Origin of the sequence: Shimazuella soli, from assembly GCF_022511585.1 — a bacterium.
Taxonomy (GTDB): domain Bacteria; phylum Bacillota; class Bacilli; order Thermoactinomycetales; family Thermoactinomycetaceae; genus Shimazuella; species Shimazuella soli.
On sequence record NZ_JAKWBN010000012.1, the window covers coordinates 1 to 57,671 of the forward strand.

A 57,671-nucleotide genomic window follows, 5' to 3' on the forward strand; every position below is an offset into this window, starting at 1 on the left:
CGTTCGTCCTGAGCCAGGATCAAACTCTCCATGATAGAAAAGCTTGATTGCTCATTGCTAGCTTTTAAAAAATTAACAGGTTTGTGATCTCACTCTTCAGTTTTCAAGGAACAACTTCTTTTTGTTGTCTCTCCGCTACTGTCGCGGCGACAAGAAATAATATAGCATGGACAACTTACATAAGTCAACACTTTTTTAAAAAAAGTTTTTCCTAAATCTATCTGTTTTATTCCAATAAAATGTTCTGCACCCCATCTACATAGAAAAATGGGGTGCTTGATATTCTACATTTATTTTTCTTGTAGAAGTTTAACGTCGAACCAGACGATCTTTCCAATCTTCGGCTTAGGAACCCACCTTTGGGTATAGAAAAACCAACCCAGAACGATGAGTTTCATCAGTGTTGCTACTACTTGGAAGGAAGAGACCAACATCAGATTACCGGTTGATCCCCACATATAGAGGGAAATACCCCAAGTCCCATTACTCACAAGGCTACTGATCGAAATGATCTTATTCGAGCCTACAGCCTTTAGGGAGTAAGTCACGATCTGGAGTGCGGTATTAGACATATGGGTAAACACCAAGAACAGGAGCCACATCTGTGTCATCTCTACTAGGCTCTTGTCATCGGTAAAGAGCAGTGTTGTCACCCATGGACCAACAAAGTAGGTCACCATAAGCACACTACCACAACATAGCGTGCCTACTAGCAGTACACCTGTTGTGAAAGACCGGATGGACTTGTAATCCTTGTTCCCAAAGTATTCCGAAACAAAGGGAGTGATCACAGGATACAACCCGGTGAAGAGCGCCAACGGAACGAGAGTAATTTGGTTCGCGATTCGCTGCGATGCCATCACTTCCATTCCATGGTGTTGGAGAACATGCCACAAAGATGCAATGCACGCTTGGAAACTCAGCTTTTCAAACATCAGCGGCCAAGCTTCTTTGCATGTACCCCACAAGAATCGCCAATCGGGCAAGAGTTTGGATACTCGACTGGAAAAGCCTTTATGGTAAAGCATTCGAGTGAGGATAACGACTTGTACCACATTCGCCGTGACATTGGCCCACGCCACACCCTTCAAACCGAAATCGAAAACGTGAACGGCCAGAAATCCGAGTGTAACTTGGGTGAAGAACATGCAAACTGCTGCAACCGTCACACGTTTTGTTTCTTTGAGACCATTGAGCGTACTGGCGAGACCATTTGCGATGGAATTGAAGACTACGCACCCCATAATGATTTGAAAATAAGGTGCTCCGTACACAGCCACTGTATGCTCTGCACCACCCCATTCCAAAATCTGAATTGGAAACGCAATCGCCAAGCTTCCAACCATCAGACCCAACAACAGGCTAGAGAAGAGAGAGTTATAAGTAATATGTTTTACCAGTACCTCCCCTCGATTCCCTTTTGCCTTTTCCTTTACTCGTTGGAGATAAGGTGGAAGATTGGCCAATTTGTCACTGGTAGACTGCCCAACCAATCGACCTGTCACAGCTTTCAAACCATTCTTGTCAATACTGACAAAGAAAAAGTTGATAATGGCAGTTGCTGCCACACCGGAAATTGCTGCTGTCCCCAAGTGCGCAAGAAACGCCATATTGACGAAGTCACCCAAGACAGTTGACAGACTCGTCAAAAAGGACCACTTCGTCTTGTTCCATACACCTTCGTACGGAGGCTTTCGCCGATGCTTCCCATGCTTCGCTTTCCTGTGCTTACTTTGATTCACCTTCATACCCTTCGTTGAGAACTATTCTCAGTATACTATAGAAAAGAATCATACGCCTTATCTTTATGAAATATTTTCTCCTGTGATACAATAAGTCCTTGGAGGGGAGGCTCTTCCAGTGTTATTATCAGGCAAACTAAACAAAATACGTACTTTTGCCCTGCTCCTTATTTTCATCGGAGTAGGTGTTATGTATATTGGCTTTCTAGTTCCAAGTTGGATGGCATTGTTCATTGCTTTTGGAATGATTTTCGTTCTGGGGAGTGTGGGGATTTACTTTTGGGTTGGAATTTTGTCCACGCAGTCTCTTAGAGTCACCTGTCCAGAATGCGGAAAAGATACAAAAGTCCTTGGTAAGAGAGATCAATGCATGCATTGCAAAGCAATTTTATCGGTTGATCCAAAAGATGCACCTGAAACAAAAAAAGAAGAGCCACTGTCTTAGGACATGCGCTCTTCTTTTTTTTCGTGTAATGATTTTTGACAGTTTGGACATCTCCCATAAATTTCAAGGCGATGTGTATTTACTTCATATCCAGTCATCTCACTAGCAGACTTTTCTACTTCAGATAAGACAGGATAATCAAAGTCAGTAATATGACCGCAGTAATGACAAATGACATGATAGTGGTCATCCATATTCGCATCAAATCTGCTGGAAGCATCTCCATATGTCAGCTCTCTGACCAAACCAGCTTCACGAAACAATCTTAAATTATTGTACACAGTGGCAACACTCATATTGGGGAAGTTATCAGATAAAGATTTATATATTTCATCTGCCGTTGGATGTTGAATACTGGACAATAAATAATTTAAAATGGCATGCCTTTGAGGGGTCATGCGAACTCCCTGTACTTTTAAAGTTTCCACTGCCTCCATCAAGCGGCCGTTAGCCATTTATTTCACCTCATTTACGAAAATAATTCTAACTTAAGAATAACTACTTACTTATAACCTTGTCAATGTTGGCTTGCCCATATTTGCAATAAGGAAGAAGGTCACACATGGAGCATTTCGGCTTCCGAGCCATGCAAAGTCTCCTGCCATGCCAAATTAATTGATGATGTGTATCCAACCATTTTTTCTTTGGAATTTTTTTCGTTAGTTGTTTTTCCGTTTCAATAGGAGTCTCACTTTTTACTAAAGCCAGCCGGTTGGACACCCTCTGTACATGTGTATCGACTGCAAGAGCTGGTATCCCAAATGCATTGCTTAAAACAACACTCGCAGTCTTCCTCCCAACTCCTGGTAATTTCTCTAATGCATCTCGTTCCATCGGAACTTGGCCATTATATTCTTCCACCAAAATACGACAAGTCTGGTGAATGTTTTTGCTCTTATTGCGAAACAAACCTAACATTCGAATTTCATTTGCTAATTCATCTTCTGTTAATTGAAGCATCGCTTCAGCTGTAGGGTATTTCTCAAACAGACCTTTAGTCACTTTATTCACTTGTACATCAGTAGATTGTGCAGATAGGATGGTAGCAATAAGCAACTGAAATGGCGTTTTAAATTCGAGTTCACAATGCGCATCTGGGTACATATCTGCTAAAATATCGAGTATTTTTTTTGCTGAAACTCGCATTTCCCCTACCTCCTAGCTAACTTAACTGCCTCTACAATTAATTCCTCGCTATTTGCATCAAATGGTGCACGATAAAAAGAACCATATCGATTTTCTATCTTAAAACCACATACAGCCAGCAAATGACTTAACTCAGCAGGAAAAATATAGCGAAGACGAATTTTTGACTTTGTTCGACTGACTGATTTTCCTCGCGAGTTAAAACGTTCGATATATCTTGTTATATTGGCAATCTGATTAAATGTATCGAGTTCTGTAAAATCATAGACTTCCATCTCATCATTTCCGCTTGGAAAACTACCTCTAAACGTATACTTTCCTTCCATATCGATCAGCTTTCGCATATGAGGAACAAAAGCATGGAACGCAAACAATCCACCCTCTTCCAAATGACGGCGAATCGCTTTTAACGCACTAAGTTGATCACGAATATTGATCAATTGCAAAAAAGATCGATCAGGCATAATAATCAAAGGAAAGGTCTCTGGAAGCTGGAAATTTGTGATGCTCGATTCCACCCATTTTATCCGATGGGATAAACCAAGATCATCAGATTTCTGCTTTGCGACCGCTAATTTCTCTGCGCTAAAATCGACACCAACTACTTCTATTCCTTCTTTGGCAATAGCAATACTCATTCTGCCTGTGCCGCAGCCTAACTCGATTACAGGACCACCAGTTTGTTTTGCCAGTTCTACATAGTAATGAATATCTTGATCCATATCAGTCGGATTATTGGCATAGAAATTATAATATTCCGTCATAATGGGTTCAGTATGGCTCCCCATCCGTTCTCTTCCTCTCTTTTTTATCTAGCGAAGATTTTCTTTGATAAAAGAAAGTGCCTCTTCCACATGATCTTTCACTTTCACTTTTCGGTAAATCTTAACTACTTTCCCATCTTTATCAATGATAAAGGTAGATCGTTCAATTCCTACTCCTGTTTTACCAAACATCTTTTTTTCTTTTAAGACATCATATTGTTTACAGACGGTTTCTTTTGTGTCACTAAGCAGTAAAAATGGCAAGTCATATTTATCAACAAATTTACGATGGGATGCTTCTGAATCTCTACTTACTCCAATAATAACAGCATTCAAACTGCTAAATTTGTCATAGGCATCTCGAAAATCACACGCTTCAGTGGTACATCCTGGTGTGTTGTCCTTTGGATAGAAATATAAAACTACATTCTTCCCACGAAAATCGGACAGAGAGACCTCCGTTCCATTACTGGAGAGCAATGTAAAGTCTGGTGCAATATCACCCTCATTGATCAAAGCAAACACCTCCAAAACATGCATCATATTATTTTATCATTTTGACAGAACCTGTGCTATATCTGATAGCATACCCTCTATCCTACAATGCATTATGGATTTACTCTAAATCATTTGACGAAAGACTAAAACAGGATTATTATAGATACATATTATCTATGATATCTATTTTTGAATCCATCACTGGAGGTGTCTATCATGAAATTGCGTTTGAATCATCGCGAAGTGAATCCACAATTATATGAACTGATGTTACAAATGGAGAAAACGGTGTTAAAGACAGGAATTGACCGGACATTGTACGAAATGATCAAGATAAGAGCGTCGCAGATTAATGGCTGTTCCTATTGTGTAGATTCACATTCCAAAGCTTTCCTGGATAGAGGCGAAGAGATAAATCGCCTTATCCATATTCCGATTTGGAGAGAATCACTATTATTCACGGACAAAGAAAAGGCTGTCCTTGCATTAACGGAAGCTGTTACCAACATATCAATCGAAGGAGTACCGGACCAAATATACGAGAACGTAAGAAAACACTTTAATGAAAAAGAATACCTAGATTTGATTCTGGCGATTAATACCATCAACTCATGGAATCGCATTGGTATTTCCACCGGAATGTTTCCCAGTTGTATGTAAGGTTTAAAAAAAGGACCTCTCCGCTCTGAGGTCCTTTCTCATGCAATTTAGCATTCATTTGTTTCTAATGGTAATACTTGTTTGGTCTTCGAATTTGAAATGATTAAATTATTATTTTTTTCTTGCTAGAAATAGGGTGACTACTTGCGACTTATATACTATCCCTCCGTTTTGTTCAATAGCATTCTTGGTACCATCGAACAATTGCTTCCTTACTTTTTCTGGGAGCATTCTGTGATGCGAGTATGTGTTTAACAATGAGATATATTCATCTGCATTGTAGGTATCAATCCATTTATATTTTTTTACATGTAAATCTTCAAACAAATTATCCTTCATAATTTTCTCAGATCTTATAATTATTTCTTCGACTGTTGGTTTTGAATCATCTATACTGGGTGCATATATTTTATAAACTTCTCGTATCAAACAATGGGACATGTTCAGTCCAAAAAAACGCAATAGAGCCTCGATTACGGAGCAAATCGAATACTTTCCGATATCCGATTTGGGGTTGGATAAAATGAAAAGCTGTTGCAGAAATAGCTAAATCATAACCAGTATTATCGCTTTGCCAAACTTCAAAAGGTGAATTAATAACTTTAATATTAGGTATGTATAAATTTTTCACGAGTAACATCAGCGAGCTGACTACTTAGTTCAATACATGTTATATTAACGTACCCTAAATCTACAAATCCAGAAGTAGCTTTACCTGTGCCACAACCAATTTCAAGTATTGAATCACTTTGTTTTAACGAGGAGTATTCTAGGATATCGAGGAACAACTGTTTAGGATAATCAGGTCTATATCTGTCATAATCTCTCGCTATGTTGTTAAAAGTATATTTGGGTTCCATTGTTACTCCTCCTCGAAAACGCGACAGTGGGGACGGTTCTCATTGTCGCACTGTTAAGCTCGAAAAACTATATCTTTGCTAATTTCCAACAGACGGGAGATTTCCCTGACAGAAGCATTAGAATTTGATTTAATCTCTTGTAGGATTGCGTTTCTTCTCCATACATCCTTTGTTACCCTTAAATCTTCTAGACTGATACTATGCTTCTCTAAGATTTCATTTATTACTTTTTGACTTTCCCCTAATCTCAATTGATTATCATCTTCATAATCCAAATATTTATCCTGATTTCTACTCTCCGTGAATTCTTTCAACTTCAAAATTGCTTCGGTACGGTTCGCAGAAAAATGATCAAGTATTAAATTGGTATTCATCAAGAGGTCTTTGTCTGTTTTCCTTTGATAATGCATATAACTACTCCAAAGATATTCTTCTGGAAGTTTGACTAAACCGGCCTTTACTGGATTATTGTGAATATACCTGCAGCATTCCAGTAAATATTGTTCTGTATCTATACTCTCACTTTTGTACCGATCTTGGAATAGATGTCCCACTCGATTGTATTTTCTATTAAAATAATAGACATAACTTACTCCAAGCCGTTTCATGAGACGCTCAATCGTTTCATCTACTTCTTTAATAAGCAAATGAACATGATTGCTCATCAAACAATAGGCACAGAGTTCATAATTATTAGACTTCTTAAACCTCAATAATGTTTCTAGGTACTGTTTATAATCCTCTTCTTCTTGAAAGATAGACATTCGATCTATCCCTCTAACCATGATGTGATAAACTCCTGACTCGCTTTTTTCCCTACGATATCTAGGCATATCCTATCACCTCATAATATATCTTAACACAATTTACCTTTCATAAATAGAAAACATGCGACAACTAGAACCGTCCCCTTGTCGCACAAAAAGGTTTAAGAGAAATACTCCTAAACCCTTTTGTCAACATCCATATAAGCTATTGTATTCCAAATGTCGATTAACAAAGTACAACGAGAACTCCAGCTATTAAGACTACCAAACCATACACCCCCTCATCTAGGACTTAGTATGGTACTACATGTAATTATTTTCCACGAAATATATAAATCACCTTCTTTAATTTAGTAAAAACATGGCTATTTTTACCCAACCCCCGAAAAAGTACATTAAGAATCAACTCCGTAAATTGGAACGATTCAGGAGTTGTTCCCTAATGCTTACTCTGATGGAATGGTAGGTATTGTTTCTTTTATAGCCTTTGATTGAGTTAATTCTTGAATGATCTCATCCATGTTAATGAACTCTTGGCTTCTATGAAACTCATATCGATCGCAGAGAATGATATGCTGCCATTGTTATTTTTTAATTATTCAGCCCAACAGTTGCGATAATTATATTCACCGCAAGAACCTGTTTCTCATCTTTTCCGCACTCTTCCTGTTGGATGTCAGTGCTGGTGTGTACTTTGGTCTAGTCACTTCCCATTGGCAAAATGGGGTGTACGCTGGTCTCACAACATTCAACCTCTCCAATTGTGCGTTGATTTCCTTCCGATCCTACCAAGATGGAAAAAGAAACAAGAAGGAAACGAGCAGCGCCAAGGATCAAGGTAAAAAGGTGTCATAAGGGATAACACCGCCCGTGGTGACTGGAGGAATACATACCTACGGTTCCACGGGCGGCACGCTTTTAACTTTGTTGACTCTAATTGAAGAACATGTGCGACACGAGAACCGTCCCCTTGTCGCACGAAAACAAAAAAAGAGTTGCTTGTTAGCAACCCCCTCTAAACCACCCATTTGTGATATAGAGAAATATCATCTAAAGTTTATCGCCATTCCACAATCTCCTCGAGAGTTTGTCTCGCTTTTGGCCGTTTGGGATCATCTTGCCGATATCCGAAAGCGACCATACAGGCTACGCCGAAATCGTTGTCTTTTATGACACCTTCCTTTTGTAAAATAGCGGTCACCTGCTTTTTATCAAAACCTTCGATCGGACAAGAATCAATACCTATTTGAGCCGCGGCTGTCATCATATTTCCCAATGCTATATACGTTTGTTTGCTTGCCCATTCAAAAATAAGCCGGTCATTATCTTCGAGTTCTGTTTCGATGAAGGATTTATAAAAACCAGAAAGAACTTGCACTACTTCATCAGGCATATGTTGAACTTCTTTCATCATTTTCAATACATGTGCCGAATCATGTTTTAAATCTTTTCTAGCCAATATAACTACAAAATGGCTAGCTGTAGGGAGTTGCCCTTGGGCCCCACCGCAGACGGGCTTTAATGTTTCACGAAGTCTCGGATCTTGAACAACCACAAATCGCCATGGCTCAAGGCCTACGGAGCTCGGTGATAACCTTCCTGTCTCGAGAATAAAGTAAAAGTCTTCATCCGAAATCTTTTTGTTGGCATCAAATGCCTTGCAAGCATGTCTAAACTGATAAGCTTTTAAAATTTCTTGTTTTTTACTCTCTGTTCCTATCATGTGGAATCAACCTTCCGTTTCTGCTTTTTTATAAATGAACATGTGTCAATTTATCCGGGTTTGCAACAATGTACAGATTAACAATGCGATCATCTATAACCTGGAAAGAAATGACGGTATCGTTTTTTTATTGGTATATAAGACAATTCCAGGCAGGCCATTTACTATGGTTATACGGTAATTCACACTAGCAGGCAAATTTTTAAAATTGGCTGCCATGCCGGAAAAAATCGGTATATGACCAAAAAGAGGTTGCAGTCGTGCCCTAACTTTGCCTCCCCCATCTGCAAAGAGTACTGCAACAGCTGATAAGAATTTCATGATTTGAGTCGCGTCACCTGAGGAAAGAGCATTCATAAATTGCTCCACCAAGTTGGTCGTTTTCTTTCGATCTAAGTTATCCAAATGATCTGGCTCAAATGTTACACTGAGACTGCGTTTCGCTCGATGAAATATTTGCCGGCAGTTCGCTTTGGTCTTGCCAACGATGTCAGCAATTTCTTCATCTCCTCTAATAATACCAATCTACTCAGTTTTTTGAAACTATACACTAAATATTGATTTATCATAATGATCATTATAAGTTTGTGAATATTAAATCTCTTATCTAGTGTATACAACTGTACTAATGTTACTATTCAAGTATCACATAAAAGGAGTAAATATATGAAAAAACTTTGGATGTCTTCTATGATTGCTGTTTTAGCCTTCGTGTTTGTATTTACCTTTGAAGCCAATTCATTTGCGACGAATCATGTTGGGAACCAAAAAGTCTCCACTTATATCAAAGGAAAACGAAACCTTCATTGGACAAAAGCAATTTCTGCAAATTCCAATTATAAGCTTTATGTGGTCGTTGAAAATTACAATAAATTTAATGTCGCTTACTATATTAAAGATGCAAAAACCAATAAATTTGTCAAATTTTCCGATGGCGCGATTATCAAAGGACAACAAGATAAGGGAACGAAAAAATATATCATCAAAGGAGTAAACGGTCAATATAAGCTTAAACTATATTGCGCTGATAAAAGCCCTTACCCTTGGGGTGATGATAATTCAAAAAAATGTAACGCAAAAGCAACCGTATATAATTACAAACCAAAAAACTTTTAGTTCTTTCACAGACCACTGATCAAACATCTGTGGTCTGTTTTCGTAGTACTTTGAATTTTACCTTAACACCTTTGCCTTTGATGTTATGATACATAAATAGTTGCTGTGATACAAAACAAAGCGAGAAAAATAAGACCTAATTTATGGATTGATTTTTTTAAAAAAATGCTATCTATAATATAAGCAGTAAAACTGCCCCAAATACTAGTTAAACTCAGGATATAACTTGAAACTGGGTCCTTCAAACCATATATCTTGACCAAGATTAATGACATAATGAACAATCCAATATATATAAAATATCCATATTCTTTTTCATTTTTATTCAACTAAAACAACTCTTTCCAAATAATATACAGGGCCGTATTTTCACTGGTTTTACTAAATATAAAATAACACAAAAATCGCTTAAAAAAAGGAATTAAGCGATTTTTGTGTGCTAGTTGGTCATCACCAATATTATTTGTTGACCTTAACGCCTTGGACGTGGATGCGGGGTTGGTCGAAAAGGTCTAACAGGTCTCGGTCTCCTTGGTCTCTCTGGTATCAGCGGTCCTTCTGGTAAAACAGGCCTTTGTGGCGGCTCTGGTTCAATGGGTGGTATTGGTCTTTCTGGAACAAGCGGGCCCTCTGGCAATTGCGGCACTCCCCCTGGTTGCCTTGGCTGTACTACTCGGTAGGCTGTATTTTGCATGTTGATTGCTGTGCCAATATTAAAGGAAGCAGCACCATCGATTAAATTTATGTTAATACATCCTACTTTTACTTTAATCATCAGATTAAACCTGACCTTCCTTGGTCAATTAAATCTGGATCAATATTTATATTACGCTCAAAATCCGCATTTCTAGAAAAGTCGCCAACTGGAGAAGATCCCCCGACTGACTTGGAATTACTCTCTGATCCTACGTTGATCGTGTTACCAAAGTTCACGGAGGCGGTGCTGGATACACTATTGATGCGTAAGTTAAAAATGTTGTTTATCGTTCCCACCGTCTCCTCCTCCTTTGATCATTAGACTTGTTTTCGATAGCGTAGCTCTAAGACTCCTTTTTTATATCGTGCTGATTCATATTTAGGTTGCACCTTTACTCCTAAGGGTATTTCCCGCTCAAATACCCCCCGTTTTCGCTCCATCAGTGTTGCTTCATATGCTTGATAAGGAGATTCAAATGCTCCTTTTAACTTAAGATTTGTATCTTCTATCGAGATATCAATGGTGTGTATATTTTCCATTCCCGGTAGATTTACCACCACAATGACTTCATTTCGTGATTGATACACATCTGCCGCTGGCTGTGAGGGGGAAGAAGCCGCTGTAATATTACCCATTTCTTGAAAAAAATCTTCTCCAAGGAATGCCCTGGCAAGTTCATGAATCTCAGCAAAGCTCTTTTTTGTCAATGCAAAAACCCCCTCTTTTCTGTCGTTAGCCTAGTTTATGCGTCATGAGATGAGATGGTCACCCCATATACTAAAAGAAATGCTTACAATAAATGGAGGGCAATAATATGTATGACCCTTACTGGCATTACTTTGAGTATCTCAGACAAGAAATAGAAAAAATTCGCGAGGAAAATAAATCTTTGCGGAAGCAAATTGAAGAACTTAAACCTATACACATTGATAAAATGGTGTATAAGATTCAAGAACTCAATATTGAAACCTTAAGTGGTATGTTAAACCTCGGCATGAGTCTTAACGGAGATGGAGAAAATATGACAGAACTGGCCGAAAAGATCGTGAATGAAGAAGGAGTTTCTGTCGATTTTGGACAAAAAAAAGAGCAGGTTAATTCCCCGCTCCCCGATAATGACGTATTCCACGATTCCAAAGCAAAACAGCAATGGAAAAATACACAAGACCCACCACAGGGGTAATGTAGGCATAAAAACGCCAATCTCCTCTATCTAGCAGAAAGCTTGCTGGATAAAAACCAACAAAGGCAAATGGAAGTATCCATGTCAAAACAAACTGTACGAACCGACTATAAATGTTTACTGGATATCGACCATAATTGCTCACATTAAAGACAATCGGTTGAATATCTGTTTTGGAGTCCGTATATAGACTGATACTAGTCAAGGCAATAAAGATTCCACCATAAACGAGTACTCCTCCTAAGGTGAACAAAATCATCAGAATGGAATCATACCAAGCCCAGTCCAGATTAAGCTGCGAAGCACCATAACCCATTACAGCCAGGCCCGTGACCACGCCAATGAGGGATTCCGGTGTCATCGATTCCATAATAATCTGCAAGAGACTATGTACAGGACGAGTCAGTACTCGATCTAGTTCACCTTTGATAATGTAGCGGTCATTAAAACTCCAAAGGTTGAAAAATGTCCCAAATATCGCCCATGGCAATAAAAAATAACCATAAATAAATACTACTTCTGCTTGATTCCATCCGCCCAGTTGTTTCGTATGACCGAAAACAACTATGATAAAGATCAAGTTAAAGGATTGAGAGATTAGATCGGTAAGAAACTTCACGACCAAATCAAGACGATAGGCAAGCCTTGCCTTCATATACTGTTTTACATATTCCCAAAATATTTGAAATTGTACCATCTCAACCACCTTGCACAATTAACGTTTTGCGTGCTTTCGACCAAAATCCCCAGCAGATCAAAGCTAAAATGATTGTCCAAACAAACTGAACTCCAATAGCGGGCAGCCATTGATGAATACTCAGTCCTTTTACCAGAGTATTGCTTGGAATATAGCTGATCGCTTGGAATGGCAGAAAGGCAAATATTTTTTGCAGTACAGCTGGAAAGAAAGAAATCGGAATGATTAACCCAGATAATAAATCTACCAAAAATCTTTTTGCCCAAAGTATTCCTTGATTGTTTAATATGAAGAAAGCAAATAACCCCACAATCAAATTCACCTCTACGTTAACAATAAACCCAAACAATAGACTAATTAAAAACTGTGTCCATACTAGTGGATTGGTCGTAAGTTGAATCGGGTAAATGAAAGAAACGATGATCATCCCCGGAATACTAAAGAGAAATAAACGAAATAAACCTTCTCCAAAACCTTGAAAAACTTTTACCATCAAATAGCTGTAGGGTCGAATAATTTGTATAGCAACAGAACCATCTCGTATTTCTTCTGCAATTTCCCGATCCAGATTATTATAATAAAAAGCACGTGCCATCCAAGAGATCGCAATATAAGTTGCCATTTGAATAGCAGTGAATCCTTGTATGCTTGGTTTTCCACCGTAAACAGCATGCCATAAAAATACATACGCCCCAATGTTAATACTGTAAATGATAATCCCACTATAATAGTTTACTCGGTAAGCCAACATCATAAGAAATCGGATGCGGATTACCTCTTTGTACATAGCCAGCAAGTCTTACCCCTCCTGATAAATCTTCCGCACGATTTCTTCGGTAGAAACTTCTTGAATCTGCATTTCATGGATAGGGACACCCGAAGTTACTAATAGAGACAATACTTCTGAAGCGGTGACTGAATTTCCTTGCAGGGAAGCAGTGAACAGTTTTGTGTTTGCTTCATTTTTGCTCCATGTAACTGGCAGTGCTTCTGTCAATTGACCAAGATGCTCCAGAGAAATTTCTTGATCCAATTCTAAGTGAATCTTTTTTCCTTCTCCCCACTCTTGTTTTAACTTCGTCAATCCACCATCGTAGATGATATTTCCTTTATCTAACATAATCACTCTACTGCATAATGCTTCAATATCGGTTAAGTCATGCGTAGTTAACAAGATAGTCGTTCCAAATTCTTTGTTCATTTCTCTTAAAAATTGCCGAATATTTTCTTTTACCAATACATCTAATCCAATCGTTGGCTCATCTAGAAATAACAAAGAAGGCTGATGAATAAGGGAAGCGACTAATTCACAACGCATCCGTTGACCAAGACTGAGTTTACGAACAGGTTGATCGAGCAGTTCTCCGATATTTAGCACTTCAATCATTCGATCAAGCAATTTTTGATTGTCTACACGATATACTTTTTGCAGCAGTGTAAAAGATTCTTGAACTGCAATATCCCACCACAACTGACTTCGTTGACCAAATACAACCCCAATTGTTTTGACGAACTCTTCCCGTTGATTATGAGGATCAAAACCGTTTACCTTCAGCTCACCAGAAGTAGGCTGTAAAATTCCCGTTAACATTTTGATGGTCGTAGATTTACCAGCACCATTTTCTCCTATATATCCAACCATCTCTCCCTGAGGGATGCTTATATTTACTTCATTTACAGCACGGATTGTCCGATAGTTGCGGTTGAACAAATCCCGGAAAGCCCCTGTTAGACCTTTTCGACTTTGATAGATTTGAAATTCTTTTGTCAATTTTTCTGCTTCAATCGCATTCATTTCTGTTTCCTCCACATAAAAACGTCCGCCTTTTAAAAAGACGAACATCAGATCACTTACTATTGTAAAGTACATTTCACCATTCTGCAAATGTATTTCCACAAAAAATACAAAATTGAACCTGCACAAGAGCTTTTCATTTGTAAATTAACACCCGATGTCAATTGTCCATCAGGTGTTATTTTTATCAATAGGTAGAATCATCTATTCCAATTATTTTTTTTAAGCTTATGATTTATCTCTTTTTTTCCATTCATGGAGCTCCATCATGGGTAGTTCTTCCTTTACATCGATGCGCAAAGGAGAGATAAATTCTAATAAATTTCCGTCAGGGTCTTCAAAGTAGATCGCTGCATGGACTTGAGGATTATTAGGCAAAATAAGTGGTTGTCGGTCAGGAGAAAACCCAAAAAACTCATTTACTTCAACTCCTCGTTCTTTCAACCATTCTTTCGCCTGATCTAAATCGTCAGAATCGACCTGAAATGCCACATGACGAATAGATACGTGATAAGGCAGATCAACTTGCTCTCCTTCCCATAAACCTAACCAGCTCTTGCCCTTTTCAATCCAAAAAAAAGCGTAGCTCTCCGTAGTGGAAGCTAATTCTAATCCTAAGTTTTGATAAAAGTCAATCGATTTCTTCAAGTCACGAACAGGTAAATGGGCTTCATACAGGCCTTTGATCATAGATGTAACCTCCCAGAACACTATATACCCTATTCCAATTTATCCAAAACTCTCAAGCAGACTTTCACCACCAAGTTATCACCCGTGTCAAGCGCAACTAAAAATCCATCCTAAGCGGGATGGATTTTTTATTGGAGTGCCTTTTCCATTTCTGTTTTCACTCGATTTATCAAATGTTGTTTTCCTTGATGAATATCATTTAACAAAATAGTAAACCTTCCTAATCTCTCATCGAGTTTAAGTGCTTCTTCCATCGAACTGAAAATATCGTCTCCTTTTTTATCTAAGTGCATAATTACTTCTACTTCATTCTGATGAGCAAAAAAGACGAAAGAGGCGCTATCCAAATCAAATTCTACTCCAGAGACAGGTTCACAACAGTACATTTGTACAAAGGGATGACGGGAAAAATGATGTTCAAAATCAAAAGTTACTTTGGACAGACGAAAATTATTAGCTTCGATCGCTTCTAAAATCATATCAATATAAGGATGAGGAAGAACTTCAATTCCATCTATATCTTGTGGATCACGAGCTAGCTTGATATCAAGTCCTGTACGAAGAAAAATAGGTGCTCCAGAGATAGAAACAGGACAGTCATATGGTAATTGAAACTCAAACTCAAACTGTCTTTCTTCTTTTGGGCCAATCGTAAATGGTTCGGTAATTAAGACTTTTTCCACCATATATTCAGATTGACTTCCGTCGAGTTCATACTGGATATTCAAGAATAAATAAATTTCATCTACAAATTGTTCTGCTTGTCCACCTAAAACATATACTTTACCTTTAACGATTTCACCTTGCATGTACGTAGACTTCTCTAATCTTGTATCCACTTTTGCAGAGCCGACTCCAAACGTAGTCAGCGATTTTCGAAATAAATTCATATTCATAACGCCTACTTTCTTCTTAAAAGTGATCGAAGTTTTTCAAACGGATTTCCTTCTGCTGCTTCACCATTTATGCGAAAAGTACCTTCAGGATCACGATGATTCCATTCAAATGTACTTTGCAGGGCTTGCTGTGCTCTAAGGATTTCCATCTCCATTTTAAAGGAGGTGGTAGAATGTGTGAATACCACGGAAAACTCATCGATCATTCCATGATTAGAACCAGTAGGACGGAAAATAAAAATTTGCATAAATGGACATCCTTTTTTTGGCTTTTCTATCAGCTCTAGATTATCTATCTGATAAAGGATAAAACCAGCGTCTTCTATTACTTTTAATATATGTTGTACCAATTTTGCCGGTAAAATCGTAATTCTATCTTCATCTTTTGGATCAATGGCAAACTTAGCATCCAAATACGTTCGAAGATAAGTAGGGAAATGTCCAGTAGACATCGGTATTGTATCGGGTAATGTCAATTGAAAAGGGATTCTTCTGACTTCATGTTCGGCAATCTCAATGGGACCTGACAACTGGAAAACTTCTGCTATGTAGGCTTTCTTTTTTTTGCTTCCTTCTTCTCGATACTCGAAAATGAGATGTAGTTCTATTTGATCAAATAATTGAGTACCAAGGCCTCCTTTGATGACTACTTCCCCCTTTGCAAGATCTCCGGGAGAATACTGGTTTCTTTCCAGTTGTGTATCAACTTTAGCTGCGCCTATGCCAACGCTGGATATCCAATTAAACACAACAAATAATACTCCTTTCAAAATAGCCCGATTTACTGGACCTTTAGCATGATTGCATAAAAAATAGAGTGCTCAAATATTTCGTCATCAAGGAAAATAGGAGGACAAGGCCTCCTATTTCTTCCTTTTAAATAATTGTAAATACTGTTCAAACTGTTTGGCAAGTGTTGCATGCTCTGTAGTATCTTTCACCACCGGAACTTCTGGTTTCTTTGCAACTACAGGAGCTTGCGTGGTTTCCTTTTTCTCCTCTTTCTTTGGAGGGATTTCTTCTACCTTATTTTCCTTTATCGGTTCTTGTTTTTGAACTTTTGCTGGTTCTTGTTTTTGAACTTTTGGTTTGTTCTGTTTCTCTTGTTGTTCCATCTCCAATAGTTCACGTTCCATCTGCTGTAACTCTAGCTCACGTCTGCGTCTCTCTGCTTCCAACGGATCGGTTTCTTTTGTGTTGCTTTTCGCTTCTTTAGGGGCGTTTTGCACTTCAATGGTAGTATCAGAAGTTGCGGTTGCCGCCACTTCTTCTGTTGATGTTCCTTCTCCTTCTGTAGATTTCTTTTTTCTTCTCCGTCTTCTGCGTCGGCGTTTTTTCTTCGGTGCTTCTTCATCAGATGCTTCCTGTGAATCTTCTGTTTCATCTGTAGTCTCTTCTACTTTACCTGCTGTTTCTTCAGTTTGAATGGGATTTTGTGCCTCTTGTTTCGATTCTACTTTTTCCGGTTTTCCAAATACTGCTTCGGTTTTTGTCTCATCTTTCACTGGTGTTTCCTGTTTATTGTCTGCTTGCCTCGTTTTTGATTCTGTTTCTTTGACTGATTCGGTCTGTTCATTTGATTTCATTTGTTTTTTGGTTTCTTTGATAGGCTCTGGCTCTTTAGCAGGTATAACTTCGGCAAATACATTTTCGATTTCTTGGTCTTCTTCTTGTGATATTGGTTCTACCTCTGAAACTACAGGCTTCGTTTCTATTTCAAGTGAGCTGGCATCTGAGGATTTGACTTCATCTACTGAAATTGTCGTTGTAGCTAAATCTCCAAAAACAGTTAGAGGTATATCTTCTTGATCCTTTTCTGATTCTTCTGTTACTTGGGTGGTTATTGGCTCAAACTTAACTTCGTTCGAAATCTCTCCATCGGTGGAGGCCTCTACTTGTTCCCATTCTGCCGTCAATTCAGCCAATTTAGCTTTCGTTCGAGCCTGATATTCTTCTTCCTGCTTCTGAAGTAAGATTGTTTTCTGCTGTTCATACTCAGCATGGAGCCTGGCCAGCAATTCCTCTTGGCGCTTTTGGAAAGCTTGTTCTTCCTGTTCCAATACCATTTTTTGCTTTTCTTCAAACTGTTTTCGTGCTACTGCGAGTTTTGCTTTGCGGCGTTCTTCTTTCTCTTTTCTTTCTTTGGCAAGTCGAGCCTCTTCTTCCATTCTAGCTAGTTCTTCTCGCTTTAACTTGAGAAGCTCTTCTTGCTGTTGTTCTAGTTTTTTGCGTTGTTCCTCCAACAAACGCCTCTGCTCTTCTTCTAATTTCTTCCGATGCTGTTCAATGAGTTCCCTTTCCCGACGCTCATATTCTTCCCGCATCTTCCGTAAGCGTTCTTCCTGTTCTTTTTCTAACTCTTCTTGTTGTTTATTTAATTTCAGCACAAAAGATTGAGACAAATCTTGTCCTTCTAATTGAGCCAATGCTGGTGAAACCTTCACTGTTGTTTGATTTGAATCAGGATGTGTTCCCACTGATTCTTTTTTAACTGATTCCTCTTTTGCTTCTTCTGCTTCTAAATTTTCATCTGATTTTGGTTCTTCATCGGGCTTTTCCTGTGCAGCTTCTTCCAATTTTGGTTCCATGTTTTGTTGTAATATTTCCATCGGTTCCTCTGAGAATACAGTTTCTTGCACAGGCGAATTTAAGTCTGTATTTTCTGTATGAGGAGACTCAGATACTTTTGGCTGAACTACAACTTTACTGTTTTCATTTTTATCATAGGCTTGATCTTTTGCCCCAACGAGTGGTTCATCTTCAAATAACCATTCTGTATGAGAAGTCGCCTCAAGACTTGTAACGTTTATTTCTATTTCACTGTTTTCATTTGCATCTTCTTTAAACACAGTAGTTATAGAAGACTCTTGTTGTTCTTGCTGCTTATTTTGTGATTTCGTTATGTCTTTTGTCTCATCTTCTTTCACCAAGCTACCCCTTTCTTGGACAACTATACTAGGTTGTTCGATGTCTTCTTCATTTTGATTATCCGTAAATACAGTAGTTGTTGATCCACTTTCTTGATGAATCATTGTCCCAGAATTTTGTTCCGCGCGATAGGTAGGTCTATTACTTATAGATATCATGGATTCTTGTTTTTGTTTTGCATTTGGAACGATAAGCTCATTATTTTCTTCTTTTTTTTCACCCCAAAATTTACTCAAGATTCCTCCGCTCGTACTTTTGTTTTCAAAAATCTCTACTTGCTCCAATACTGGTGGAACCGTATATTCTTTAAAAGATTTTTGAATAAGTCTAGCCATGGGTCTAGAAACTTTAAAATTTCGAGGTAATTTCAAAATAGGACCATCTAGAAATTGACCAGACAGCATACTATAAATAAACGTTCCCCAGTCCAACTTGGACTCATAAACCATAATTTGCTCCAAACCACAGAAAAAGACTTTCAATTCATTTTGGCTGTCTACTCCAATATTTCTTAAATCAAGTAAGAGATACATGGACATTGGTTTGGACCGAAGGACAGCATCCACATGGAGGAGACCCCTTACCCATTTGACTACTTGCTCTTCGGACAATTCTTGTGTGGTGATGATTTCACGTAGTGGTCGTATTTCTACATATGGTCGAATAAATACTAACATATCTGGTTCGTCAAAAACGTCTAAATATGGGATCACTTGTGGCAATTTCAGATTACGATACTGGGATATTGCTCGCAGTGGTGCTTGTCTATTTAAACTTGCTGATTGTAAGTAATATCTTTTGTCTTCGTATACTGCAATTGCCAGTTCGCCTTGAAAGAAGGGAACAACGCTCTCAATTAGATATTTTTGCCGATATACATCGCCAACTTTAAAGAAAGCCATGCTACAACCTCCTCCTTAACCAGCATAATTTGTAAAATAATAAGAGAAATTGATGAATAGGTTTAGGATATCATAAGGACGCTTGCTTTCACAATACACAGAAAGAACTACATAATCTCTAAATTCGCTAGAAATCAGTACTTTTCCAGCTTTGAAAATGTATCCATTTTTTGTTACTTTGGATTTTCCCTCGTTAGAGTATATAAAAGAAAAACTGCTGTAAATCAGCAGTTTTGGTGTGGACTTCCTCTATATACCATCTTCTTCATTTCAATGTAATCGTTCACATGAATATATAAAATATTCACATTTTATTTTCAAAATTACCATTCAGAAGTGGACTACCAATACTGTGAAAGCTATTTAACCCTCCTTGAAATATTCTGCAACAAATTTATTTTACCATAAAAACAAATATTTTAATAGATTTTATGGGAATATTCTATCATTTTTTCGTATAAATGAAACATGCTATTCATCCTTATCATACAAAAATCTTATAGAGGTAAACATAAGAATCCTCCTATATCTGTTCCTTACAGGCTAGCTTAACAAAAACATTGGACAAACTATCGTCTCAAACTACGGTATAATATCCGTTGTAGAAAGGAGACTTCATATGAAAACAACAACATCACAAACACTATATCAAGAAGCATTAGACGTAATCGTAGGGGGAGTAAACAGCCCATCCCGATCCTTTCGAGCGGTTGGTGGCGAATATCCGATCTTTATGAAAAAAGCCCAAGGAGCTTATTTTTGGGATGAAGACGATAACCAATATATCGATTACTTAGCAGCATTTGGTCCCATCATTCTTGGACATGCACATCCTAGTGTTACTCGTGCTATCCAAGAGGTAGCAGAACAGGGGATTTTATATGGTACACCGACAGAAAAAGAAGTACGCTTCGCGCAAATGATTCGTGATGCGATCCCTTCCATGGAACAAATTCGCTTCGTAAACAGCGGAACAGAGGCCGTCATGACGACAATTCGTCTTGCTCGCGCTTACACAGGAAGAGATAAAATCATCAAATTTGCTGGTTGTTATCATGGGCATTCTGATCTAGTTCTCGTTGCAGCGGGATCTGGTCCATCCACTCTCGGCATACCAGATAGTGCAGGTATCCCAGCTAGTATTGCTGGGGAAGTAATCACGGTACCATTCAATGATCCTAAGGCATTAGAAGCAGCTCTAGAACATTGGGGCGACCAAGTTGCCGGTGTGTTAGTCGAGCCTCTCGTAGGTAACTTTGGCATCGTTCCTCCTGAGCCATCGTTTTTGGAGCAAGTGAACAAACTGGCTCATCAAGCTGGAGCACTCGTTATTTATGATGAAGTGATCACTGCATTTCGTTTTCATTTTGGCGGGGTACAAACGCTATATCAAGTGAAACCAGATCTTACTGCCTTAGGAAAAATTATCGGTGGAGGCCTGCCGATCGGTGCATATGGTGGTAGCAGAGAAATTATGGAAAAAGTCGCACCAATGGGCCCGATGTACCAAGCAGGGACAATGGCTGGAAATCCTCTTTCTATCTCTGCGGGAATGGCTTGTTTAACAGAGCTCTCCAAAGAAGGTACATATGAGCGTTTAAATGAAATGGGCAAACAATTAGAAGAAGGGATATGGGAAGCAGCAAATAAATATAACAGAACGATCCAATTAAACCGACAAAATGGAGCACTGACCGTTTATTTTAGTGATCAGGCTGTTACCGATTACGATAGTGCACAAAAATCCGATAGTGAACAGTTCGGACGTTTCTTTCGACTCATGCTAGAGGAAGGAATTTACTTAGCACCTTCTAAATACGAAGCTTGGTTCCTCACCACCGCCCATTCTGAAAACGATATAAAGAAAACAATTGAAGCAGTAAATAAATCATTCAAAAATCTAATTTAATAGTAATAAATAAAAATGCTAGAGAATAGTGTCTCTAGCATTTTCGCTTCACTTAAGCATATTTCTTTCTCTCTTCCTTCAATTGTTGGAGGAGAGATTTTTTTAATGTGATGTGGAAATCTTCATGTTCTTGATGAAGGAAAAAGTGATTCCCTTGAAATATTTTCAGTGTAAAGGACTTTGGCTGTACTTCCTTCCATCTCATCAAATCTTTTATAGATGGAATATCATGATCTCCAGCATATACAGTCAAAGGGCAGGGAAGCTCAACTTTTCTATTGTATCGTTCTGTCAACTGAAAATCATTACGCAAAATCGGAAGCAAGTAAGCTTTTAGATCTGGATCTTGGAAAAATCCTTCAGGTATTCCACCTAATTGGTATATTTGTTGTACAAAGGAATCGTCTGATTGATGGGTAAATATTTCTTTTTTGACATAAGGAGGATACGCACCAATCACATATAAATGATGGGCTTTTGCATTCAATGCAATCAATTGTCTTACTGTCTCAAAAGCAAGAATAGCACCCATGCTATGACCTAAAAAAAAGACGGGTTCGTCAAAAAAGGGGAGAATATGCGGAATTACCTGTGTTGCTATCTCTTCAGCAGTTGGAATTAGTTTTTCCCTATATCGTGTTCCATGACCTGGCAGTTCTACTGCTATGATTTCTACAGATGAACCTAACCAGTCCGACCAAGCTTGAAACACATGCGGATTACCTCCCGCATGATGAAAACAAACAAGCCTTCCCTCTCGCTTTTGGGTGGCGGGAAATCGGAGATACCCCAAACAATCAACTCCTTTATTTAGGGAGTAGCTTTATGAAATCTTCTACAGAACAACCTTGCAATATAGGAACAATGGAAAGCTGAATATTCCAGTTTTTTTCTATTTTACTTTTTAAACGCATCGCCATGATGGAATCAAACCCGAGATGAATGATAGGCTTATTCATCGGAATTTCTTCAACAGGAATTTTTAGCATCTTGCTTATTTCATTCGTCACGTAATCATCTATTTCAAGTAATTCTTGGATCTGCTCATGTTTCTCTATGATCGATCTTCCCTGTTCTACCTCTGAATCCACCCAGTACCGGTCCCATTTCCAAGGATACTTTGGCAAGGAAATTCTACCCGTTGCATCTGGAAAAACTTTTGTCCAATCAAAGCTTAATCCATTGCAATACAAAACAGCTAAAGAAGAAAGCAAGCTCACATCATTTGCTCGATCTCTTTCTAAAGATGGAACCATTTTTATTTCTGTATGAAGCTCAGAAGCACACTCGTAGACAGGCATTTCAAGTATAGGGTGTGGCGATATTTCTAAAAATAATTTCTTTTGATCTTGGATCAAATGGGATATGGCTTCCTGAAAGCGTACAGCTTGGCATATGTTATCACACCAATAATCAGCATATAGGTTATTGCCATCGATTTCTTTTCCAGTCACAGTAGAGATAAATGATATCGATGTTTCTTTTGGTTGTATATGAATTAATCGATGTTTTAATTCTTCACGTATTTCATTCATATAAAAACTATGAGAAGGATATGGAGATGTAGCTACAAACTTTGTAAAAACTCCTTTCTGCTCTAACTCTATCTGAATATTTTCTAAAATGGAGCTGTTCCCAGACAATACATGATTGGTATGACTATTGTAAGCTGCTATAGCAACTTGATCATGAAACTGTTCACAAGCTTGTCTGGCTGCTTTCTGATCAATTTGTGCTACTAGCAGCTTTCCTTTTCCTACCATTCTTTGAGCAAAATAACTGCGCGCTATTACTACATCTACCGCTTCTGATAAGGTTAAAGCGCCAGCAATATGTGCTGCGGCAACTTCACCCAAACTATGACCAACAACTGCTGATGGTACTATCCCCCAAGAAAGCCACTGTTTTGCAAGTGCTACTTGTACAGCAAAATACAGGACTTGTGTTTCCACCATCGTTAATGGAGTATCTTGTTCCAAATGAGCGATTCTCTCCAATAAGGACCAAGAAACCTTATTCGCAATTTCACTTTCTATCGCCAACAAAGTATCACGAAACACCGTTTCCTTTTCCAATAACTCTTGGCTAATGGACCATTTTGGTCCTTGTCCAGAAAACACAAACACGACTTGATCTGATCTCATTTCTTTCGTACAGAAAACATGGTCATGGTGCTGCTTTTTTTCTAAAGAAGTCAATAATTCTATAGCCTCTTTCCTATCTTTGGCTAAAAGCATGATTCGTCTCTCATGCTGATCTCTTGTCTGCCAAGCATTCGCAGCAAGATTGGAAAGGGATTGAGATGGGTTATTTTCTATATAGTTTTTGTATTGAGTCACTTGTTTTTGCAATGATTTCTTACTTTTTGCTGATACTGCTAATAACTTGTAGCCAAGATCTGTGGGATGTTCGCAAAATTTTATAGATTGTGCAGGGGCTTCTCCTAATATCACATGAGAATTGGTTCCCCCAAACCCAAAGGAACTCACACCCACATAAACTTGTTTGGGTATATTTATCGGTTTCGTTACCACCTCTAACTCATATTGATCCACTGGTATCTGAGGATTCCAATGTTGAAAGTGAAGATGTGGTGGAATATATTTGTGATGCAAAGCAAGAGCGGACTTGATCAAACCAGCAATACCAGCTGCTGCTTCTAGGTGCCCGATATTTGTTTTAACGGACCCAAGATATAAAGGATTCTCCCGTTTTTGAGCATAAACTTCAGCCAGTGCCCTCACTTCTATTGGATCTCCTAGTGGTGTTCCTGTTCCATGCGCTTCGACATAAAAAATATCTTCTGGTTGTACTCCTGCTGCTCTAACTGCACTTTTCAATAGCGCTTTTTGAGCATGTATATTTGGTGCCGTCAGACCGTTACTTTTCCCATCTTGATTGACAGATGAGCCATGAATAACAGCATAGATCACATCTCCATCTGCCTGTGCTTCGGATAAAGATTTTAAAACAACTACCCCTGCTCCTTCCCCACGAACATATCCATCAGCTTTTGCATCAAATGTCTTACATCTTCCATCAGGGGCCAAAACATCTCCAGCTGCAAATCGGATGGAATTACTTGGTGTTAAGAGTAAATTGACCCCGCCTACAAATGCCAACGAAGATTGTCCACTGCGGATGCTTTGGCAAGCTAAATCAACTGCAACAAGAGAAGAAGAGCAAGCAGTATCAATTGCCATACTTGGGCCATACCAATCCATAAAATAAGAAATACGATTTGCTAAAATACTTGCGGAATTCCCAGTTAGATTATAAAAATCGGTTTCCTTTTCCACTATACTCCTATAATCATTTCCCGATACACCCACAAATACGGCAGTATCTGATCCTTTTAGCCGATCCATCCTAAGACCTGCGTCCTCTAGTGCTTCCCATGTCACCTCTAAGAGCAACCGTTGCTGTGGGTCCATCATCTCAGCTTCTCTTGGAGAGATACCAAAAAAAGCAGGATCAAATTGATCGATATGTGACAGAAAACCTCCATAGGAAACAGGCACTTTTTCGAAAGATAAACTGGACCATCTGCCCTCGGGAACAGTAGTGATATGATCTTCTGCCTTCATCATCATTTCCCAAAATTGTTCGGCTGATGATGCCCCTGGAAAACGACACCCCATACCGATCACTGCAACAGGCTCATTTGTACTACTTCTGTTATTTTCGATACGTTCTTGTGTCATTTCTCCAACAAGATAAGAGGATAATGATTCGATAGTTGGATAATCCCATAAAATCGTATGAGCTAATTCTCGATCCAATAGCTCTTCTAAATCGCCCGATATCATCAAACTCTCTTTCGAACCAAGTCCGTACTGTTCCAATGGTTCGTCTATTTTAATCTCCTCAGAAGAAAGATAAAGGCTTTCAGCAACACGGTTACGCAGCCAAGCAATTAGTTTATCTTTTGTCATATTTTTTAGCCTCTAATCTTACTAACTGATTTGTAAGATAAGCTTTTCTTATGGCTTGTCTTTGAATTTTTCCACTTGAAGTCTTTAATATGGTCCCTCTCTTAATATAAACAATGTCATAGACTGGTATTTCATAGGATTGTGAGACTGCTTTCCGAATGATATTAGTTAGCAGTTGAATAGGATTGTCGACATTTTTTAGTATTCTGTTCTCCACTTCTGTAACAATAATTAACCGCTCTCTCCCCAAATGATCAATAGAAAATGCAGCATTAGCATTTTTACGAATCCCATTATGAGCCCTTTCAATCTCCCACTCAATATCAGATGGTGCATAATTGCGACCATTGATAATAATCAAATCTTTGAGTCGAGCATTGATGTAAAGCTCTTGATCCCAATAAAAACCTTGATCACCAGTTCGTAAGAACGGACCTTTTCCTCCCTGTGTAAAAGCATGAAAGGCATATCTCGTAGCTTCTTCATTTTCCCAGTAACCAAGAGAAACACACGGGCCTTTCACCCAAATCTCCCCTACACGGCCATCAGCTAACTGCATTCGTGTTTCAGGATCTACAATGATCACTTCATGATCATAAACACTTTGACCATTCCCCACTAATTCTCTTGCATTTTCTGCATCAGGTTCGACTACTTTTGCAATCCCCTCTTCTAACAAATTTGCATCAAAATGCTTGAAAACAGGTTTTTCCCTCCAATTTCCTCCAGAAATCATCAATGTCGTTTCAGCAGTTCCATACCCAGGGTATAATGCTTCTGGTTTAAATCCAACTGGTGCAAAATATCCTGCAAATTTCCTCAATGTAGCAGGTCTAACAGGTTCAGATCCATTGACAGCTACCCGCCAATGCGAGAGGTTCAACTCATCACGTTTTTCCACTTTAATTTTATCCACACAAAGATCAAAGCCAAAATTCGGGGAAATTGAAATCTCTGCTTTATTGTCAGATAATGCCTGCAACCAACGAATGGGACGTTGTACAAAATGGTAGGGGGTCATCAGAATAGCTTTTGTACCTGCTAAAATAGGAGTGAGAATTGTTCCAATCAAACCCATATCATGATAGGGTGGTAACCAACTGACTATTTTGGCATCTTGATGAATATCCCATCGTTCCATCATGCGATATCCATTTTCAATGAGATGAGTGTGATTTAAAATAACGCCTTTTGGATTACCAGTAGAACCCGAGGTGTACTGGAGAAAAGCAATATCATTTGCTTCCCAGTCCAATGTTTGAGTGGCAGAAAGATTTTGAGGAAGTTCTTCTATTAAAAGCCAATTAAAAAAGGGAATTTCTTCGGTTGTCCAGTTTCTCAATTTATCGTAGATAGCTCTACTCGTTATAGCATATTTCGCTTTTGAATCTTGTATAACATTGATTAATCTCCCAAATTGTTTCTTCATGTTAGGTGGATAAGCCGGAACTGCAATGGCTTTTGCGTACAAGCAACCCAAAAAAGCCAGGATATAGTTCATACTAGGTTCTAAGAGGATAAGCACCCTCTGTCCTGTAGCACCAACCTGTGCCAAATGAGTCCCAATAGAACTCATTCTCTGCTCTAATTCTTGAAAGGTAAGCCGTGAATCATTACCACCGATATCCCTTAAAAAAGTAAAAACCTCTTTTTCAGGCTGAATCGCTGACTGCTCCTGTATGACTTCTATCCACGTTTTTAACTTACCCATGTATACTGCAAATACCTCCTCGAAAATTAGGGTTAAATGATGTTTACTGGTAAGTATTTTGTTATGGGGATCAAAAAAGTCACAAATTGAATGTATAGTAATATATTTTCATGAATAATTATTATGTTATTTTTATTATAAATTATTAATATTAAGCATTCAACTCATCATCAAAATAAAGACGAGCCTTTTAAGAAGTTTTCCCGATCTCTTTTACTAGTTCCGTGAAATATAGACACAATACTTATGCTATTATGTATAGGTTGAACCTTTGAGCTGGATTTTACAAATAAACATAAGGAGGAATCCATGTGAAAATTGTTGTAGGGATGGGGATCATCACTCTGCTCTTATTCCTGATACTATGGTTTTTTATCCGCAAATCAAAAAGTACTGGCAACAAAGAAATATTAACTCTCCCATCATTCGCCAGTTGTCTGACTGATGTAAGTTGGGATGAAGTAGAAGAGGAATTGATTCGCTTACATTTAGATAAACTGCGTAACTTGTCTCAATTAAAACAAACATATGAAGAATTATTCTATCTACAGCCTAATAATTCACTAGAGAAGCAATTTGTTCTTTATCTCCATCTTAATGAAGAACGAAAATTTATCGATGTTTATGCCAAAGAAAAAGGAGATCTATATACCGAATATATGATAGATGAGGATGAGTGGAAAAATGTATTAGCTTATGAGGTTTCAAAGGAAGCCCTGGATAAGTATTCAAAACCAACTCTCGTCTGTGCTACACTTTTTACGATAACAGCAGCCCGTTATTCTTCAAACAAAATCTCACAAAGGAAACAAGCCCCTACAGCATAACTACCTGCCCAGTTGGAGGAAAAAAATGAATTTTCTGCGCCATCTATTCTTTATTTTAGCTACCTTTTTCCTTTACAAATGCATAGATAAATTTGTGATGGAACTGTTATGGGAAGTCATCCAAACTCATTTTATGATTCAGTCTGGCTTTGTCTATACCATCGATTCTTATGTACCAAATATTATATCTGGGATTTTAGCAATCAGCCTAAGTGGTTGGTTTTTCTCCTTTTTCAAATGGGAAATATCTTATTTTGACCGTGTGAAGTCTGAAACTTCTACAACACAAGATATTAGTTATATCTCTTTGGAAGAGAGCAAGTTACATGTGGAAAATCATGCAATGGGAAGACAATATATTGTACAACTAACGGAAGAGGAATTGATTAGCTTTTGGAATTCCTTAGAGGAACTAAACAAGAACCTGGAGGAAACGATCACGTTTGATTTTCCCTCTTCTCCTTATAACCGCTTAACTATTCACCTCATTGGAGGTAAGGTCCAAAAACTCAAAAAATGGGGACAAAACCTTATGTTTCTGTTATTTATAATTGGCACGCTAATAGGGATTTACCTTGTAATTAAGGAGATTTGGTACCTTATCACTTTAAGCTAAAGAGGAAAAAATATGAAGAAATCTATCATTACCGAATCTAATAAACACATCACACTACAGATTAGCAAAGACGATTTGATATATACGATACAAGAATTAGAGAAATTACATGAGGAAGGCGGACAATTTAGCCTTCGCGTACAAAAAGAACAAGATACTTTTCTTCTCTTTCAGAAAGTAAAAATTGATGAAGACAATCATACAGAAGTCATTTATAAAGGAACAGAAGATAGTATATGGTCTCCTATCATCTTCTTTGCAGTATGCCTGTTCTGTTTTATTGCTGTCTTGTATGTTATTTTGCATTTTTTAATGTAGCCTAGTTAGCATAAGACAACATTCTTCTGGCGTTCATCGGATGTTTGCCTTATGCTAATCAAACACCTTTTCTCTTTTGAATTTCTTCTAGTAAAAACGCTTCATATACTTTTTTCTTTTTCTCCGCTAAAATTTTAACTTGTTTCATCTCTTCCATTTGTCTGTCCATCTGCTCTAAGTGACTTTCCAATATATCAATACGCTTAGCAAACATTGCTGCTACATCCTCGACTCTCTCCTCTTCGTCTTGAAGTAAAACACATCCACCTTCTGCAAACATTGCTATATCTTTTAATGGCATTCCTGTTTGTTTTAGTCCTGTAATAAACCGAATAAAATGCAGATCTTTATCTGTATAACGCCGGATGCCATCCTTTTTTCCATTTTGCCTCTTGGGACTCGGTAAAAGCCCTATCTTTTCATAGTATCGAAGCGTAAATGCTGACACACCTGTTAACTCTGCTGTTTCGCTGATAGAGTACATTCCCCTAACACGCTCCATTTCTAATTTGCTTGAAATAGTTTTCTGGCAGTTTCTATAAACAATTTTACAGCAAGAGACGATGTTTGATAAGAAGGCACGGCTATGTGGATTTCCTTCCACACTTCTGGTTCAAGTGTACGACTTTGGACATTAGCTGGTAATGATGTATATGAAATTTCAGATAAAATGCCCAATCCCAATCCTTCCTCCACCATACTTAGCGAAGTACTCGCGTTATTAACAGTAAATTTAATTTGCGGTTTTAACTGGAATTGTTTGAACATATCCATCACAGGTAACTCACTTCCACCTTTGCAAATAATGAGCGGCTCATTTGCGAGCTCTTGAATGTGAATAGCAGAATTATGCTGCAATGGATGATGATCATGAACAATAGCCAACAGCTTTTCCTTGAAAATAGGAAAAGAGTCCAAGCCGTTTATTGGAGGGATGACAAATCCAACATCCACTACTCTTGAAGATAACCAATTTCTCACATCATCAATTGTTCCTTCTTTTAATTCAAACGTTAAGTTGGGATAGCTTTGTTGGATTTTTTGAATAATCTTAGGTAAAAAGTACATAGAAGAAGTGGGGGTTGCTCCTACTCGTATCGTCCCAACTTCAAACCCTTTATCCAGCGCAACTTCTTGTTCGATCTTCTCACTGCTCTTTAAAATCTCCCTTGCATGTACGAGAACTCGTTTCCCGATATCCGTCAGCACCAATCCTCTTTTCCGATCTCGAATGATCAATGTCGTATCTAACTCTGATTCTAAGCTAGCGATAGCATGACTTACCGCCGGTTGCGTCATTTTCAAATATTCTCCAGCCTTTGTAAAGTTGCCAAACTCCGCTATTTTCACAAAAGCAAGTAATTGTGTAATCGTCATAAGTAAATTTTATCATCCTTATCAATTATATTCATTTTACTTATTTTCATAATGATTGTAGCATGAAATTATTAAATTCAACAAGAAAAGAGGAGTCCGAATTGATACGGATTGTTAGCTTAATCATTACCGTAACCCTCATTTGGGGATATACATGGGTCACGATGAAAATCGGCTTGCATGATATACCACCATTTTTATTTTCTTCTCTTCGGCTTTTAATCGGAGGATTAACTCTCTTTGGTGTACAAGGCTTTATGAAAAAACCTTTATTCCCCAATAAATCAACGTGGAAAAATATAATCATCATGAGCCTTTTTATGTCGATTGGATACATGGGATTACTCACTTTTGGAATGCAGTTTGTGAATTCAGGTCAATCGTCCGTACTGGTTTATACCATGCCAATTATCGTAAGCCTACTTGCCCATTTTCTATTAAACGAAAAATTGAACACGATAAAGATTATCGGTTTGATCATAGGAGTTATAGGACTTGTATCTATATTAGGTCAATCGCTTCTTAACTTGCACATGGATTCAGTATTTTTCGGAAAAATACTCATCTTATGCTCTGCTCTAAGTTGGGCCTTGGCCAATATATTTACCAAAGCAAGGTTAGCCGGCAGCGACATTGTGTTATTTACAGCGTGGCAATTACTCCTAGGTGCGATTTTACTTTTTGGAATATCCAGTCTAACAGAATCAACAAAAGCTGTAACATGGACAACTTCTTCTATATCCACTTTATTATTCAATGGGATATTCTCAACTGCATTCACTTTTGTCGCTTGGTTTTGGATACTAGAAAAAATAAAAGCATCTGTTGCATCGATAACGTTGATGGCAGTTCCTATTTTAGGTTTGTTTTTTGGTTGGCTTCAATTAGGAGAACCAATAACAGTCAACATTGTGGTGGGAGCCATTTTGATTTGCATTGGAATATTTTTTGGATCGGTCAAGTTGCCCAGAAAAGAAAACAAAGAAATACTTCAACAAGGTAGAACGGACTAGAAAACACGTCCCGTAATTGGACGTGTTTTTTCAATAGTATGGTGAAATCATAATATAAACTAAAACACCTGTCAGACTCACATATAACCAAATTGGCATCGTCCATCTGGCTATTTTGCGGTGTCTGTCTAATTTTCCTTGGAGGCCGGCCACAGCTGTAAATAATGCAATCAAAACAGTAGGAGCAGCTAAAACTATATGTGAAATAAGGATAAAGAAATAGATATACTTTAAAGGTCCTGAACCGCCATAATGGGTATCTGGTGCATTTATATGGTAAAATACATAAGTAATCAAGAAAAGCATGGTCGAAGTAAATGCTGCATATATAAAACGTCGATGCAAGACAATATTTCGTTTTTTAATAAAATAAAGTGCTACAAGCAGAAAGATAAAAGTAAAGCTATTAAAAATCGCATTCATCATCGGTAAAAAGGTTAAATCTAAATGATTTAAACCTTGATACTTAGGTAAAAAGAAAATAAGAGCAATCGCAAGGTTTAAAACAATTGTGATCGTAATGATCCAAGGAGTAAAATTTTTATCCTTGGAGATTAGAGCTTGTTTATCTTCTTCTGTACTCACATCTAATCACTCCGTAAAAAACTTTGTATGTTTAAAAAAGCAAATAGGAACAGCCCTCCCAATATGATATGGAGAGCTGTTCTTTTTTACATTAAGAGAATTCCAACTGCTGAGATTACAGCTACAAATATCCCAAAAACGATAAATATCGTATAGAATGCGGAGCCTTTTTGGTCTAAATGCATGAAGGTAAATAGCTGTAAGATGACCTGAATAACAGCAAATATCAGAAGTAATGGAACTACCCATCCACTTGGAACTTTATCTGATATAACCACAAAGAAGGCAGCAGCTGTAAAGGCAATCATAAATACAAAAGATAGTATATGTTTCATTGCACCAGCAGGTTTCTGACTAATAGCTTGGTTATTTTCTTTCGCCACTACTTAGCCCACCTTTCCTAGCAGATAGACGAGGGTAAAAATGAATACCCACACTACGTCAATAAAGTGCCAATATAAACTACTAACAAATAGTTTTGGAGCAGTATCTGTATTGATTCCACGTCTAATTGCTTGGGACATAATTGTTGTAATCCAGATAATCCCAAAGGTAACGTGAGCCCCGTGCGTACCAACTAATGCATAGAAGGAAGATCCAAAAGCACTGCTCATAAAAGTATGTCCTTCATGCACATAGTGTTGAAACTCATATATTTCCAATACAAGGAATCCTAGACCGAGCAACAAGGTGATTACTAACCAAGTAACCATTCCCTTCATGCTGCGCTGATTCATTTTGATCATCGCGAGTACACTCGTTAAACTGCTAGTCAGAAGGAGTGCGGTAGCAAGTGCTACTAACTTGAGATCAAACAATTCATGTGTTGTAGGACCACCTAGGGATTGGTTACGGAGCGCGAGGTACGTACCGAATAAACACGCAAATAGTACTGTTTCAGCACCTAAGAACAACCAAAAACCTAATACTTTGTTTTTTCCTTCAAATGTAGCTGTTTCTAGGTGATTTGGCATTTCTGTACTAGATTCTACTTTATTTGCCATGTTATTCTTTCCCTCCCTTCTCAGGGTCTTCAGGCTCTACATGATATCCTTTATCGTAATCAAAAGATCGAAGGAAGAGCGAAACGACAACTATGATTAAACCAATAGCGGCAGCAGGAATACCTCTCACGATAAATCCAAACCCAGCGACAAAGAACCCAAGTGACATCAATATCGGGATATAGGAAGGAGATGGCATATGAATCGATCCAAGCGGTTCTGCAGGTGTCATCGATTTATTTCCAGCTTCTTTTTCCACCCATAGCGCATCAAATCCCCGAACAAGAGGAGTCTGTGCAAAGTTGTACTCAGGTGGTGGTGAAGGAATAGACCATTCCAATGTGCGGCCAAGTTCCCAAGCATCTGCTTTTGCTTTTTTTCCTTTTCGCAAGGTATAGATAATGTTAATGAGGAAGAGGATTGTTCCGATGACCATACCTGCTACCCCGATGGAACTTAATTCATTCAATTTTTCTAAGCCCACATTCGTTTGATATGTAAATACCCGACGAGGCATTCCGAATAATCCTAAGAAGTGTTGTGGGAAGAATGTCAAATGAAATCCGATCAAGAAAGTCCAAAAATGCCACTTCCCAAGGGTTTCATTCAACAACTTACCAAACATTTTGGGCCACCAGTAATAAATACCTGCAAATAAGCCAAACACGGTACCACCAACTAGTACATAGTGGAAGTGTGCTACAACAAAGTAACTATCTTGGTATTGAAAGTCAGCAGGAGGTAATGCCAGCATAACTCCGGTCATACCACCCATTACAAAAGTAGGGATGAATCCAACTGCCCAAAGCATTGGAGTTTTAAATTGAATTTCTCCACCCCACATAGTAAATAACCAGTTAAATACTTTTATCCCTGTCGGTACAGCAATCGCCATTGTTGCTACAGCAAAAACGGAGTTAGAAATTGGTCCCAAGCCTACTGTAAACATGTGGTGAACCCATACCATAAAACCGAGAAACCCAATTAGCACTGTCGCAAATACCATGGAATTGTATCCAAATAAACGTTTTTTCGAGAATGTGCTGATAACATCTGACATAACTCCAAAAGCAGGAAGGATAACAATATATACCTCTGGGTGTCCAAAAATCCAGAATAAGTGCTCCCAAATAACCGTGCTGCCACCCATAGTATAGTCGAAGAAGTTAGCACCAAACAATCGGTCAAACATAAGCATAAGAAGGGCAACTGTCAGTGCTGGGAAAGCAAAGAGGATTAACCCGGATGTTACAAAAGCAGTCCAAGTAAACAAGGGAAGCCGTAAAAATGTCATTCCAGGTGCCCGTAAATTGATGACGGTAACTAAGAAGTTCAGACCACCAATCAGTGTTCCGATACCGGCTATCTGCAACCCAAGTACATAAAAATCAACACCAGGCCCTGGACTGTATTGGTTTAGAGCGAGTCCTGTATAGGAAGTCCAACCTGCATCAGGAGCTCCGCCAAAAATCCAACTTAAGTTCAGGAGCAAACCTCCCGAGAAAAATAACCAAAAACCGAGCGCGTTAACAAAAGGAAATGCAACATCACGCGCACCAATTTGCAGGGGTACAACCGCATTCATCAGTGCAAAAATCATAGGCATTGCTGCCAAGAAAATCATGGTTGTACCATGCATGGTCAATAGTTCGTTAAAAGTACGCCCCACGAACAGATCATTTCCTGGCACAAACAATTGTAAGCGCATAAATGTCGCTTCAATTCCACCGATGATAAAAAAGACCAAACCTGCCATCAAATAAAGAATACCGATCTTCTTATGGTCAACTGTAGTAAGCCAATCCCATGTACGACTTTTGCGTACACGCTCTTGAAACTGTTTGTTATAACCACCTGTAAATATTGCAGCTAAAAACAGTACAAGAACGAGAATTACAATCAGCGTTCCCAAGTAAAGTCCCTCCTTTTGAATAAAGAATATTTGCCGACTGGCAAATCGTTGGAAGCAGACAGAGGATTAGTAGTACTTCTGTAATTAAATTTTACTTCTCTCCAAGCAAGAGATCCTATTTTCTACTATCGAGATACTTGATAAGATCATTTAACTCATCTTTGTTTAAATAATCGATTTTAGGCATCAATGTACCCGGTTTCACAGCTTGAGGATTCTTTAGCCAAATTTTAATGTTCTCATCGTTATGTGGCAAAATTCCTGCGATTGTGGAACGAGTAGCAAATTTGTTCAAATTCGGTCCTTGAATATTTGGGTTTATCCCAGCGTGACAACCCATACAGTTTTGTTTAAAGATTTTTTCTCCATTTGCCTCAGAAGATGAAGCAGAAACAGAGGCAACAGGTTGTTTCATAGCAGCAAGCCACTTATCAAAATCTGCTTGTTTCTGTGCAAATACTTTAAAGTCCATCAAGGCATGTCCGGCACCACATAGCTCTGCACATTTTCCTTGATATACTTTAGCCTCTTGAGCGTCAAGTGTTAACGTATTTACACGTCCAGGTACTACGTCGACTTTACCGCCAAGGGACGGAATCCAAAATGCATGTAATACATCTTTTCCGTGAATACGGAAGAGAATCTTTTTACCAACTGGTATATGTACTTCTTGTGCAGTAGTAATCCCATACTGAGGATACTTAAATTCCCACCAATATTGATGACCTGTTACATCAATGATAACGGTATCTTTTGCTGGCGGTTCTTTCGCCAAGTCAAATGTGTACTGAACAGTTGGGATAGCTAATGCTATCAATGCTGCAATAGGAATTACAGTCCAGATAATTTCCAACTTTGTGCTACCATGTACTTGTTCAGGCATTCTGTTTTGCCCTTTTCGTTTTCGATAGCGAACCAAGACATAGACATAAATGGTAATAACAATTACAAAAACGACGGTCATTAAACCGAGACTCCAGTAAATCAGGTTCAGCTGAATCTTAGCTGCTGAACCTTTTGGATCGAGAACGCTTAGCGATGGATCACCGCTACAACCAGCTAATAGTAGCATTACTAGAGATACGAGAAGTCCAATACGCCATACTCGAAGTCTTTCCACAGCCAAACCTCGCTTTCTACCCACATACTAAAATATCTGTCTTACCAATACATCTACCAACATCATAAAAAGAATGAAGGTAAGATAAAACAAAGAATACAAAAACATCTGTTTTGACCACGCATCTTCATCTTGCCTCGAAAAACCTTTTATAGCTAAAAACCCATAGATAATATCAAGGATAATAGCTGTTATCAGAAAAGTCCATCCCACGGCATTCGTTGCAAAGAGAAGAATTGTAGCAGGTATCAACAAAATCGTGAAAATCAGTATTTGTTTCTTGGTTTCGCTACTTCCTTTTACTACAGGTAACATCGGAATACCAGCGGCCCTGTATTCCTCCGATTTACGCATTGCAAGAGCAAAGAAGTGTGGAGGTTGCCAAAGGAATAAGATGAAAAAGAGCGCCCAAGCGGCTGTGTCCAAACTTCCCGTTACTGCAACCCAACCTATCACTGGAGGAACTGCACCAGATACCCCACCTATAACTGTATTCCATGTGCTTGTTCGTTTTAACCACATGGTGTAAATAAATACATATACTGCAAAACCTATAAAACCAAGAACTGCTGCTAAAATATTCACGCCAAATGCTAAAATAAGATGCCCTAAAACAGTAAGAATTATCCCGTAAATAAGTGCTGTACGTGGTTTCATTCTACCACTTGCTACGGCACGTATACGAGTCCTTTCCATATGGGGATCAATATCCCTGTCATAGAAATTATTTAAAGTACATCCTCCTGCTATAACCAAAGCTGTACCAACCATTGTATAGATAAATACCATCCATCCAAAAGAATGGGTATACCCTGCCGCCAGTAAATATCCTGTAAATGTGGCTAGTAAGTTAGAAGCATTAATACCAGGTTTGGTTATATCTATAAAATCTTTCCAAATATCAGCTAGTGTATGCGGGGTTATATAACGTTCAGCGGATCTTTCCATCGTTCTTACCTCCTTCCCAAGAAACACAGGCAAAATAAATTGGTTAATTAGGTTATAACATACAAAAAATGTAATATCACAGACGAATCGTCTATGACTTACATTCTCTTGAGGAGAATATGGGACAAAACAAATACACGCCTAATATCATCATCATTTTAGATGATTCATATCATAATCGCAAGAGAGGAATGAAACTGGGCAGACCACAGAACGGGAATTTACTCTAGGATTCCATCATCAGGAAATGCAGTTGTCGTAAATTAGACACATATCAGCTATTTATTTGTCAAATTATTAGAAATCGAATACCACCTTGTTGGAATCAAAAATCCCCGTTAACTTCTGTCAACAGGGATTTTTATGATATTGCTAAATAAACACTAGTGACGTGCTTTCTCCAAAGCAGGCAGCAATCTAGGATTTAAAATCTTGATATAGGTACCTTTCATTCCTAGAGAACGAGATTCTACGACACCAGCACTTTCTAGTTTTCGAAGTGCATTGACGATCACAGAACGTGTAATACCTACACGATCAGCGATTTTACTAGCAACTAGTAAACCTTCCAAACCATCCAACTCATTGAAAATGTGTTCAGCGGCTTCCAATTCACTAAAAGATAGCGAATTAATTGCCAATTGTACAACTGCGCGACTACGGGCTTCTTCTTCCACTTGGCCAGCACGTTCACGTAAAATTTCCATTCCTACAACGTTAGCACCATACTCAGCAAGGATTAGATCATCATCTACAAACTCTTCTTCTACACGAGAGAGAAGCAATGTACCCAAATGATCTCCACCACTGATAATTGGTACAACTGTTGTAAATGCTTTTGCAAATTGACCTTTTAATTCTGTTGGATATGCAGTGTATGGGCTATCGATACCTAAATTAGACATTGTTTTGCCCACTTCCATCAGCAAACCAGCAAATTCATTTGGAAAAGTTCGTTTTTCTATATATTCATTCATGCGCTCATTGTCAAACTCGTGATTAATGGCTAACCCTAACATCTGACCTTCTGGATTAACCACATAAATGTTTGCACCGATAACATCACAAAGTGCTTGAGCCACCTCATCAAAATCGACAAGATTGTGACCTGCATTTTTTTGAAGTATTTTTGAAATTCTACGTGTTTTACTTAGTAAATTCATGTGTTTTCCTCCCTATTAACCATTACCCTTACTATTTATTTTGTCATAAAATATATCGTTATCCGAAATATTTTATGGAAAAATTTTGTTGCGGTAATTGAATTATTGAGTTTTTTTCATCCACTGCACCTACACCATTATCCGTTATTTGGCGGAACAGGCAAATTGGTTTTTGTGAACATTTTTTGAATTTCACTTGATTTTCTTATTTTTGACCAATTTTTTTAAAGGAAAGTTGAAAGAGATGGTCTCCATAAGATTATTTCCACTTTTCCACTAATTAAACCATAAGGCACCAAACCAACACTCTGATAGCGGCTGTCTCGACTGGCATAACGATGACGATTATCGCCCATCACAAACACGGTACCAGAGAGAACTTTAACCGGAGCAAAGTCACCATCTTCAATAGATACATCGATATAAGGCTCATTTGCTAACTTCCCATTACGATAGAGTTGTCCATTTTTCACTTCAATTGTGTCACCTGGAACACCAACTACTCGCTTTACTAGATACCTTCCTTTTTCTTCAGGATCTTCAAATGTAATCACATCCCCCCTGTGTGGTTTGCCAAAGAGCAGATCCCACTTGTTAACCAGCAAACGGTCGCCATTTTGAAGGGTAGGTCGCATGGACGTACCATTCACAACTGATAACGAAATAACAAACTGATTAACCAAAATTACAATTGCTAGCACAAAGAGGAAAACAAATCCCCAGACAATGGAACGCTTAGCAACTACATATTGCATCTTCCATTCACCCCTGATAATTCAAGGGAAAGATACTGATGATACCAGTGTGATGCAAATTCTTTGGTAAACGGGATTTTTCCTTTTTTTACCCATGTTGTCAACTGCTTCACTGCTAATTCCACTCTTTTCAAAATGGAGTTAGGATAGGAATACTTCTGGCTATTTTCCACAAATTCATGCTCATCTACCACTTTAAAACTCTGGTTCGGCCTAACGATCAAATCGATATCATAATCAATGTAACTGATACAAGCATTTTCTCGATCCATACAAAACGGAGATGCTATGTTGCAATAATAAGAAACCAAACGTTTGTTATATCGATAAATCATGACTATATTCCACCACTCTTCTGGAAAAAACAGAGCAATAGAAAGACCTGGATAAGTATGAATTCTACCATCAGACTCAGTTACCTTCGGATGATAGTTGGAAACAATTAGAATTTCATCGGATGATAAGACTTTTGACCCTTTCCACTGTCGATGAAATTCACCGCCATGTTTATAGCTGTTTATGTCAATTACCTCACCCACTTGAAATGGAATCATCTTCTTGTCTCTCCCTAGTCATGTCTTTAGTCTCTTTATTTCCAATAACACAAGTTTCTAAAACCTAAAAATCAGAATTATTTTTTTCAAAAAAAAAACCTTAACTACTCTTTTTATAGCTAAGGTTCAAAAAATAACAATGAGTATTATATTTCTATTTCATACACACGGCTTCTCCCATTTCTTTAGAACGCTTTGTAGCTGCTTCTATCGTTTTTTCCAGTCCTTCGATAAATTTATATTCTTTCATCACTTGTAAACCAGCAGCTGTTGTCCCACCCTCTGATGTTATCTCTTGTCTTAATACTTCTGGTTTTTTCTCTGTTTCCATCAACATATGGGAAGCACCTATTAATGTTTGAAGGATTAATTGCCTAGAAACGTTACGCGGCAAACCAACTTTCTGTGCTGCCAATTCTAAACCTTCCACCATCAAATAAAAATAAGCGGGTCCACTGCCTGATAGACCTGTGACAGCATCCATTAAATGTTCTTCTAATACAACTACTGTACCTACGCCTTGAAAAATCTTTTCTGCTCGCTTCATATCTTCATTTGAAGCATATTTTCCTGCGGTTATAGCAGTAGCAGACATTCCGATAGTACTAGAAGTATTGGGCATAGAGCGAATCACAGAAATTTCTTCGTTAAAAAAAGATTCAATATGACTAGTAGGAATACCAGCAATCACAGAAATAATCTGCTGACCACGTCTAAACTTAGGTCCCCATTCTGCCAGCGTCTCATTTGCGACTTGTGGTTTTACAGCCAAAATAATCACATCTGCTGATAGTAACATAGCTTTTTGTTCGGCAATATCCGGTAGTTGGTATCGCTCAGTTAGATACTGCAAACGGTGTTGGTTACTCTTATTGATAAAGGCAATATCTTTTGACTTTACATCTTCATGGGCTAACAATCCTATTAATAATGCTTCGGCAATAGCCCCTGCTCCAATAAAACTGATTTTCATCGGAACTGACTCCTTTCTATAATAAAAAACTCTTTCATCCTAAGGACGAAAGAGTTACTCACGTGGTACCACCTTAATTTATGCCGTGTTAACGACACCTTACAGTCAGATATCGGCAGACTCAGCCGCAGACTTTCATCTGATACTCCAAAGGTGGGTTCTGATTCATACCTTGGCAAACCTTCCAGCCTAGGGTTTGCTCTCTGTACAAAAGCGAAAATCATACTAGCCTTTATCGTTGTATCCAAGAAATTATTAGTTTAACTACTATTATGGTCATGTTTCCCTTTATACGTCAAGATTTTTTCAATACTGTCCCTACTTTCCATATCCAAGGAACATACAAAAGAAGCATAACAGAAAGTAACAAAAACACAAAAACACCTAAATGAGATGCAAACAAACTACCAATAAGGACCGCACTCCAAATAAAAAATGACCAATAGCTAAATACAAGCGGAATCTCCTTTGTTTGAAACATCACAATCGTGTAAATAAGGCCACCTATAGACAAACTAGTAGGAATAAAGATTCCACTTAGATGGGATAGAGATTGATCCCATACTGTTAAGGTTTGATGAGCAGATTCAGCTGGAATAGTCATTAACCACTCCATTAATGTTGGCATGAGTAAAATTTCGATTAAAAGATATAAGGTGCTAGCACATAGCGCTACTACGCTAATAAACCATGCCATTTGTAAAATAGGCCGATAAGTTCGATTTAAATGAAAAAAAAGCATCGTAAATACAAAACAAATAGCGAAGAGAGCTGCAAAAGTTAAACTCCAAGCAATTTGAACCATCACATAATTATCCGAAATATAATGAAATCGTTCCGATAACGAACCGCAGCAAACATCTACTAAAACAAACAAAATCGGAAAAACAGATAAAAATACAAGACCAGCAGAGGTACGAAAACTCCACAAAAAGAATGTTTTATTCTCTACTATTGCTTCCATCTTTCTTCTCATTGAAACCTCTCCTTTCTCTTGTATTACCATTTTTTCGCTTTTTCTGATAACTAAACCTATAACTTGAAAAATTTTCTGTATGGAGTACCCCTATTATCTCACATACTGATAAATGAGGTGATGAAAAAAATGTATTTTGGAAGAGATTTGGAAGAATTGAGTACGATCCCCATGAAAAACTGGGAGATAGATGAATTATCTTATCACCATTATATGCTCTCGCAGATGTCTCCACTAATGAATGAACAAGGAGTAAATCTCCATCATCAGGTTATAGATGAAATCATGAAAAGAAGCAATCAAACCCGCCCTTAAACCCATAGAAAAGAGCCTCCATGAAACTTAACCTAAGTGGCTAGTCCCTAACGATTGCAGGCAGTTGATGGAAGCTCTTTTTTGATCTATTTCGTAATGATTGTCAGCTCTTTCCATGCTGATTATCTGTTGACTTATTTCCCTTTACGATCATCTGTGAAACTTTAGAAGGAGCACCCTTTACTTTTTTGGGTCTCAACTTTACATTTGGCACAGAATAGGTAGTAATAGTCACTTTACCCTCTTTCACCTGAGATCGGATTAGGATAGGTTTATCCAGATTATTCTTAAAACGAAAATCAGGTCCTCCCCATGAAACAGTAGCATCTCGTCCGCTCGGTACATACGTCGTTAAGGAGTTAAAAGAAAATCTTTTTACAATGAATAAACCAGCCTCATCTACACTATTGAATAAAGTAGAAGAAATTTGACAAATACCTCCACCAATTCCTTCACTATATTCTCCTTTCACTATCTTACGAGCAACACGATAACCCTTTTGATATGTTCTTTCCCCTACAATCTTATTAAAAGAGAAAATCTCTCCTGGAAGCAAAATGATGTTATTGATAGATTTAGAAGCTATGCGCATGTTGTTCGTTCGAATTGTATTTCTCCGATCGAAATAGGTGGTATAGCTACCGATCACTTTCTTATCAACTTGTTTGAGCATGGCAGCCGTTACACTTGGGAGCTTGGTCACCATCTTTAATTGCTGGGGCTTATTGATGATTTTTTCAGGATGGTTTTCCCAATATGTCAGTTGCTTTTCATCCATTACGGAACCAACTTTTTCTGGTTTGATTTTATTACCAAATCGATCTTGATCCGCATTTCTTGGAGGGGTGTTTACTTGCCGCTTTAGCTGTTCAAACCATGTTAGAAGCTCCCATTTATCAATCGATGAAAAGTCCTTTCCATCATATCCGATTTTATTCAAATCTAACGAAAACGTTTTCTCCTTCCATTTCAATATGATATGAGCATTCCAAATGTTTTTCGTTTGCTTCACAGGCTCCTTATCTGCCAAACAAGTAATGATCCATTTGTAGGAAAATACCACAAAAATACTTCCTACTACTAAGAACAAACTAATAAGTGCAGTTATTAAAACTTTTTTATGGCCAAGCCACAGTAAAAAACAATTATGATTCTCTTCCTCTAACTCCATTATTTGCGGTTGGAAAAGAACTAATTGGTGTTCCTGGTTGTCGTTTGCTTTTCGATTTGTAACTCCTTCTTCATTCGAATTATTTTTATCCACGATTCTCTCTCCCTTAATTTCTATATCCTAACTGCTCTAATGCTTTTAGATATACCTTAGGAAAGGCGAAATCGGAAATAGCATGCTGCTCTACCCAGATGGAACGTTTTGGAAGAAACTCAGGGGGTTGATCAAGCTCTATCGGTATCAGCACAATTTTCCAATGACGATGACTAAATATGTGATCAAAGTAGTATATATCTTTAGAGATTTTAGCAGAATATCCATTTATCTCACAATATTCTTCCACTTGTTGTAGATGTGGCATTTCTTCCATACGATCTTCGGTAGGAAGAGACCACATGTTAGCTAGTAAACCTGAAGCTGGTCTTTTCACCACTAAAAGTTTACGATTGAAAGTAACTGCATACATCATGATGGAAATTTTCTCTGGTGCTCTTGCTTTCTTTTTTATAGGTAATACTTTTTCTAAACCTTTCTCATAAGCTAAACAAGAATCGTTTACTGGACAAAATAAACATTGCGGCGATTTAGGTGTGCAGACTGTAGCCCCCAGTTCCATCAATGCCTGATTAAAATCACCAGGAGAATGATCTGGGATCAATAGTTCCGCAACCTCCTCCATTTTCTTTCGTGTAGCTGGCTTAGCAATATCGTCTTCTAACGCAAAGATACGAGAAAAAACACGCATCACATTTCCATCTACAGCTGGCACTTTTTGATTATATGCAATACTTAAAACAGCACCAGTTGTGTATGGTCCTATACCCTTTAGTTTGGAAATTTCTGTCTTTCTGTTTGGGATCTGACCACCATATATAGCTACAACTTCCTTCACTGCGGCATGTAGATTTCGTGCTCTTGAATAATATCCAAGACCTTCCCACAATTTCACGACTTCATCATCATTTGCAGCTGCTAGATCATATACAGTAGGGAAACGAGAAATAAAACGTTCGAAATAGGGGATAACAGTTGCCACTTTGGTTTGTTGTAACATGATTTCTGAAACCAGGGTATAATAAGCATTTGAATGTCTTCTCCAAGGTAAATCCCGCTTATTTGCGTTATACCACCCTAGTAAGGAATTTTGTATATGAGGAATATCTTGTTGTATGATTTCCATAATTTGTACATCCTTTTCTATGTAACTCTCTATTTATTATATATGGAAAGTGAGAAAAAACGGAAAAATCTTATGGAGACATATACCTTCTCTTTAATACAAATATAAATTGTATATATATAAAGAACAACAAATTCAGGAATTTCATGCTAAAATATCAAAATAATAGTCAACAAATGTTAGTATGTAAGTGCTTTCATCATTTTTCCCAAACAAAAACTTGCACAAAGAAAAAGAATAAGCTAATGATAAGTAAATGGAATATTAAGCATATTGTCTAAAAAATTACATTTCTATGAGAAATACAAAATACGTCCTGTCATTCATTCGCATGGTGACAAAACTATATTACAATACTATACCATTAGAGCACCTTCTTTTTAAAGGTGCGGAGTAAAGAACGTTACGATCCAAAATAAAAAATACGGAAACAACAAAGAAGGATTGGATAAAAAAAAGCAGATAAACCCACAAGACTTCCACCATAAATACGTATTTGCGAATTACTGTAATCTCGAAAGTACGAATAAAAAAAGCGAGGTGAAAAGCTGCTACAAAAGGTGGAAGCAACATATGCAAAATGTCCTTTACCACTTAATCGAACGAAATAGGATGTTTTTCTATGTTTGTAGTAGCAGGAAAAAATGGATACTGGTACTCACTTCGTGATGGGCATTGGTTTATATGGGCTAACACATCTAGATCCAAGCGTAACTAACAATCCAGATATGCTCTACGCTGCCTTGCTCGGAACCGTAATCGGGTCTCAAGCACCTGATCTCGACACGCTATACCGACTAAAAGGAAATGCCATCTATGTTCGGAATCATAGGGGATGGACTCATTCTTCTCCAATGATTTTTATCTGGCCGACTATTATTTCATTCATTATTTCCTTATTCCTACCAGTTCCCTCTTTTCTCACCCTTTGGTTATGGACTTGTCTTGCTGTCTTCATCCATATTTTCATCGATTGTTTTAATACTTATGGAACACAAGCTTTACGCCCCTTCAGACGGGATTGGATTTCCCTTAATATCATCAATATTTTCGATCCTGTTATTTTTGGATTACATCTAATTGGCTTTGTATGTTGGTATTTCTTTCGAACAAGCGAAGGAATGATTTTTGCGATTATTTATCTCCTTCTCATTTCATATGTTGCTTGGAGAACGATTGTCCACCATCAAGTAACCAAATGGGTAAAACAGGAAACAAAACTTATAGGAAAATATACCGTTATCCCTACCTACCGCTTGAGAAATTGGAACGTAATCGTAGAGATGAAAGACAGAGTTCAAATGGGGGAAATTCGGAGCGGTAGATTGGTGTGGACAGGAACAATCACAACGGAAGATAAAAACCATCTAGCAACGCTAAAATCAAAGGAATGTAATGCTGTAGCTTCTTTCCTATCATTCACTTCTTATGGTTATCCCCAAGTTTTAACAAGAGAAAATGGATATGTTGTCAAATGGTTAGATGTTCGATACTACCACAAAAAACAGTTCCCTTTTGTCGCTGTGGCTCACCTCGATCAAAACTATGATATCATCTTCTCTTTTATCGGCTGGTTAAGTGACAAACAGGCTGAAAAAAGAGCTGAAAATATAGCAAAATAAGCTATACTGTTTACCGAGGTGATACAAAATGTCCATATTTTTAACGACCACCAACATGATGGATTTGGTAATCCAACATACGAAAAATCTATTTACCTCTATTGTGAAAGACCCAGTCTCCAATCTGATAGCTCCACTATTGGAAATTGTGTTTGTGATTATCCTCACTTATGTAGCGGTAAAGTTACTAGATCGGGTGGTAGACCATACTTTCAAGTGGAGTAAAGTAGAAACAAACAAGGCACATACCCTGCGAAAACTGATTAAATCAGTAGTCCACTATACACTGTATTTTATCGCCTTACTAACGGTATTGTCGAAATTCGGGATTAACCTCGGTCCAGTACTCGCAGGGGCAGGAATTTTAGGTTTAGCTATCGGTTTTGGAGCTCAGAGTCTGGTAAAAGACGTGATCACCGGATTTTTCTTGATCTTTGAGCGTCAATTAGAGGTAGGAGATATTGTGGAAATCAACGGTCTTATCCGCGGTACAGTAGAAGAAGTAGGTCTACGTATTACCAAAATCCGTGAATACAACCAACGTCTACACTATCTTGCAAACGGTACGATTACACAAGTAACCAACTATAACCGAGAAAAAATGCGCTCAATTGTCCCGATCACTGTTCCTTATGAATCTAATCTCGATGTAGTGTCAAAAGCGCTCGAAGAAGTAGTGGAAAAGATTGGCGTTAAATTTAAAGATCATCTTGTAGAACAGCCAGAAGTAGTAGGAGTTACCAATATCGATCAAAATGGGGTGCAATTTACCATCACTGCCCTCAGTGACCCTGATGAATATTGGAACTTAGAGAGAGAAATGAGAAAAGAGAGCGTCTTAGTTCTACGTCAGCATAACATCCACATCGCCTATCCAAGAAGTGTCTTATACAGTCCAGAGCAAATAAATGAACTACAGTCTTCACAAAAAGTGACAGCTGGAAAATAATCCTGCTGTCAGTGGAATCTCATTTAACTGCAAACTTCTTTTCAGGCTAACTCCATGACCTCTTTTTCAAATGTATCCATTAAAAGAAATTCCCAATAAACTTCAGCCTCTAATTGCATTCGGTACCATCCAGTTTCAATAAAATACAAAAACAGGCTATCCTCACAATAGCCTGTTTTCTATGAACATTATTTCGATAAACCTGCTTCTTTAACTAAGATTTTCCATGTCAATGGACCTGGATATCCATCTGCATCTCCTGCTAGTTCTTTGTGATCTTTTTGGAATCGTTGTAAAGAACGACGATCCACATCAGTAAAGGTAGGAGTAGGACCTACTTTGTAATATCCTTTTCCACCTTTGCCATATCCCGCTTTGGTCAACATTTCACCTAGTTTTTCTACATATGGACTCTTTTTCCCTAGAACAAAACATTCTGCACCTGGGAATTTAGGAGCTTTTCCTGAGTAAACGACTTTTTTACACTTATCAGATGTGTCACTAGGTTTTTTGTCTGGCTTTTTACCTGGTTTTTGCTCAGGTTGTGTGGAGTTTCCACTAGGTTTTGTGCCTGTTTTTTTAGCGCCTGCTACTAGCATATTCCACGTTTTTTCACCTGGATAACCATCTGCCATTCTGCTAAGTTCACGATGAGACGCTTGGAATGCTCGTACCGCATTTACTTCCGCTTGGGTAAAGCGAGGACCTTTTGTAATGCCTTTTGCTCCATTTTTAATTAATAATTCATCTAAAACTTCTACATAAGGTGTTTTTTGACCAAGCTTAAAGCAATTCGCCCCTGGGAATTTGTACTTATCTCCACTGATTGACTTACATTTTGCAGGTAACCCACTACTAGAAGATGTACCGTTTGGCTTACTTGGTTTGCTTGGTGCTGGCGATGGAGTTACTCTTGCTGATGAAGGTGAAACATAATAGTACAGATAAGCAGTTTTTCCGTCTTTTGTATTGTTAACTACAGTAAACTTTAACTTATACTTTTTACCGTTTTTTAGTTTCAGTCCATCTAGCCAAAAGCCAACAAAATTTTTATCGCTATAACCTTTATAGCACTTTATTTTTAAAGCCTTTTTGGAGATACTTTTACCATTCTCATCTGCTGCTGCAACAATTAATTGCAAATCAGATTTACCAGATTTCGCATCGGCTTCCGAGCATAAGATCGAACCTCCAACATCTGTAACATCTCCATATTGCGTCCATACCGAAGAAAATGATTTTGCTTTTGTTTTTGGATTTAAGTCTAGAACATCTCTTTCTTGCTTCACACTATACACAGGATCATCATCTGGTCTAGCAAATGCACTTCCCATAGTCAACATAAATATTAAGATAAAAGCAATCGAAAGTAACGGAATCTTGGAGAATTTCTTACTCATTGAGTCAACCCCTCCTCATGATTTTCTGTATTGCAATAATTGCAACACTCTACTAAATTGTATACTTTTTGAACGACATAAAAAATACATTAGCATTATTGTCGAAAATAAGTCTAACGTTGCTTCTCATGTCGAAGTAGTATTTTTATGAAATTCCCACCTTTACATTTATAGACACGAATATATCCAATAAAAAAAGAACTCCAAAAATTGGAATTCTGTTTTATGTAGTCAATCTATACCAAATATGTCTCCACACCAACAGCTACTAAAGCGGCAACAGCTACTGATATGACAATCCAAAATACCATCCTGCCTATATCTCGTTTCAATACTCCCATTTCATCAACTGCCGCAACTCTTGGCTCTCTTGCTTGCTTCTTTTTTGCCACGAACCATTCTCCTCACTTCCTATTAGTAGTATTAGCTTACCATCTCTATACAAGAAAAAAAACCACTTGACCACTCCCCACGCGTGAACGCGGGAGATTCTTGGGTAATCTTCAGTACTCCGAAGAAATTTACCAAGCTCAGACCGCGAGCCCCGTGGCGATTAATCTTCTACCTACTTGGACAATGTTTATCGCTGCATTGATGTCCCGATCATGGTGTTCCTTGCAGTTTGGGCATGTCCATTCTCTTAGTCGAAGTTCTTTTACTTCTTTGTTTTTGTGTCCACAGGAAGAGCAACGCTGACTGGATGGGAACGACTTTCCAACTCTCACTAGCGTTCTTCCATATTCTTTGGATTTGTATTCCAGCATGGAAACAAATTCCGACCACGATGCATCCGTGATAGATTTTGCTAATGTTTTAACGTGTTTTGCAAAGAACAATAAATGTCAGGCTTGCAAGAGAGGAAAATCACCTCTCCCTCGCCTGACGCTAGCTCTCATCCTCATAGCTGAAGCTAGGGGTTTTCTTGCTCGCAAAGATATAAAAGTGGTTGATTTTAGTCGATCAGCTCTACCTTTCTCCCATATTGAACGCCAAAAGCTTTTGCCATTTGAAGATCCGAAATGTAGACATCGATATGATTGCCTTTGATTGCACCTCCGACATCTTGTGCGATTCGGTAGCCGATACCTTCAATATAGACCCTTGAGCCAATAGGGATCACCTTTGGATCTACAGCTACAGTAACTCCATCTTGAACAGGTGCTCCACTGGAGGTGATACCATAATAAGGATCGTTTGGCCTTTTATTTGTTGATTCATATCCAGACGTATAGGCCGTAAGTTTAAAAGTCCCTAGTAATTTCCCTCTTGAAAAAGCAGTTGTGGTAACTTCCTTCTCTTCACTCGTACTATTTACTTCGTCTTGTGATATTTGATTTGGGATACAAATTCGCTGGCCTATATGAATCAAAGACGGATTGGTGATATGATTTACTTTCGCAATTTGATCAACACTAGTGTGATACTTTTTGGCCAAAGCATATAAGGTATCTCCTTGTTGAATACGCACGGTTTCCAAAGTTTTCACTGTTTCTGCTGAGCTTTGACTGACAAAAAGAACCATTACCACAAGTGTAATGACGGGTACGATAAATGTCATTTTGTTTTTACACATAAAAATCCCCTCCCTTGAAAAAACTGTTACCAGCTTTCTCCAGATGGAAGAGATTTATACCTGCTGATTTATTTGGTGACTAAAGTTAACTTTTCTTCTTTGTCTTCTATTTCTGATTCGGCTTTTGGTTCACTCCACTCCGGCCGCTTCAAACAACGTCGCTCATACTGGGTATGTATAATAATCATACTGAGAAAAAACAACACACCAATTTGAGGAGAAAGTATGGGGTAATCATACATCCCATGTCCGATTAGGGCAACAGTTTGGGAAAGTAGCATACCTGCCAATCTTTTTTCCTCTTTTAAATTTGCGGTCTTTCTCCATCTTCTCGCCCTCTGTATGGTGACAAATAATAAAGCAAGAAAAGCTAGTAAGCCAAAAACCCCAAATTCTGCCGCAACACCTAGAAAGATATTATGAGCATGTATAACGCTGAAGTGAGCCTTCTGTTCAAAGATTTGACTAAAATGAAGCGGCAATACTCCAAGCAGCCAATGTTCTTTAAAGATTTCAAACGCTGTCGACCAAACTTCCAATCTAACACGAATCGTACTAATAATCGTCTCTTGTCTTGGAATCAACTCAGGAAAAAAGGTAACTAAACCAACTAACCCTAAGAAGATACCTACTGTCCATCTCCTCGCTCCTGTCATCCAAACTTGGACAACAAGCCCAACTACCAAACCAGCCCACGCTCCACGTGAACCTGTAAGCCAAATAGCATAGCAAAACAAAAAGAACATGACGTATCCTGCTATCTTTTGCCATTTTAATTTCAGAACGGAAGCAGCATAAATGCTGATGAGTGCCAAGCAAATTAATAAAGCTGCCGTCAGGTTTGAATTACCAGTTGTCCCAAAACTACGCACAGATTCTGTCTGATATCGGTATTCTTTATAAAACTGCATGAGTGCCCCAATCGGTGAATTGATTAGCCATGGCGAATCTACCTGCTGTATAAGACAAATAAATACTACATAAAGCCCACCTACCCAAAACGATAAATAAAGGTGTTGAATGTCCTTCCAGTGGAATTCAAGGGCATTTCGGAACCAGACGGTGAGCAAGTAATACAACCCGAAACATAATCCCACAATGACAACAATCGGTATACCATCGAACCATGAAGGATCAACTAACCAGCTTACACAGGAGATAGCAGTAAGCAAAAGGAAAAAACTTTCCGGCCATGCTTTTAATTTCCAATGTGTTCGGTAGAAAGTAATCGTTACAATTGCAATTACCAATAAAACGACTGGTGGAAAAAATGGAGATAACAATATAGATAAATAGAGCAATTCGATAAGTCGTTTATGTAAATGTCTCAAAGGGGAACTCTCCCTATAATGCTTAGTTTCTGATTTTACGCTCGATTATTTTATCAAAGATATGACATTTTGTCGAAGATTTCTATCCGCCTAGCAAGAAAACAAAGGGTCCTTTACTTTCTAAGATAATATTCCATTACCAAGAGTTGTCTTACATATATCACTGTACTTTATGCTCAAACTAAGGAAGCAATCCCATATGAAAGGAAGTAAAATCATGAAGAAAAACTTAAATAACGTGGAAGCTATTATGCGAATTACCTGCGGGTTAACCGGTTTAGTCTGGAGTACTGCTAGACTGAGCAGAAGGTGCTGGTCTCCTTTTTCCATCTTGATCGCAATGATGTCTGCAATGAAAGTTGCTGAAGGCATAACAAAATTTTGTCCACTAAAAACATTGTATAACGGTACAAAATAGGCTAACATAAATACATCTTTTTTTATCTCCTGATAAAGAAATCATTTTTTTGTCTATTTACTTTTCTAATGCACGAATAAACATTAGATTTCAAGCCTTTATGTAAGCGCATGCAAATAAAGTTTTATTCTAAATAATATAGTTTTTCATTTTCCTATTTTTTTAGAGTCTGTCCAAAAAACGATCTTCATAAATATTTAATAATATTTTATGCTTGCCAATCTTTTCTGGTTGTGCTATAAACTATATAAGAACATGCATTCCCTAATTGTCCAATTTCAATAAAAACTATTCAAATCCAAAACTTTATCTATTGCCTGTTTTCTGAGTTTTTTGTATAATAGTTTTCAAGATAGTAGGAGATCTGTCTAATTACCAGTAATTAATCTAACGTTCGGTTAAATCAAAAATTTTCGATTTTGACGATATGTTTCAAAACTGGCGGATCTTCTTAGCTAATAGATTCTTTGAAAATTTTCTCACGAAAAGGACAATTTTTTTTCAAAAAAAAGAAGGCATTATGTCATATTTCGTCGAAAAATACAGATAAGAATTTGTTAGTTCTAAAGGTGGCAATTTGGAGTCTATTGGCTTATCAGGTGAATGTAAAAAACAAGAACATACGATCATTAAGATCGGATGGAGGAGTGAAGAAAATGTCACTAAGCGAGCAAGAAAAAGAAACTGTAATCCAGTTTGATGAATCCACAAACCTTGCCACCGTTTATACGGCCAGTTGGACTGTTGCTCGAACCCTGAAAAAAGCTGGTTTTCAACCTATCCGTAGAAAAGATGGCGCATGGTGGTTTCAGATTCCTGTTCATGCAATGAGTATTGCTGGAGAAAAGCAAACGACTACAATTTGTTAAATGAAAACGTTCTTTTCTTCTATAGGAGGTTACATTTAAGCAGGTATACCCTTCTTATCAACCTTTTAACCTCCTGTCCCGCTTTGGTTTTTCTATGTTGGAATGAACCCATTATGAAGGAGGTTATGCTGTGCTTAACCACCTTTTTTTCATTTCCGTCTCTTTTCCTCAAAAATACCCCTTCTCATAATCCAGTCTAATCTCTCCTAACCTGAACCACGCTTATAACGTAATTATTATTTACGCAAAAATAAAAAAGCCAAAGAAAAACGGCTATTGAATAGCTAATTCCTTTGGCCTAGATAAGGATATGAATTTTACTTTTGTTCTTTATCTTTCTGTACATTGTAATAGTTGACAGAGTACATAGCCCCTTCGGAAACCATGTTATTGTCTCCATGATCATGTGGATGTGGATGTCCTATCTTTGTCTTTAGAGCAGGATCATGCTTATTTTTGTCATTCAAAGAAACTTTCACTTTATTCCATGCATTTTTCATTTGATCAAGAACCCGTTTTCGTCTGTTCTTATTTGTTAGTAGATAAGTAGTCAAACCAACAGTAGTAAGAGTGAATGTTGTGAAAACAGTTTTTTTAGTAACGTCCATTGTATTCCCTCCATTTGTGTCTGCACTTTATTTACTAACGGCCTTTCTATGACTTTATCTTTTTTTCTTATTAGAACCAAATTGCTTTCTGCTCACTCTCTCTAGATAATATCCTCTAACCGCTTAAGAAGCTGAATCAAGTAGATTTCCTAAAAAATTGCTAAACTTTTCTGTCTCATCCTTCCCATTCTGATTTCATTCAAAAACCAGTTGTATGAAAAAGACCAAGACGCATGCGCATCGACATTAACGCTATTTCTCTGGGTGAATAGACCATATCAGTCTCAAACCAGTGCTGAAGAAGACCTAAATTAGCAGAGACTATATAACTAATAAAAAAATCTTCAGGAATTGGCAGCTGAGCTTCATTCTTTTTAAACAGAGCATAGTTTTTTTGAAATAACTCTTTCATGATTGCTTTTATTTCCACCAAAAAAGAAGGATCCCCATTTGGACCTAATATCGTTCTGAAAAACGCAGCATGTTCTGCATAGTATTCATACATTCGAAGTGCTTGAGGATGGGGCTCTTTCAGCCAATTTTGCTGCTGGAAATCTTGTGGATTCACATCTGAAGCTATTTCACGTATACCTTTGAGCATTTCAGCTTTGCTTTGATCAAACAGGTCATATATGTCTTGATAATGCAAGTAAAATGTTCCTCGATATAATCCTGCTCTTTTTGTCAGTTCTTGAACGGTTATTTTTTCGAACCCTTTTTCTTGAATTAGCTCCATCAATGCATTCCGAAGCATTTCTCGGGTACGGGTAATTCTTGGGTCTATCCTCTTTGTTGTCATATCTGTTCCCTCTTAAATAAAATACTATCTTTTCTACACTTTTCTCAAATGATGATCATTAATAAACAGAACCGCATTTATTGATCATTGCATTTTCTTTCCTCCTCCCATCATAATAAACACAACGTCTATTATCAACATAGTGTTTATTAGGAGGATATAAACAATGACCAATGTTAACTCATCTGAGAAAAAATCAATCTTAGTAACAGGAGCAACAGGCAATGTAGGACGGGAAATCATATCTCAATTACACCAACAGAATATCTTCGTACGAGCAATAACTCGTAATCCACAATTAGCGAACTTCCCAATGGGAACTGAAATTTTATATGGAGATTTATCACAGCCCGAAGAGAGCTATTTTGATAACATAGATGTAATGTACCTGATGTGGCCATTTCATACATCAGAAGCAGCTCCTCTGATTGTAGAAATGGCTAAAAAAAAGCATATCAGACGGATTGTTTTTCTTTCATCTGGAGCTGTAAAAGATGACCTTTCTCCTGAACAATACACAGAACCAATTGGCCGCTCGCATTCTGAAGTAGAACAGTTAATTGAACAATCTGGGTTAGAATATACTTTTTTGCGGCCAAGCACTTTTGCCGTCAATACAATCTGGTGGGCGGATCAAATACGTAAAGGGGATATAGTGAAAGGAGCATACGGAACAGTTTGTATGAATCTAATCCATGAAGCAGACATTGCTGCTGTAGCTGTACAAGCACTTACTTCAAATAAACACAACAAAGCAAGATATGTCCTCACAGGCCCCGAAACACTATCCCAGAAAGAGCAAGTGCATATTATCGGGAAAGCACTAAATCGGCCGCTAGAATGGATAGAATTGTCTCATCAAGAAGCACAAAAATACTTACTTGCTGACGATAGTTTTCCTAGCTCTTTTGTGGATATTTTGCTTAATGGATACGCCAAAATGCTAACGACACCTAAACCAATCATAACTTCTACTGTTCAAGAGATAACAGGAAGAGACGCCCGAACTTTTTATCAATGGGTGCTCGACCATATCGATGAATTTCATTAATTAATCGGTATACAAACATAATCGTGTACATTTTTCATGTAAGCATAAACATTGCTCACTTTTGTGTTATTCTAAAGTAGAATTCTTCTCATATTGAATTATTTTTACAGAAAGAAGTGAATTCACTTGGGCTATACGCCACTATTATTTGTTCTCATTGTTACTATTTTTCTCATTTGGACACGTGTAAAAGATAAATCCAAAGCATCCACGATTCTTGCAATCCTCTCATTTGTTCTAATCTTCATTTATGTAGGTTTTTCCATTTACATCCTTTCTGTTTTAGAACCACAGTTATATGGCTATGTGTCATTATTCACGATTCCTTGTGGTCCCATATTGATCATTGTCGGTTTATTAGCCTTCCTGAGAGATAGGAAAAACACGTGGGGTCAAGTCAGTCTTATGGTCAGTATATGTATTCCAGTTCTTGTGTTCTTGATCGGTTTTGCCTATGATTCTCAAAATTGAGTGTCTACAAATTAATAAAAATAAGAGGTTACCAATTCGGCAACCTCTGAAATGTCTATAAAATTGCTTTTGCTGCAATATCTTTGCGATAATGCGCGCCTTCAAAACGAATTTTTTCTACCGTTTCATAAGCTCGCTTTTGACTCTCTTGAATCGTACTTCCAAGTGCTGTAACTCCCAGTACTCTTCCTCCAGCAGTTACTGCTTTCCCATCTTGTTCCTTCGTACCTGCATGAATCACAATCGTATGACTGTCTATTTGCTCTGGAAATGTGATTTCTAAACCACTTGGGTAGCTGCCTGGATAACCTGGAGATGTCATCACTACACAGACTGCTGCTTGATCACTCCACTCTATTTTCAGCTCACCCAAACGACCTTCGATAACAGCTAGGAAAACATCCACTAAATCTGTCTTTAGTCTTGGAAGTACTACTTGTGTTTCCGGATCACCAAACCTAGCGTTAAATTCAATAACTTTTGGCCCTTCATCTGTAATCATCAGTCCGGCATACAGTACACCTTTATAGACAATTCCTTCTTGATGAAATGCATCTACCATAGGGTAGATGATCGTATCAATTGCTTGCTGAACAATCTCATCTGCTATTTGTGGGACAGGGGAATAGGTTCCCATACCACCTGTATTTGGACCTTTATCTCCATCAAACACAGGCTTATGATCTTGGGAAATAACCATAGGTATGGCGGTAGTTCCATCGACAAAAGCCATCAAGGAAATCTCTTGGCCTGTCAGATACTCTTCAATCACGACTTGGTCTCCAGCATCTCCGAATACTTTTTCGTCCATTGCTTCTACAATGGCTTGTTCAGCTTCTGCTAAGGTTTGTGCCACAACAACGCCTTTACCAGCAGCTAAACCATCTGCTTTGATAACAATAGGAGCTCCTTCTTGCCGAACATATGCTAATGCTTCATTACTATTTGTAAACACTTGATACTTTGCTGTTGGAATGGCATATTTTTGCATCATTTCTTTTGCAAATGTTTTACTTCCTTCAATAATCGCAGCTGCTTTTCTTGGCCCAAAAATAGGAAGGTTGAGCAATTCAAATTGATCTACGATCCCCTCTATCAAAGGGACTTCCGGTCCTACTATCGTGAGATCAATCGCGTTTGCAATGGCAAACTCAGCTAATCTTTCTTGTTCCGATACCCCAATCGCCACATTTTCTGCAAGTATTGCAGTACCCGCGTTTCCAGGTGCACAGTATATTTGCGAAACACGCTTGCTTTGGGCTAATTTAGTAACAATCGCATGTTCACGTCCACCATTGCCAATTACCAATACACGCATGCCTTTTCCTCCCTAGTGTTTAAAATGGCGTACTCCCGTAAATACCATCGTGATTCCATATTTATTGGCTACTTCAATCGACTCTGAATCACGAATGGACCCGCCTGGCTGAATGATGGCTCGAATTCCAGCTTCAGCCGCTTTTTCGAGAGTATCCGACATAGGAAAGAAAGCATCGGAGGCTAATACTGCACCTTTTGTGGTTTCACCTGCTTGGCGAATCGCAATCTCAGCTGCTCCTACGCGATTCATTTGTCCAGCTCCAACTCCGATAGTACGATTATCTTTTGTCAATACGATGGCATTGGATTTAACATGTTTGACTACTTTCCATGCAAATAATAGCTCATCCCATTCGGCATCGGTTGGTTTTCGATCCGTCGCTACGGTACACATTTCCCGGGTAATTTGCTTACTATCCTGTTCTTGTATAAGAATACCACCATCAATGGAGGTCGTTTTCCATACTGTTTCTTTCTTATCAGTTGAAAACGGAAGTTCCAATAGGCGTAAATTTTTCTTCTCACTAAGGATTTGTTGGGCTTCTTCACTAAAGCTTGGAGCAATAATGATCTCTAAAAATATTTCTTTCATCTTAGAAGCTGTCTCAGCATCAATGGGACGGTTTGCAGCGATAATACCTCCATAAATGGATACTGGATCGGCTTCGTAAGTACGCTCATATGCTTCAAAGATCGTTTCCCCAATGGCAACACCGCAAGGATTCATATGTTTTACGGCTACTACTGCTGGTTCGGTAAATTCTTTGACAATTTCTAAAGCTGCATTCGCGTCTTGGATGTTATTGTAGGAGAGTTCTTTTCCTTGTAATTGTTTTGCAGAAACCAACTGGTTGGATGTTGCAAGTGCATTTTTATAATAAGCGGCTTTTTGGTGTGGATTTTCCCCATATCTCAGAGTACTTACTTTTTCATAAGAAAGAGTTAATTGATCTGGAAGTGTTTCGTCCACTTCTCCTGTCAAATAATTTGCGATGAGAGAGTCATATGCTGCTGTGTGACGAAAAGTTTTTGCAGCTAGACGTTTTCTTGTGGCAATGGTGGTGTTACCTTCTGCAGCAAGTTCATCTAGTACAACGGCATAGTCAGCAGGATCAACTAAAACCGTAACATCACGATGGTTTTTAGCGGCCGAACGCAACATCGAAGGTCCACCGATATCGATGTTTTCAATCGCCTCTTCGTAGGTAAATCCTTCTTTGCTAATAGTTGCTTTAAAGGGATATAGATTGACAACTACAAGGTCGATAAACTCAATTCCATTATCTTGACATGCTTGTTGATGAGATTGTTTGTCACGAACAGCAAGTAATCCACCATGTACTTTTGGGTGGAGTGTTTTTACTCTGCCATCTAAAATTTCCGGAAATC

Annotated in this window: 64 protein-coding genes and 1 pseudogene (1 of these 65 running past the window's edge); 16 read left to right on the forward strand and 49 right to left on the reverse strand. The window is 38.1% G+C overall.

All coding sequences use genetic code 11. The features are described 5' to 3' along the window. Positions 1 to 290: 290 nt before the first annotated feature. Entirely contained in the window at positions 291 to 1,742 is a 1,452-nt protein-coding gene (locus MK805_RS16660; protein ID WP_240877049.1) for an MATE family efflux transporter, read from the reverse strand. Between the two features lie 118 nt (positions 1,743 to 1,860). Between MK805_RS16660 and MK805_RS16665 the strand changes: the two genes are divergently transcribed. Further along, positions 1,861 to 2,187 (forward strand): YgzB family protein, encoded by a 327-nt coding sequence (locus MK805_RS16665; RefSeq protein ID WP_240877050.1) that lies wholly within the window; start codon positions 1,861 to 1,863, stop codon positions 2,185 to 2,187. Here MK805_RS16665 and perR read toward each other — a convergent pair. Genes perR through bcp form a run of 4 tightly spaced genes read right to left on the reverse strand, consistent with a single transcriptional unit; the run spans position 2,184 to position 4,610 of the window. Beyond that, positions 2,184 to 2,642, reverse strand: a complete 459-nt coding sequence (perR, locus tag MK805_RS16670; RefSeq protein ID WP_240877051.1) for a peroxide-responsive transcriptional repressor PerR — start codon at positions 2,640 to 2,642, stop codon at positions 2,184 to 2,186. The two genes, MK805_RS16665 and perR, sit on opposite strands and share 4 nt — an antisense overlap. Positions 2,643 to 2,685: 43 nt before the next feature. Further along, positions 2,686 to 3,333 carry an endonuclease III gene (nth, locus tag MK805_RS16675; protein WP_240877052.1) on the reverse strand — a complete coding sequence of 216 codons (648 nt, stop codon included), beginning with the start codon at positions 3,331 to 3,333 and terminating at the stop codon, positions 2,686 to 2,688. 5 nt (positions 3,334 to 3,338) lie between these two features. Next, a complete protein-coding gene (locus MK805_RS16680) occupies positions 3,339 to 4,097 on the reverse strand; it encodes a class I SAM-dependent methyltransferase (RefSeq protein ID WP_240877053.1) in 759 nt (252 codons plus the stop codon). 48 nt (positions 4,098 to 4,145) lie between these two features. Then, positions 4,146 to 4,610: a thioredoxin-dependent thiol peroxidase gene (gene bcp, locus MK805_RS16685; protein WP_240877119.1), complete on the reverse strand. Its 465-nt coding sequence runs from the start codon at positions 4,608 to 4,610 to the stop codon at positions 4,146 to 4,148. A 201-nt stretch (positions 4,611 to 4,811) separates the two neighbouring features. Between bcp and MK805_RS16690 the strand changes: the two genes are divergently transcribed. Continuing rightward, entirely contained in the window at positions 4,812 to 5,255 is a 444-nt protein-coding gene (locus MK805_RS16690) for a carboxymuconolactone decarboxylase family protein (protein ID WP_240877054.1), read from the forward strand. A 111-nt stretch (positions 5,256 to 5,366) separates the two neighbouring features. Here MK805_RS16690 and MK805_RS16695 read toward each other — a convergent pair whose 3' ends face one another. From MK805_RS16695 to MK805_RS16725, 7 genes are all read right to left on the reverse strand, one after another. Then, positions 5,367 to 5,594: a hypothetical protein gene (locus MK805_RS16695; protein ID WP_240877055.1), complete on the reverse strand. Its 228-nt coding sequence runs from the start codon at positions 5,592 to 5,594 to the stop codon at positions 5,367 to 5,369. Positions 5,595 to 5,664: 70 nt separating this feature from the next. Next, positions 5,665 to 5,886: a hypothetical protein gene (locus MK805_RS16700; RefSeq protein ID WP_240877056.1), complete on the reverse strand. Its 222-nt coding sequence runs from the start codon at positions 5,884 to 5,886 to the stop codon at positions 5,665 to 5,667. Next, complete coding sequence (locus tag MK805_RS16705; RefSeq protein ID WP_240877057.1) at positions 5,864 to 6,115, reverse strand: rRNA adenine N-6-methyltransferase family protein; 252 nt, start codon at positions 6,113 to 6,115, stop codon at positions 5,864 to 5,866. Before MK805_RS16705 ends, MK805_RS16700 begins: the two co-directional genes overlap by 23 nt. Before the next feature lie 53 nt (positions 6,116 to 6,168). Next, positions 6,169 to 6,948 carry an REP-associated tyrosine transposase gene (locus MK805_RS16710; RefSeq protein WP_240877058.1) on the reverse strand — a complete coding sequence of 260 codons (780 nt, stop codon included), beginning with the start codon at positions 6,946 to 6,948 and terminating at the stop codon, positions 6,169 to 6,171. Between the two features lie 991 nt (positions 6,949 to 7,939). Next, complete coding sequence (locus tag MK805_RS16715) at positions 7,940 to 8,605, reverse strand: NAD(P)H-dependent oxidoreductase (RefSeq protein WP_240877059.1); 666 nt, start codon at positions 8,603 to 8,605, stop codon at positions 7,940 to 7,942. A 93-nt stretch (positions 8,606 to 8,698) separates the two neighbouring features. Continuing rightward, positions 8,699 to 8,977, reverse strand: coding sequence for a sigma-70 family RNA polymerase sigma factor family protein (locus MK805_RS16720; protein WP_240877060.1), 279 nt, complete (start codon positions 8,975 to 8,977; stop codon positions 8,699 to 8,701). A 50-nt stretch (positions 8,978 to 9,027) separates the two neighbouring features. Continuing rightward, on the reverse strand, positions 9,028 to 9,174 hold the full coding sequence (locus MK805_RS16725; RefSeq protein ID WP_240877061.1) for a hypothetical protein: 147 nt from the start codon (positions 9,172 to 9,174) through the stop codon (positions 9,028 to 9,030). A gap of 97 nt (positions 9,175 to 9,271) precedes the next feature. On the opposite strand from MK805_RS16725, the gene MK805_RS16730 reads away from it, so the two are divergent. Next, positions 9,272 to 9,721, forward strand: a complete 450-nt coding sequence (locus MK805_RS16730) for a hypothetical protein (protein WP_240877062.1) — start codon at positions 9,272 to 9,274, stop codon at positions 9,719 to 9,721. Positions 9,722 to 10,193: 472 nt separating this feature from the next. Here MK805_RS16730 and MK805_RS16735 read toward each other — a convergent pair whose 3' ends face one another. From MK805_RS16735 to MK805_RS16745, 3 genes are read right to left on the reverse strand one after another with little or no spacing between them, the layout of a single operon-like run. Continuing rightward, entirely contained in the window at positions 10,194 to 10,496 is a 303-nt protein-coding gene (locus MK805_RS16735) for a hypothetical protein (RefSeq protein ID WP_240877063.1), read from the reverse strand. Further along, entirely contained in the window at positions 10,496 to 10,714 is a 219-nt protein-coding gene (locus tag MK805_RS16740) for a spore germination protein (RefSeq protein WP_240877064.1), read from the reverse strand. The genes MK805_RS16735 and MK805_RS16740 overlap by 1 nt, the downstream gene beginning before the upstream one ends. A 21-nt stretch (positions 10,715 to 10,735) precedes the next feature. Beyond that, positions 10,736 to 11,125 (reverse strand): Hsp20/alpha crystallin family protein, encoded by a 390-nt coding sequence (locus tag MK805_RS16745; RefSeq protein ID WP_240877065.1) that lies wholly within the window; start codon positions 11,123 to 11,125, stop codon positions 10,736 to 10,738. Positions 11,126 to 11,232: 107 nt separating this feature from the next. On the opposite strand from MK805_RS16745, the gene gerPC reads away from it, so the two are divergent. Then, positions 11,233 to 11,601, forward strand: a complete 369-nt coding sequence (gerPC, locus tag MK805_RS16750) for a spore germination protein GerPC (RefSeq protein WP_240877066.1) — start codon at positions 11,233 to 11,235, stop codon at positions 11,599 to 11,601. Here the strand turns inward: gerPC and MK805_RS16755 are convergent. The 7 genes from MK805_RS16755 to MK805_RS16785 all read right to left on the reverse strand — a co-directional run bounded on the left by MK805_RS16755 (position 11,513) and on the right by MK805_RS16785 (position 19,509). Next, on the reverse strand, positions 11,513 to 12,298 hold the full coding sequence (locus MK805_RS16755; protein WP_240877067.1) for an ABC transporter permease: 786 nt from the start codon (positions 12,296 to 12,298) through the stop codon (positions 11,513 to 11,515). The two genes, gerPC and MK805_RS16755, sit on opposite strands and share 89 nt — an antisense overlap. Before the next feature lies 1 nt (position 12,299). After that, entirely contained in the window at positions 12,300 to 13,091 is a 792-nt protein-coding gene (locus tag MK805_RS16760) for an ABC transporter permease (RefSeq protein ID WP_240877120.1), read from the reverse strand. Positions 13,092 to 13,097: 6 nt separating this feature from the next. Continuing rightward, positions 13,098 to 14,093, reverse strand: a complete 996-nt coding sequence (locus MK805_RS16765; RefSeq protein WP_240877121.1) for an ABC transporter ATP-binding protein — start codon at positions 14,091 to 14,093, stop codon at positions 13,098 to 13,100. A gap of 228 nt (positions 14,094 to 14,321) precedes the next feature. Continuing rightward, positions 14,322 to 14,783 carry a VOC family protein gene (locus MK805_RS16770; RefSeq protein ID WP_240877068.1) on the reverse strand — a complete coding sequence of 154 codons (462 nt, stop codon included), beginning with the start codon at positions 14,781 to 14,783 and terminating at the stop codon, positions 14,322 to 14,324. 128 nt (positions 14,784 to 14,911) lie between these two features. Next, positions 14,912 to 15,673 (reverse strand): sporulation protein, encoded by a 762-nt coding sequence (locus MK805_RS16775; protein WP_240877069.1) that lies wholly within the window; start codon positions 15,671 to 15,673, stop codon positions 14,912 to 14,914. 11 nt (positions 15,674 to 15,684) lie between these two features. Further along, complete coding sequence (locus tag MK805_RS16780; RefSeq protein WP_240877070.1) at positions 15,685 to 16,428, reverse strand: sporulation protein; 744 nt, start codon at positions 16,426 to 16,428, stop codon at positions 15,685 to 15,687. 114 nt (positions 16,429 to 16,542) lie between these two features. Further along, positions 16,543 to 19,509, reverse strand: coding sequence for a hypothetical protein (locus MK805_RS16785; RefSeq protein WP_240877071.1), 2,967 nt, complete (start codon positions 19,507 to 19,509; stop codon positions 16,543 to 16,545). Between the two features lie 619 nt (positions 19,510 to 20,128). Here MK805_RS16785 and MK805_RS16790 point away from each other — a divergent pair. Continuing rightward, on the forward strand, positions 20,129 to 21,418 hold the full coding sequence (locus MK805_RS16790; RefSeq protein ID WP_240877072.1) for a glutamate-1-semialdehyde 2,1-aminomutase: 1,290 nt from the start codon (positions 20,129 to 20,131) through the stop codon (positions 21,416 to 21,418). 52 nt (positions 21,419 to 21,470) lie between these two features. On the opposite strand, the gene MK805_RS16795 is transcribed toward MK805_RS16790, so the two are convergent. The 3 genes from MK805_RS16795 to MK805_RS16805 are packed head-to-tail and all read right to left on the reverse strand — an operon-like array spanning position 21,471 to position 27,064. Beyond that, on the reverse strand, positions 21,471 to 22,211 hold the full coding sequence (locus tag MK805_RS16795; protein ID WP_255724731.1) for a thioesterase II family protein: 741 nt from the start codon (positions 22,209 to 22,211) through the stop codon (positions 21,471 to 21,473). A gap of 13 nt (positions 22,212 to 22,224) precedes the next feature. Continuing rightward, positions 22,225 to 25,353: a type I polyketide synthase gene (locus tag MK805_RS16800; protein ID WP_240877074.1), complete on the reverse strand. Its 3,129-nt coding sequence runs from the start codon at positions 25,351 to 25,353 to the stop codon at positions 22,225 to 22,227. After that, entirely contained in the window at positions 25,340 to 27,064 is a 1,725-nt protein-coding gene (locus MK805_RS16805) for a fatty acyl-AMP ligase (RefSeq protein WP_240877075.1), read from the reverse strand. The genes MK805_RS16800 and MK805_RS16805 overlap by 14 nt, the downstream gene beginning before the upstream one ends. A 311-nt stretch (positions 27,065 to 27,375) precedes the next feature. Between MK805_RS16805 and MK805_RS16810 the strand changes: the two genes are divergently transcribed. Genes MK805_RS16810 through MK805_RS16820 form a run of 3 tightly spaced genes read left to right on the forward strand, consistent with a single transcriptional unit; the run spans position 27,376 to position 28,825 of the window. After that, complete coding sequence (locus MK805_RS16810) at positions 27,376 to 27,891, forward strand: DUF6557 family protein (protein ID WP_240877076.1); 516 nt, start codon at positions 27,376 to 27,378, stop codon at positions 27,889 to 27,891. Positions 27,892 to 27,916: 25 nt separating this feature from the next. Beyond that, the gene (locus MK805_RS16815) at positions 27,917 to 28,507 is read left to right on the forward strand and encodes a hypothetical protein (RefSeq protein ID WP_240877077.1); all 591 of its coding nucleotides are present in this window, start codon (positions 27,917 to 27,919) and stop codon (positions 28,505 to 28,507) included. Between the two features lie 12 nt (positions 28,508 to 28,519). Then, a complete protein-coding gene (locus tag MK805_RS16820; RefSeq protein ID WP_240877078.1) occupies positions 28,520 to 28,825 on the forward strand; it encodes a hypothetical protein in 306 nt (101 codons plus the stop codon). A gap of 58 nt (positions 28,826 to 28,883) precedes the next feature. On the opposite strand, the gene MK805_RS16825 is transcribed toward MK805_RS16820, so the two are convergent. Continuing rightward, positions 28,884 to 29,327 (reverse strand): MerR family transcriptional regulator, encoded by a 444-nt coding sequence (locus MK805_RS16825; protein WP_240877079.1) that lies wholly within the window; start codon positions 29,325 to 29,327, stop codon positions 28,884 to 28,886. 2 nt (positions 29,328 to 29,329) lie between these two features. After that, the gene (locus MK805_RS16830; RefSeq protein WP_240877080.1) at positions 29,330 to 30,202 is read right to left on the reverse strand and encodes a LysR family transcriptional regulator; all 873 of its coding nucleotides are present in this window, start codon (positions 30,200 to 30,202) and stop codon (positions 29,330 to 29,332) included. A gap of 101 nt (positions 30,203 to 30,303) precedes the next feature. On the opposite strand from MK805_RS16830, the gene MK805_RS16835 reads away from it, so the two are divergent. Continuing rightward, positions 30,304 to 31,215, forward strand: a complete 912-nt coding sequence (locus tag MK805_RS16835) for a DMT family transporter (RefSeq protein ID WP_240877081.1) — start codon at positions 30,304 to 30,306, stop codon at positions 31,213 to 31,215. A 30-nt stretch (positions 31,216 to 31,245) separates the two neighbouring features. Here MK805_RS16835 and MK805_RS16840 read toward each other — a convergent pair whose 3' ends face one another. The 11 genes from MK805_RS16840 to MK805_RS16890 all read right to left on the reverse strand — a co-directional run bounded on the left by MK805_RS16840 (position 31,246) and on the right by MK805_RS16890 (position 41,205). After that, a complete protein-coding gene (locus MK805_RS16840; RefSeq protein WP_240877082.1) occupies positions 31,246 to 31,800 on the reverse strand; it encodes a DUF420 domain-containing protein in 555 nt (184 codons plus the stop codon). Positions 31,801 to 31,886: 86 nt separating this feature from the next. Continuing rightward, entirely contained in the window at positions 31,887 to 32,183 is a 297-nt protein-coding gene (locus tag MK805_RS16845) for a cytochrome C oxidase subunit IV family protein (RefSeq protein ID WP_240877083.1), read from the reverse strand. A gap of 3 nt (positions 32,184 to 32,186) precedes the next feature. Continuing rightward, positions 32,187 to 32,804, reverse strand: coding sequence for a cytochrome c oxidase subunit 3 (locus tag MK805_RS16850; RefSeq protein WP_240877084.1), 618 nt, complete (start codon positions 32,802 to 32,804; stop codon positions 32,187 to 32,189). A gap of 1 nt (position 32,805) precedes the next feature. Beyond that, complete coding sequence (gene ctaD / locus MK805_RS16855) at positions 32,806 to 34,668, reverse strand: cytochrome c oxidase subunit I (RefSeq protein WP_338057529.1); 1,863 nt, start codon at positions 34,666 to 34,668, stop codon at positions 32,806 to 32,808. Positions 34,669 to 34,831: 163 nt separating this feature from the next. Next, a complete protein-coding gene (coxB, locus tag MK805_RS16860) occupies positions 34,832 to 35,836 on the reverse strand; it encodes a cytochrome c oxidase subunit II (RefSeq protein WP_240877085.1) in 1,005 nt (334 codons plus the stop codon). A 27-nt stretch (positions 35,837 to 35,863) separates the two neighbouring features. Further along, entirely contained in the window at positions 35,864 to 36,784 is a 921-nt protein-coding gene (cyoE, locus tag MK805_RS16865; RefSeq protein ID WP_240877086.1) for a heme o synthase, read from the reverse strand. A 383-nt stretch (positions 36,785 to 37,167) separates the two neighbouring features. After that, the gene (codY, locus tag MK805_RS16870; RefSeq protein WP_240877087.1) at positions 37,168 to 37,947 is read right to left on the reverse strand and encodes a GTP-sensing pleiotropic transcriptional regulator CodY; all 780 of its coding nucleotides are present in this window, start codon (positions 37,945 to 37,947) and stop codon (positions 37,168 to 37,170) included. Between the two features lie 224 nt (positions 37,948 to 38,171). Next, entirely contained in the window at positions 38,172 to 38,702 is a 531-nt protein-coding gene (gene lepB, locus MK805_RS16875) for a signal peptidase I (protein ID WP_240877088.1), read from the reverse strand. Next, positions 38,690 to 39,256, reverse strand: coding sequence for a DUF402 domain-containing protein (locus MK805_RS16880; protein WP_240877089.1), 567 nt, complete (start codon positions 39,254 to 39,256; stop codon positions 38,690 to 38,692). Before MK805_RS16880 ends, lepB begins: the two co-directional genes overlap by 13 nt. Before the next feature lie 154 nt (positions 39,257 to 39,410). Then, on the reverse strand, positions 39,411 to 40,229 hold the full coding sequence (gene proC / locus MK805_RS16885) for a pyrroline-5-carboxylate reductase (protein ID WP_240877090.1): 819 nt from the start codon (positions 40,227 to 40,229) through the stop codon (positions 39,411 to 39,413). Between the two features lie 295 nt (positions 40,230 to 40,524). Beyond that, complete coding sequence (locus MK805_RS16890) at positions 40,525 to 41,205, reverse strand: hypothetical protein (RefSeq protein WP_240877091.1); 681 nt, start codon at positions 41,203 to 41,205, stop codon at positions 40,525 to 40,527. Positions 41,206 to 41,334: 129 nt separating this feature from the next. Here MK805_RS16890 and MK805_RS16895 point away from each other — a divergent pair, with 129 nt between their 5' ends. After that, entirely contained in the window at positions 41,335 to 41,520 is a 186-nt protein-coding gene (locus MK805_RS16895) for a hypothetical protein (protein WP_240877092.1), read from the forward strand. 103 nt (positions 41,521 to 41,623) lie between these two features. On the opposite strand, the gene MK805_RS18080 is transcribed toward MK805_RS16895, so the two are convergent. Together MK805_RS18080 and mutY are read right to left on the reverse strand one after the other, a co-directional pair. Then, positions 41,624 to 42,784 carry a VanW family protein gene (locus tag MK805_RS18080; RefSeq protein ID WP_240877093.1) on the reverse strand — a complete coding sequence of 387 codons (1,161 nt, stop codon included), beginning with the start codon at positions 42,782 to 42,784 and terminating at the stop codon, positions 41,624 to 41,626. 13 nt (positions 42,785 to 42,797) lie between these two features. Continuing rightward, complete coding sequence (mutY, locus tag MK805_RS16905; RefSeq protein ID WP_240877095.1) at positions 42,798 to 43,871, reverse strand: A/G-specific adenine glycosylase; 1,074 nt, start codon at positions 43,869 to 43,871, stop codon at positions 42,798 to 42,800. A gap of 644 nt (positions 43,872 to 44,515) precedes the next feature. On the opposite strand from mutY, the gene MK805_RS16910 reads away from it, so the two are divergent. Next, positions 44,516 to 45,493 (forward strand): metal-dependent hydrolase, encoded by a 978-nt coding sequence (locus tag MK805_RS16910; RefSeq protein WP_240877096.1) that lies wholly within the window; start codon positions 44,516 to 44,518, stop codon positions 45,491 to 45,493. 28 nt (positions 45,494 to 45,521) lie between these two features. After that, complete coding sequence (locus tag MK805_RS16915; protein ID WP_240877097.1) at positions 45,522 to 46,442, forward strand: mechanosensitive ion channel family protein; 921 nt, start codon at positions 45,522 to 45,524, stop codon at positions 46,440 to 46,442. A 188-nt stretch (positions 46,443 to 46,630) separates the two neighbouring features. Here MK805_RS16915 and MK805_RS16920 read toward each other — a convergent pair whose 3' ends face one another. From MK805_RS16920 to MK805_RS16945, 5 genes and pseudogenes are all read right to left on the reverse strand, one after another. Then, entirely contained in the window at positions 46,631 to 47,842 is a 1,212-nt protein-coding gene (locus tag MK805_RS16920) for a peptidoglycan-binding protein (RefSeq protein WP_240877098.1), read from the reverse strand. A 236-nt stretch (positions 47,843 to 48,078) separates the two neighbouring features. Continuing rightward, positions 48,079 to 48,234, reverse strand: a complete 156-nt coding sequence (locus MK805_RS16925; RefSeq protein WP_240877099.1) for a hypothetical protein — start codon at positions 48,232 to 48,234, stop codon at positions 48,079 to 48,081. Positions 48,235 to 48,372: 138 nt separating this feature from the next. Continuing rightward, positions 48,373 to 48,657 (reverse strand): annotated as a pseudogene (locus MK805_RS16930) (RNA-guided endonuclease TnpB family protein); the annotation flags it as partial. A gap of 137 nt (positions 48,658 to 48,794) precedes the next feature. Continuing rightward, positions 48,795 to 49,415, reverse strand: a complete 621-nt coding sequence (locus MK805_RS17965) for a 3D domain-containing protein (RefSeq protein ID WP_275092340.1) — start codon at positions 49,413 to 49,415, stop codon at positions 48,795 to 48,797. A 68-nt stretch (positions 49,416 to 49,483) separates the two neighbouring features. After that, on the reverse strand, positions 49,484 to 50,746 hold the full coding sequence (locus MK805_RS16945; protein WP_240877100.1) for an O-antigen ligase family protein: 1,263 nt from the start codon (positions 50,744 to 50,746) through the stop codon (positions 49,484 to 49,486). A 217-nt stretch (positions 50,747 to 50,963) separates the two neighbouring features. Here MK805_RS16945 and MK805_RS16950 point away from each other — a divergent pair, with 217 nt between their 5' ends. After that, on the forward strand, positions 50,964 to 51,164 hold the full coding sequence (locus tag MK805_RS16950) for a YgaP family membrane protein (RefSeq protein WP_240877101.1): 201 nt from the start codon (positions 50,964 to 50,966) through the stop codon (positions 51,162 to 51,164). 656 nt (positions 51,165 to 51,820) lie between these two features. Further along, complete coding sequence (locus tag MK805_RS16955) at positions 51,821 to 52,033, forward strand: hypothetical protein (RefSeq protein ID WP_028778373.1); 213 nt, start codon at positions 51,821 to 51,823, stop codon at positions 52,031 to 52,033. A 317-nt stretch (positions 52,034 to 52,350) separates the two neighbouring features. Here the strand turns inward: MK805_RS16955 and MK805_RS16960 are convergent, their stop codons facing one another. Both MK805_RS16960 and MK805_RS16965 read right to left on the reverse strand, forming a co-directional pair. Further along, the gene (locus tag MK805_RS16960) at positions 52,351 to 52,641 is read right to left on the reverse strand and encodes a hypothetical protein (protein WP_240877102.1); all 291 of its coding nucleotides are present in this window, start codon (positions 52,639 to 52,641) and stop codon (positions 52,351 to 52,353) included. Positions 52,642 to 52,840: 199 nt separating this feature from the next. Further along, entirely contained in the window at positions 52,841 to 53,440 is a 600-nt protein-coding gene (locus MK805_RS16965) for a TetR/AcrR family transcriptional regulator (RefSeq protein WP_240877103.1), read from the reverse strand. A gap of 166 nt (positions 53,441 to 53,606) precedes the next feature. On the opposite strand from MK805_RS16965, the gene MK805_RS16970 reads away from it, so the two are divergent. Together MK805_RS16970 and MK805_RS16975 are read left to right on the forward strand one after the other, a co-directional pair. Then, positions 53,607 to 54,491: an NAD(P)H-binding protein gene (locus tag MK805_RS16970; RefSeq protein WP_240877104.1), complete on the forward strand. Its 885-nt coding sequence runs from the start codon at positions 53,607 to 53,609 to the stop codon at positions 54,489 to 54,491. Positions 54,492 to 54,617: 126 nt separating this feature from the next. Then, complete coding sequence (locus MK805_RS16975) at positions 54,618 to 54,962, forward strand: hypothetical protein (protein WP_240877105.1); 345 nt, start codon at positions 54,618 to 54,620, stop codon at positions 54,960 to 54,962. Between the two features lie 55 nt (positions 54,963 to 55,017). On the opposite strand, the gene purD is transcribed toward MK805_RS16975, so the two are convergent. Next, positions 55,018 to 56,280 carry a phosphoribosylamine--glycine ligase gene (purD, locus tag MK805_RS16980; protein WP_240877106.1) on the reverse strand — a complete coding sequence of 421 codons (1,263 nt, stop codon included), beginning with the start codon at positions 56,278 to 56,280 and terminating at the stop codon, positions 55,018 to 55,020. 12 nt (positions 56,281 to 56,292) lie between these two features. Next, a protein-coding gene (gene purH / locus MK805_RS16985) for a bifunctional phosphoribosylaminoimidazolecarboxamide formyltransferase/IMP cyclohydrolase (RefSeq protein ID WP_240877107.1) crosses the window boundary here: on the reverse strand, positions 56,293 to 57,671 show its 3' portion. 166 nt of this gene lie beyond the right edge of the window; only the last 1,379 of its 1,545 coding nucleotides appear in the window; its start codon lies beyond the right edge, outside the window — the gene reads right to left on this strand; its stop codon occupies positions 56,293 to 56,295.

Excerpts from the sequence above, each read along its gene's own strand:
- perR (WP_240877051.1), bottom strand. The coding sequence starts at position 2,642 with ATGGCTAACGGCCGCTTGATGGAGGCAGTGGAAACTTTAAAAGTACAG.
- nth (WP_240877052.1), bottom strand. The coding sequence starts at position 3,333 with ATGCGAGTTTCAGCAAAAAAAATACTCGATATTTTAGCAGATATGTAC.
- MK805_RS16680 (WP_240877053.1), bottom strand. The coding sequence starts at position 4,097 with ATGACGGAATATTATAATTTCTATGCCAATAATCCGACTGATATGGAT.
- MK805_RS16690 (WP_240877054.1), top strand. The coding sequence starts at position 4,812 with ATGAAATTGCGTTTGAATCATCGCGAAGTGAATCCACAATTATATGAA.
- MK805_RS16695 (WP_240877055.1), bottom strand. The coding sequence starts at position 5,594 with ATGAAGGATAATTTGTTTGAAGATTTACATGTAAAAAAATATAAATGG.
- MK805_RS16705 (WP_240877057.1), bottom strand. The coding sequence starts at position 6,115 with ATGGAACCCAAATATACTTTTAACAACATAGCGAGAGATTATGACAGA.
- MK805_RS16710 (WP_240877058.1), bottom strand. The coding sequence starts at position 6,948 with ATGCCTAGATATCGTAGGGAAAAAAGCGAGTCAGGAGTTTATCACATC.
- MK805_RS16715 (WP_240877059.1), bottom strand. The coding sequence starts at position 8,605 with ATGATAGGAACAGAGAGTAAAAAACAAGAAATTTTAAAAGCTTATCAG.
- MK805_RS16725 (WP_240877061.1), bottom strand. The coding sequence starts at position 9,174 with ATGATAAATCAATATTTAGTGTATAGTTTCAAAAAACTGAGTAGATTG.
- MK805_RS16730 (WP_240877062.1), top strand. The coding sequence starts at position 9,272 with ATGAAAAAACTTTGGATGTCTTCTATGATTGCTGTTTTAGCCTTCGTG.
- MK805_RS16735 (WP_240877063.1), bottom strand. The coding sequence starts at position 10,496 with ATGATTAAAGTAAAAGTAGGATGTATTAACATAAATTTAATCGATGGT.
- gerPC (WP_240877066.1), top strand. The coding sequence starts at position 11,233 with ATGTATGACCCTTACTGGCATTACTTTGAGTATCTCAGACAAGAAATA.
- MK805_RS16755 (WP_240877067.1), bottom strand. The coding sequence starts at position 12,298 with ATGGTACAATTTCAAATATTTTGGGAATATGTAAAACAGTATATGAAG.
- MK805_RS16765 (WP_240877121.1), bottom strand. The coding sequence starts at position 14,093 with ATGAATGCGATTGAAGCAGAAAAATTGACAAAAGAATTTCAAATCTAT.
- MK805_RS16770 (WP_240877068.1), bottom strand. The coding sequence starts at position 14,783 with ATGATCAAAGGCCTGTATGAAGCCCATTTACCTGTTCGTGACTTGAAG.
- MK805_RS16775 (WP_240877069.1), bottom strand. The coding sequence starts at position 15,673 with ATGAATTTATTTCGAAAATCGCTGACTACGTTTGGAGTCGGCTCTGCA.
- MK805_RS16785 (WP_240877071.1), bottom strand. The coding sequence starts at position 19,509 with ATGGCTTTCTTTAAAGTTGGCGATGTATATCGGCAAAAATATCTAATT.
- MK805_RS16790 (WP_240877072.1), top strand. The coding sequence starts at position 20,129 with ATGAAAACAACAACATCACAAACACTATATCAAGAAGCATTAGACGTA.
- MK805_RS16800 (WP_240877074.1), bottom strand. The coding sequence starts at position 25,353 with ATGACAAAAGATAAACTAATTGCTTGGCTGCGTAACCGTGTTGCTGAA.
- MK805_RS16805 (WP_240877075.1), bottom strand. The coding sequence starts at position 27,064 with ATGGGTAAGTTAAAAACGTGGATAGAAGTCATACAGGAGCAGTCAGCG.
- MK805_RS16815 (WP_240877077.1), top strand. The coding sequence starts at position 27,917 with ATGAATTTTCTGCGCCATCTATTCTTTATTTTAGCTACCTTTTTCCTT.
- MK805_RS16820 (WP_240877078.1), top strand. The coding sequence starts at position 28,520 with ATGAAGAAATCTATCATTACCGAATCTAATAAACACATCACACTACAG.
- MK805_RS16825 (WP_240877079.1), bottom strand. The coding sequence starts at position 29,327 with ATGGAGCGTGTTAGGGGAATGTACTCTATCAGCGAAACAGCAGAGTTA.
- MK805_RS16830 (WP_240877080.1), bottom strand. The coding sequence starts at position 30,202 with ATGACGATTACACAATTACTTGCTTTTGTGAAAATAGCGGAGTTTGGC.
- MK805_RS16850 (WP_240877084.1), bottom strand. The coding sequence starts at position 32,804 with ATGGCAAATAAAGTAGAATCTAGTACAGAAATGCCAAATCACCTAGAA.
- cyoE (WP_240877086.1), bottom strand. The coding sequence starts at position 36,784 with ATGGAAAGATCCGCTGAACGTTATATAACCCCGCATACACTAGCTGAT.
- codY (WP_240877087.1), bottom strand. The coding sequence starts at position 37,947 with ATGAATTTACTAAGTAAAACACGTAGAATTTCAAAAATACTTCAAAAA.
- lepB (WP_240877088.1), bottom strand. The coding sequence starts at position 38,702 with ATGCAATATGTAGTTGCTAAGCGTTCCATTGTCTGGGGATTTGTTTTC.
- MK805_RS16880 (WP_240877089.1), bottom strand. The coding sequence starts at position 39,256 with ATGATTCCATTTCAAGTGGGTGAGGTAATTGACATAAACAGCTATAAA.
- proC (WP_240877090.1), bottom strand. The coding sequence starts at position 40,229 with ATGAAAATCAGTTTTATTGGAGCAGGGGCTATTGCCGAAGCATTATTA.
- MK805_RS16890 (WP_240877091.1), bottom strand. The coding sequence starts at position 41,205 with ATGAGAAGAAAGATGGAAGCAATAGTAGAGAATAAAACATTCTTTTTG.
- MK805_RS16895 (WP_240877092.1), top strand. The coding sequence starts at position 41,335 with ATGTATTTTGGAAGAGATTTGGAAGAATTGAGTACGATCCCCATGAAA.
- mutY (WP_240877095.1), bottom strand. The coding sequence starts at position 43,871 with ATGGAAATCATACAACAAGATATTCCTCATATACAAAATTCCTTACTA.
- MK805_RS16910 (WP_240877096.1), top strand. The coding sequence starts at position 44,516 with ATGGATACTGGTACTCACTTCGTGATGGGCATTGGTTTATATGGGCTA.
- MK805_RS16915 (WP_240877097.1), top strand. The coding sequence starts at position 45,522 with ATGTCCATATTTTTAACGACCACCAACATGATGGATTTGGTAATCCAA.
- MK805_RS16920 (WP_240877098.1), bottom strand. The coding sequence starts at position 47,842 with ATGAGTAAGAAATTCTCCAAGATTCCGTTACTTTCGATTGCTTTTATC.
- MK805_RS17965 (WP_275092340.1), bottom strand. The coding sequence starts at position 49,415 with ATGTGTAAAAACAAAATGACATTTATCGTACCCGTCATTACACTTGTG.
- MK805_RS16950 (WP_240877101.1), top strand. The coding sequence starts at position 50,964 with ATGAAGAAAAACTTAAATAACGTGGAAGCTATTATGCGAATTACCTGC.
- MK805_RS16955 (WP_028778373.1), top strand. The coding sequence starts at position 51,821 with ATGTCACTAAGCGAGCAAGAAAAAGAAACTGTAATCCAGTTTGATGAA.
- MK805_RS16960 (WP_240877102.1), bottom strand. The coding sequence starts at position 52,641 with ATGGACGTTACTAAAAAAACTGTTTTCACAACATTCACTCTTACTACT.
- MK805_RS16965 (WP_240877103.1), bottom strand. The coding sequence starts at position 53,440 with ATGACAACAAAGAGGATAGACCCAAGAATTACCCGTACCCGAGAAATG.
- MK805_RS16970 (WP_240877104.1), top strand. The coding sequence starts at position 53,607 with ATGACCAATGTTAACTCATCTGAGAAAAAATCAATCTTAGTAACAGGA.
- purD (WP_240877106.1), bottom strand. The coding sequence starts at position 56,280 with ATGCGTGTATTGGTAATTGGCAATGGTGGACGTGAACATGCGATTGTT.